At 66.9% G+C, this 57,077-nt stretch carries 53 protein-coding genes and 1 tRNA gene (1 of these 54 running past the window's edge); 36 read left to right on the plus strand and 18 right to left on the minus strand.

What is annotated here, in order from left to right; all coding sequences use genetic code 11:
- On the minus strand, positions 1–165 hold a 165-nt coding region (locus tag IP69_RS09660), incomplete at its 3' end, for an SDR family NAD(P)-dependent oxidoreductase (protein ID WP_156323377.1).
- 464 nt (positions 166–629) lie between these two features.
- Here IP69_RS09660 and IP69_RS09665 point away from each other — a divergent pair.
- Together IP69_RS09665 and IP69_RS09670 are read left to right on the plus strand one after the other, a co-directional pair.
- Positions 630–1,436, plus strand: coding sequence for a WecB/TagA/CpsF family glycosyltransferase (locus IP69_RS09665; protein WP_248306780.1), 807 nt, complete (start codon positions 630–632; stop codon positions 1,434–1,436).
- Positions 1,433–2,323, plus strand: a complete 891-nt coding sequence (locus IP69_RS09670; RefSeq protein WP_248306781.1) for a DUF6492 family protein — start codon at positions 1,433–1,435, stop codon at positions 2,321–2,323. The genes IP69_RS09665 and IP69_RS09670 overlap by 4 nt, the downstream gene beginning before the upstream one ends.
- Here IP69_RS09670 and IP69_RS09675 read toward each other — a convergent pair.
- On the minus strand, positions 2,298–3,557 hold the full coding sequence (locus IP69_RS09675) for a hypothetical protein (protein WP_054142660.1): 1,260 nt from the start codon (positions 3,555–3,557) through the stop codon (positions 2,298–2,300). The two genes, IP69_RS09670 and IP69_RS09675, sit on opposite strands and share 26 nt — an antisense overlap.
- Positions 3,558–3,731: 174 nt before the next feature.
- Here IP69_RS09675 and IP69_RS09680 point away from each other — a divergent pair, with 174 nt between their 5' ends.
- The gene (locus IP69_RS09680; RefSeq protein WP_054142620.1) at positions 3,732–4,787 is read left to right on the plus strand and encodes an endo-1,4-beta-xylanase; all 1,056 of its coding nucleotides are present in this window, start codon (positions 3,732–3,734) and stop codon (positions 4,785–4,787) included.
- 85 nt (positions 4,788–4,872) lie between these two features.
- Entirely contained in the window at positions 4,873–7,320 is a 2,448-nt protein-coding gene (locus IP69_RS09685; protein WP_156323378.1) for an exopolysaccharide transport family protein, read from the plus strand.
- Positions 7,321–7,340: 20 nt separating this feature from the next.
- On the opposite strand, the gene IP69_RS09690 is transcribed toward IP69_RS09685, so the two are convergent.
- On the minus strand, positions 7,341–8,375 hold the full coding sequence (locus IP69_RS09690) for a glycosyltransferase (RefSeq protein WP_082359198.1): 1,035 nt from the start codon (positions 8,373–8,375) through the stop codon (positions 7,341–7,343).
- A 198-nt stretch (positions 8,376–8,573) separates the two neighbouring features.
- On the opposite strand from IP69_RS09690, the gene IP69_RS09695 reads away from it, so the two are divergent.
- Entirely contained in the window at positions 8,574–9,758 is a 1,185-nt protein-coding gene (locus IP69_RS09695; RefSeq protein WP_054142662.1) for a glycosyltransferase, read from the plus strand.
- A 31-nt stretch (positions 9,759–9,789) separates the two neighbouring features.
- On the opposite strand, the gene IP69_RS09700 is transcribed toward IP69_RS09695, so the two are convergent.
- On the minus strand, positions 9,790–10,899 hold the full coding sequence (locus IP69_RS09700; RefSeq protein ID WP_054142622.1) for an AbrB family transcriptional regulator: 1,110 nt from the start codon (positions 10,897–10,899) through the stop codon (positions 9,790–9,792).
- 327 nt (positions 10,900–11,226) lie between these two features.
- Here IP69_RS09700 and IP69_RS09705 point away from each other — a divergent pair, with 327 nt between their 5' ends.
- From IP69_RS09705 to IP69_RS09725, 5 genes are all read left to right on the plus strand, one after another.
- Positions 11,227–12,318 carry a DMT family transporter gene (locus IP69_RS09705; protein WP_054142623.1) on the plus strand — a complete coding sequence of 364 codons (1,092 nt, stop codon included), beginning with the start codon at positions 11,227–11,229 and terminating at the stop codon, positions 12,316–12,318.
- A 141-nt stretch (positions 12,319–12,459) separates the two neighbouring features.
- Positions 12,460–13,503: a GMP reductase gene (locus IP69_RS09710; RefSeq protein WP_054142663.1), complete on the plus strand. Its 1,044-nt coding sequence runs from the start codon at positions 12,460–12,462 to the stop codon at positions 13,501–13,503.
- A gap of 97 nt (positions 13,504–13,600) precedes the next feature.
- Complete coding sequence (locus IP69_RS09715) at positions 13,601–14,632, plus strand: amino acid ABC transporter substrate-binding protein (protein WP_054142664.1); 1,032 nt, start codon at positions 13,601–13,603, stop codon at positions 14,630–14,632.
- A gap of 194 nt (positions 14,633–14,826) precedes the next feature.
- Entirely contained in the window at positions 14,827–15,990 is a 1,164-nt protein-coding gene (locus IP69_RS09720) for an ABC transporter permease subunit (protein ID WP_054142665.1), read from the plus strand.
- 11 nt (positions 15,991–16,001) lie between these two features.
- Positions 16,002–17,051 (plus strand): amino acid ABC transporter permease, encoded by a 1,050-nt coding sequence (locus IP69_RS09725; protein ID WP_210165943.1) that lies wholly within the window; start codon positions 16,002–16,004, stop codon positions 17,049–17,051.
- A 66-nt stretch (positions 17,052–17,117) separates the two neighbouring features.
- Here the strand turns inward: IP69_RS09725 and IP69_RS09730 are convergent, their stop codons facing one another.
- Complete coding sequence (locus IP69_RS09730) at positions 17,118–17,684, minus strand: GcrA family cell cycle regulator (protein WP_054142625.1); 567 nt, start codon at positions 17,682–17,684, stop codon at positions 17,118–17,120.
- Between the two features lie 630 nt (positions 17,685–18,314).
- Between IP69_RS09730 and IP69_RS09735 the strand changes: the two genes are divergently transcribed.
- The 3 genes from IP69_RS09735 to IP69_RS09745 all read left to right on the plus strand — a co-directional run bounded on the left by IP69_RS09735 (position 18,315) and on the right by IP69_RS09745 (position 21,533).
- The gene (locus IP69_RS09735; protein ID WP_054142626.1) at positions 18,315–19,535 is read left to right on the plus strand and encodes an aspartate aminotransferase family protein; all 1,221 of its coding nucleotides are present in this window, start codon (positions 18,315–18,317) and stop codon (positions 19,533–19,535) included.
- A 70-nt stretch (positions 19,536–19,605) separates the two neighbouring features.
- Positions 19,606–20,526, plus strand: a complete 921-nt coding sequence (argF, locus tag IP69_RS09740) for an ornithine carbamoyltransferase (protein WP_054142627.1) — start codon at positions 19,606–19,608, stop codon at positions 20,524–20,526.
- Positions 20,526–21,533 (plus strand): Hsp33 family molecular chaperone, encoded by a 1,008-nt coding sequence (locus IP69_RS09745; RefSeq protein WP_054142666.1) that lies wholly within the window; start codon positions 20,526–20,528, stop codon positions 21,531–21,533. The genes argF and IP69_RS09745 overlap by 1 nt, the downstream gene beginning before the upstream one ends.
- A gap of 151 nt (positions 21,534–21,684) precedes the next feature.
- Here IP69_RS09745 and argE read toward each other — a convergent pair whose 3' ends face one another.
- A complete protein-coding gene (argE, locus tag IP69_RS09750) occupies positions 21,685–22,860 on the minus strand; it encodes an acetylornithine deacetylase (RefSeq protein ID WP_248306782.1) in 1,176 nt (391 codons plus the stop codon).
- Positions 22,857–23,225, minus strand: coding sequence for a Co2+/Mg2+ efflux protein ApaG (gene apaG, locus IP69_RS22125; protein ID WP_197279790.1), 369 nt, complete (start codon positions 23,223–23,225; stop codon positions 22,857–22,859). The genes argE and apaG overlap by 4 nt, the downstream gene beginning before the upstream one ends.
- A gap of 222 nt (positions 23,226–23,447) precedes the next feature.
- On the opposite strand from apaG, the gene IP69_RS09760 reads away from it, so the two are divergent.
- Positions 23,448–24,536, plus strand: coding sequence for a 2'-deoxycytidine 5'-triphosphate deaminase (locus IP69_RS09760; protein WP_054142630.1), 1,089 nt, complete (start codon positions 23,448–23,450; stop codon positions 24,534–24,536).
- Between the two features lie 114 nt (positions 24,537–24,650).
- A tRNA-Gly gene (locus tag IP69_RS09765) sits at positions 24,651–24,725 on the plus strand.
- Between the two features lie 54 nt (positions 24,726–24,779).
- Here IP69_RS09765 and IP69_RS09770 read toward each other — a convergent pair.
- From IP69_RS09770 to IP69_RS09780, 3 genes are all read right to left on the minus strand, one after another.
- A complete protein-coding gene (locus IP69_RS09770) occupies positions 24,780–25,988 on the minus strand; it encodes an NAD(P)/FAD-dependent oxidoreductase (RefSeq protein ID WP_197279791.1) in 1,209 nt (402 codons plus the stop codon).
- Between the two features lie 239 nt (positions 25,989–26,227).
- Complete coding sequence (locus IP69_RS09775; RefSeq protein ID WP_054142631.1) at positions 26,228–26,782, minus strand: general stress protein; 555 nt, start codon at positions 26,780–26,782, stop codon at positions 26,228–26,230.
- A 33-nt stretch (positions 26,783–26,815) separates the two neighbouring features.
- Positions 26,816–27,115: a PepSY domain-containing protein gene (locus IP69_RS09780; protein ID WP_054142632.1), complete on the minus strand. Its 300-nt coding sequence runs from the start codon at positions 27,113–27,115 to the stop codon at positions 26,816–26,818.
- Between the two features lie 175 nt (positions 27,116–27,290).
- On the opposite strand from IP69_RS09780, the gene IP69_RS09785 reads away from it, so the two are divergent.
- The 3 genes from IP69_RS09785 (at position 27,291) to IP69_RS09795 (ending at position 28,788) form a co-directional block, all read left to right on the plus strand.
- Positions 27,291–27,794 (plus strand): ferritin-like domain-containing protein, encoded by a 504-nt coding sequence (locus IP69_RS09785; RefSeq protein WP_054142633.1) that lies wholly within the window; start codon positions 27,291–27,293, stop codon positions 27,792–27,794.
- 141 nt (positions 27,795–27,935) lie between these two features.
- Positions 27,936–28,145: a hypothetical protein gene (locus IP69_RS09790; protein ID WP_054142634.1), complete on the plus strand. Its 210-nt coding sequence runs from the start codon at positions 27,936–27,938 to the stop codon at positions 28,143–28,145.
- A 46-nt stretch (positions 28,146–28,191) separates the two neighbouring features.
- Entirely contained in the window at positions 28,192–28,788 is a 597-nt protein-coding gene (locus IP69_RS09795) for an SCO family protein (RefSeq protein WP_082359195.1), read from the plus strand.
- On the opposite strand, the gene IP69_RS09800 is transcribed toward IP69_RS09795, so the two are convergent.
- The 3 genes from IP69_RS09800 to IP69_RS09810 all read right to left on the minus strand — a co-directional run bounded on the left by IP69_RS09800 (position 28,733) and on the right by IP69_RS09810 (position 32,723).
- A complete protein-coding gene (locus IP69_RS09800) occupies positions 28,733–30,550 on the minus strand; it encodes a glycosyltransferase (RefSeq protein WP_156323381.1) in 1,818 nt (605 codons plus the stop codon). The genes IP69_RS09795 and IP69_RS09800 overlap by 56 nt on opposite strands.
- A 239-nt stretch (positions 30,551–30,789) precedes the next feature.
- Positions 30,790–32,037, minus strand: a complete 1,248-nt coding sequence (gene trpB, locus IP69_RS09805) for a tryptophan synthase subunit beta (protein ID WP_054142637.1) — start codon at positions 32,035–32,037, stop codon at positions 30,790–30,792.
- Positions 32,034–32,723 (minus strand): phosphoribosylanthranilate isomerase, encoded by a 690-nt coding sequence (locus IP69_RS09810; protein ID WP_054142638.1) that lies wholly within the window; start codon positions 32,721–32,723, stop codon positions 32,034–32,036. The genes trpB and IP69_RS09810 overlap by 4 nt, the downstream gene beginning before the upstream one ends.
- A 179-nt stretch (positions 32,724–32,902) precedes the next feature.
- On the opposite strand from IP69_RS09810, the gene IP69_RS09815 reads away from it, so the two are divergent.
- Together IP69_RS09815 and typA are read left to right on the plus strand one after the other, a co-directional pair.
- Positions 32,903–34,153 (plus strand): TAXI family TRAP transporter solute-binding subunit, encoded by a 1,251-nt coding sequence (locus IP69_RS09815; protein WP_156323382.1) that lies wholly within the window; start codon positions 32,903–32,905, stop codon positions 34,151–34,153.
- 241 nt (positions 34,154–34,394) lie between these two features.
- Positions 34,395–36,218, plus strand: coding sequence for a translational GTPase TypA (gene typA, locus IP69_RS09820; protein WP_054142640.1), 1,824 nt, complete (start codon positions 34,395–34,397; stop codon positions 36,216–36,218).
- A 91-nt stretch (positions 36,219–36,309) separates the two neighbouring features.
- Here the strand turns inward: typA and IP69_RS09825 are convergent, their stop codons facing one another.
- The gene (locus tag IP69_RS09825) at positions 36,310–37,149 is read right to left on the minus strand and encodes a universal stress protein (protein ID WP_054142641.1); all 840 of its coding nucleotides are present in this window, start codon (positions 37,147–37,149) and stop codon (positions 36,310–36,312) included.
- 135 nt (positions 37,150–37,284) lie between these two features.
- Here IP69_RS09825 and IP69_RS09830 point away from each other — a divergent pair, with 135 nt between their 5' ends.
- The 3 genes from IP69_RS09830 (at position 37,285) to IP69_RS09840 (ending at position 39,619) form a co-directional block, all read left to right on the plus strand.
- A complete protein-coding gene (locus IP69_RS09830; protein WP_054142642.1) occupies positions 37,285–37,689 on the plus strand; it encodes a hypothetical protein in 405 nt (134 codons plus the stop codon).
- A 48-nt stretch (positions 37,690–37,737) separates the two neighbouring features.
- The gene (locus tag IP69_RS09835) at positions 37,738–38,583 is read left to right on the plus strand and encodes a universal stress protein (protein WP_054142643.1); all 846 of its coding nucleotides are present in this window, start codon (positions 37,738–37,740) and stop codon (positions 38,581–38,583) included.
- Positions 38,584–38,686: 103 nt separating this feature from the next.
- A complete protein-coding gene (locus tag IP69_RS09840) occupies positions 38,687–39,619 on the plus strand; it encodes an aldo/keto reductase (protein ID WP_054142644.1) in 933 nt (310 codons plus the stop codon).
- A 21-nt stretch (positions 39,620–39,640) separates the two neighbouring features.
- Here IP69_RS09840 and IP69_RS09845 read toward each other — a convergent pair whose 3' ends face one another.
- Positions 39,641–41,095 (minus strand): AMP nucleosidase, encoded by a 1,455-nt coding sequence (locus IP69_RS09845; RefSeq protein WP_054142645.1) that lies wholly within the window; start codon positions 41,093–41,095, stop codon positions 39,641–39,643.
- Between the two features lie 174 nt (positions 41,096–41,269).
- On the opposite strand from IP69_RS09845, the gene IP69_RS09850 reads away from it, so the two are divergent.
- Positions 41,270–41,752 (plus strand): DUF1579 domain-containing protein, encoded by a 483-nt coding sequence (locus IP69_RS09850; RefSeq protein ID WP_054142646.1) that lies wholly within the window; start codon positions 41,270–41,272, stop codon positions 41,750–41,752.
- 29 nt (positions 41,753–41,781) lie between these two features.
- A complete protein-coding gene (locus IP69_RS09855; protein WP_054142647.1) occupies positions 41,782–42,213 on the plus strand; it encodes a VOC family protein in 432 nt (143 codons plus the stop codon).
- 123 nt (positions 42,214–42,336) lie between these two features.
- Here IP69_RS09855 and ubiB read toward each other — a convergent pair whose 3' ends face one another.
- Both ubiB and ubiE read right to left on the minus strand, forming a co-directional pair.
- On the minus strand, positions 42,337–43,893 hold the full coding sequence (gene ubiB, locus IP69_RS09860; RefSeq protein ID WP_054142648.1) for a 2-polyprenylphenol 6-hydroxylase: 1,557 nt from the start codon (positions 43,891–43,893) through the stop codon (positions 42,337–42,339).
- Between the two features lie 148 nt (positions 43,894–44,041).
- Positions 44,042–44,803, minus strand: coding sequence for a bifunctional demethylmenaquinone methyltransferase/2-methoxy-6-polyprenyl-1,4-benzoquinol methylase UbiE (ubiE, locus tag IP69_RS09865; protein ID WP_054142668.1), 762 nt, complete (start codon positions 44,801–44,803; stop codon positions 44,042–44,044).
- 81 nt (positions 44,804–44,884) lie between these two features.
- Here ubiE and IP69_RS21810 point away from each other — a divergent pair, with 81 nt between their 5' ends.
- The 3 genes from IP69_RS21810 to mutM are packed head-to-tail and all read left to right on the plus strand — an operon-like array spanning position 44,885 to position 46,946.
- Positions 44,885–45,625, plus strand: coding sequence for a hypothetical protein (locus IP69_RS21810; protein ID WP_156323383.1), 741 nt, complete (start codon positions 44,885–44,887; stop codon positions 45,623–45,625).
- Positions 45,622–46,044, plus strand: coding sequence for a hypothetical protein (locus IP69_RS09875; protein WP_156323384.1), 423 nt, complete (start codon positions 45,622–45,624; stop codon positions 46,042–46,044). The genes IP69_RS21810 and IP69_RS09875 overlap by 4 nt, the downstream gene beginning before the upstream one ends.
- Positions 46,044–46,946 (plus strand): bifunctional DNA-formamidopyrimidine glycosylase/DNA-(apurinic or apyrimidinic site) lyase, encoded by a 903-nt coding sequence (gene mutM / locus IP69_RS09880; RefSeq protein WP_054142650.1) that lies wholly within the window; start codon positions 46,044–46,046, stop codon positions 46,944–46,946. The genes IP69_RS09875 and mutM overlap by 1 nt, the downstream gene beginning before the upstream one ends.
- Before the next feature lie 11 nt (positions 46,947–46,957).
- Here mutM and IP69_RS09885 read toward each other — a convergent pair whose 3' ends face one another.
- A complete protein-coding gene (locus IP69_RS09885; RefSeq protein ID WP_054142651.1) occupies positions 46,958–47,509 on the minus strand; it encodes a lipocalin family protein in 552 nt (183 codons plus the stop codon).
- Positions 47,510–47,702: 193 nt separating this feature from the next.
- Here IP69_RS09885 and IP69_RS09890 point away from each other — a divergent pair, with 193 nt between their 5' ends.
- The 8 genes from IP69_RS09890 to gyrB form a co-directional block, all read left to right on the plus strand.
- Complete coding sequence (locus IP69_RS09890) at positions 47,703–48,476, plus strand: enoyl-CoA hydratase (RefSeq protein WP_054142652.1); 774 nt, start codon at positions 47,703–47,705, stop codon at positions 48,474–48,476.
- A 119-nt stretch (positions 48,477–48,595) separates the two neighbouring features.
- Positions 48,596–49,591 (plus strand): threo-3-hydroxy-L-aspartate ammonia-lyase, encoded by a 996-nt coding sequence (locus IP69_RS09895; protein ID WP_054142653.1) that lies wholly within the window; start codon positions 48,596–48,598, stop codon positions 49,589–49,591.
- 183 nt (positions 49,592–49,774) lie between these two features.
- A complete protein-coding gene (gene rpsT / locus IP69_RS09900) occupies positions 49,775–50,041 on the plus strand; it encodes a 30S ribosomal protein S20 (RefSeq protein ID WP_054142654.1) in 267 nt (88 codons plus the stop codon).
- An 888-nt stretch (positions 50,042–50,929) separates the two neighbouring features.
- Positions 50,930–52,357 (plus strand): chromosomal replication initiator protein DnaA, encoded by a 1,428-nt coding sequence (dnaA, locus tag IP69_RS09905; protein ID WP_054142655.1) that lies wholly within the window; start codon positions 50,930–50,932, stop codon positions 52,355–52,357.
- Between the two features lie 183 nt (positions 52,358–52,540).
- On the plus strand, positions 52,541–53,656 hold the full coding sequence (gene dnaN / locus IP69_RS09910; protein WP_054142670.1) for a DNA polymerase III subunit beta: 1,116 nt from the start codon (positions 52,541–52,543) through the stop codon (positions 53,654–53,656).
- A 12-nt stretch (positions 53,657–53,668) separates the two neighbouring features.
- Positions 53,669–54,796 (plus strand): DNA replication/repair protein RecF, encoded by a 1,128-nt coding sequence (recF, locus tag IP69_RS09915; protein WP_054142656.1) that lies wholly within the window; start codon positions 53,669–53,671, stop codon positions 54,794–54,796.
- 95 nt (positions 54,797–54,891) lie between these two features.
- Entirely contained in the window at positions 54,892–56,730 is a 1,839-nt protein-coding gene (gene recQ, locus IP69_RS09920) for a DNA helicase RecQ (RefSeq protein ID WP_054142671.1), read from the plus strand.
- A 119-nt stretch (positions 56,731–56,849) separates the two neighbouring features.
- Positions 56,850–57,077 carry the beginning of a DNA topoisomerase (ATP-hydrolyzing) subunit B gene (gene gyrB / locus IP69_RS09925; RefSeq protein ID WP_054142657.1) on the plus strand. 2,211 nt of this gene lie beyond the right edge of the window, so 228 of the gene's 2,439 nt are visible here — the first part of the coding sequence; the start codon lies at positions 56,850–56,852; its stop codon lies off the right edge, out of view.

Below are 57,077 nucleotides of genomic sequence, written 5' to 3' on the forward strand. Positions count from 1 at the left end.
GGTCCCGCCGATCTCGGCGGCCGCTTTCGCGGCGAGATCGGCGTCGAGATCCCAGATCGCGACATGGGCGCCGCTGGCGGCGAAGCGTTCGGCCACCGCCCGGCCGATGCCCTGCGCGCCTCCGGTGACGATGGCGGTTCTTCCCTGAAGATCGATCTGGTTCATTGTCGGCCCCTGACTCATTGGACGCGCACCCTAGAGGCTGTCGGGGCGGGTGGACAAGGTTCGCCCTGAGCGTGCAGCGCAGGCGCCATGTCACTGCGAGGAGGCTCAGCACCGTTCGCCGAGCCGTTAAATATTCGATCACTCACGAAGATGTGCGTTAACCAAACCGACCGCGCAGCTGGTCGGGAACAGACTGTCGGCCCGTTTCGAAACGGCACGACGGACGGTTCGCTGTGCCGTTATCCGACAGTCTCGAGCCGCCCGCGCGGTGACTTGCGCCTGAACCGCTCCGTAACGAAACAGCCTGTGTTTTCAGGGGCTTTGACGATTAACCCGATCGGGGCGATTCACTGAAGACACCGTTCACCCTCCCGTCCGGATCGGCTTGACCCGGGGCTTCCTTGGGTCATGACATGATGGCGAAACCGACCCAGACGGACCTCCGACCCGGATTGATCGACATCGTGTCTGCCAGCCTCTCCATAGCCTATGCGAGACGAACCGCCGCTCCGGTGCAACGCAGCTTCGACCTGCGCGACATCGGCGGGATCGAAATCGCTGTGCTGACCAAGGCGGCGGCGTTGGCAGAACTCTCGGATGCGATGGCAACCGGCCGCCATCTCAAACTGGCGTTCTGCAACGCCAACCTCGTCAATATAGCTGCGCATGATCCTGGGCTTCGCCGCCGGCTTGCCGGCTTCCTCGTGCTCGCTGACGGCATCGGCGTCGATATCGGTGCCTGGCTGCTGCATGGCGCACCGTTTCCCGCCAATCTGAACGGGACCGATTTCATACCCTCGCTGTTTGCCTCCGAGCAGCGTGCCCTGCGCGTCGGCCTGATCGGTGGTCGTCCCGGCGTCGCCGAACGCGCTGCGGACTGGCTGGGGCGTCAATTCCCGCAGCATCGCTTCAAGGTCGTGAGCCATGGCTATTTCGACCCCTCGGAGGAGGCAGGTCTGCTCGCCGGCCTGAAAGCGGCGCCGCCGGACCTGTTGCTCGTCGCCTTCGGCAATCCGCGGCAGGAAAGCTGGATCGCCGACAAGCTTGGCCCGCAGCACTGCGCGGTCGCGGCGGGTGTCGGCGCCCTGTTTGATTTCTTTGCCGGAGAGGTGCCGCGCGCGCCCGAAACGATCCGCCGCACGCGGCTCGAATGGGTCTATCGGCTTTGGCTCGAGCCGCGCCGGCTCTGGCGCCGCTACGTGCTCGGCAATCCGGTCTTCCTGTTGCGCCTGCTGCGCCAGCGCTTCTTCCCCGGCAGATCGCGGCAGTGAGCCTGAGCTATGCCATCGCGACGCCGAGCTATGCCGGCGATGTCGAGCGCTGCCGTCTGCTCTGTGCCAGCATCGACCGCTTCGTCACCGGACATGCCACGCACTATCTGCTGGTCGAGGATGGTGATGTTGCCCTGTTCAGGCCGCTGGAAGGCCCGCGCCGGCAGGTGATCGCCGAATCGGATCTGTTGCCGGCCTGGCTCAAGCCGCGCCCCGATCCGCTCAGCCTCGGCCGCCGCCGCGTCTGGACCGGCGCCCGGGCGCTGATGAAGGGGCTGCCGCCGCTGCGCGGCTGGCATGCCCAGCAGCTGCGCAAACTGGCTCTGCCACTCAAAAGCGACGAGGATGTCATCCTCTTCGCCGATTCCGACATGCTGTTCCTGCGGCCCTACGACCTTCACAGCCTGACGACGTCCGAGGGTGTCCGGCTGTATCGCAAGCCCGATGGCATTGCCGCCGACATGCGCGATCACTGCATCTGGTGCGAGAACGCCAGCGACCTCCTCGGGCTTCCCGCGCCGACCTATCCCGGCCCCGACTACATCAACAACATGGTCAGCTGGCGGCGCGACATTGTGCGGGGTCTGGTGGCCCATATCGAGCAGCTCAGCGGCCGCGACTGGGTCAGCGCGATCGCCGCGCGCCGCGGCTTTTCGGAATATGTGATCTACGGCTTCTTCGCCGAACGCGTGCTCGGCCTCGCCGAGGCCGGGCACTGGGCCGACAGCCGCGATCTCTGCCGCAACTACTGGGGCGGCGTGGCCGGCGGCTTCGACAGCCTGCGCTCCTTCGAGGAGGTGATGGAGCCCTGGCAGGTCGCGGTCGGGATTCAATCCTTCATCGGCGAGCCGGTCGACAAGATCAGGGCGCTCTTCGAGACGCAGTGACGGCGGCCGGCGCCTGCGCCAGAAGCCGGTAGGTCACCGCCGCCGACAGCACATAGACCAGCCCGAAGACCAGGTTGAGCCAGGGCGCCCAGGCGTCGTCCGCCGGAAATCTCAGCATCACCCAGGCCAGGAGCGCGGCCTTGAGCGCGGTGATGGCGCAGAGCAGCGCGATCCGCGAACCGGTGCGCTCGCGCGCATAGAGCAGCTCGGCATGGTACTCGACCAGATTGCGGAAGGCCGGCACCAGCAGCATCGGCCAGAACAGATAGGCGGCTTCCGACACGTTGCGGCCCAGAAGCCCAGGAAAGGGCTGCAGCGCCAGGATTACGGCCAAAAGCCCGCCAATCGAGATGGCCGCGATCCCCAATTCGACCAGAGCGAGCCGGCCCGGCCCGCCGGCCAGGCCGCGATCGGCCATGATTTTCTGCACCAGCATCTGGTTGAAGCTGCGCACCGGCATCGCGGTGAGGTCGATGACCCGCATCGCGATGGCGTAAAGCCCGGCGATCCGCTCCCCTGCCAGCGCCAGCATCAGGAGCTTGTCGAGCTCGGCCTGGGTGTAGAACATGATCTCGGCCGCGCTGGCATAGACCGCGTCCGCCATGCGGCGCGGGTAGAGCCGGGGCACAAAGCGCAGCCGCAGCGGCGGCAGGAAGAAGGTCAGCGCCACCACCAGCGTCGCCAATGTCGCGCCAAGATAGGACCACACCCACATCTCCAGGCTGCGATCTCCGAAACTCGCGAAGATCAGCGCCGCCAGCGTGCGCAGCGACGAGCCAATGATGACGAGCAGCGCCGCCTGCCGGAAGCGCCTGACGCCGTTGTTGACGATCGCGACCACCTCGACGAGCCGCCAGCACAGGATCTCGGCGACGAGGAGCAGCGTGAACGGCAAGATCGCCAGCCGATCCGCAAACAGCAGGCCGTAGAGGATCGCCGCGGCGAGCCCGATCGCGGGCAGCGAGACCAGGGCAAGCCCGGCGAATCCGGCAAGATAGGCCCCGAGCAGGCGCGGTTTGACGGTAGCGACGCGATAGACCGGCGAGACGAAGCCGAAGGCGAGCATTCGCGACAGGATCAAGCCGGTGGCCGAAGCCGTGGCGAAAAGCCCGAATTCACCGAGGGTCAACGTATTGGCAACGATGAGGAAGTAAACAAGCGAGATAACGAGCCGGCCCGCTGAGCCGCTCAGGATGGTGAGGTAGGCGAGGATGGCGGCGCGGTCTGGCAGCATGGGGTCCGTTTTCGCGGCGCAGGCGGTGGCGGGCACGACGGTTTGGCCCGGCTTCTGCGTGCCACGTCCGATCTGCCCCGCCGTGTTCTACCTGACAGGCGTTGCGCGACCCTAAACGAAACGGAACCGTCCCCGCCCATGCGACAGCCTGAACCGGATCGACACATTGGCGCCTTGACCCGGCGCGACGCGCTGGTCGCGGCCGCAGGGTTAGGCTCGGCTGTGCTGCTGTCCCCGACCGCCGCGTCGTCGGCGGTGCGGCCGATCCCGTTCGGTTCGGCGGCCCAGATCGAGACCTTCCGCGCCGATCCGCGCTACCGTCAGGCGCTGGCCACCTATTGCGACGTCATCGTGCCGATGAACGACCTCAAATGGGAGGCGATCCGCCATGACCGCGCGCTCTTCGATTTTGCCGGCGCCGATGAACTCGTGGGCTTCGCGCGAAGCCAGGGCAAGGCCCTGCGCGGCCATGCCCTGCTGTGGGGCGAGGCGCTGCCGCCCTGGGCCAGGGAGATGAGCACGCGGGCCGAGGCCGAGCGCGAACTCGTCGATCACATCGAGACGGTCGTCGACCGCTACAAGGGCCAGATCGAGACCTGGGACGTCGTCAACGAGGTCATCAAATTCGATCCGCTGCCCGGCGAGCCGATGCGGGACACGATCTGGCAGCGCCTGCTGGGGCCAGCCCATGTCGAGATCGCTTTCCGCACCGCCGCGCGCATCGATCCCAAGGCGAGGCTCGTCCTGAACGACTTCAATTTCGAGGAGCCAGGTCCCGGCACGGCCGCGCGCCGCAAGATCGCGCTCGATCTCTGCCGCAACCTCAAGGACAAGGGCATTCCGGTGCATGGCATCGGCATGCAGGCGCATCTTTACGCCGACAAGCCGCTCGACATCGACGGGCTGCAGAATTTCATGGTCGAACTCGGCAAGCTCGATCTCGACGTCGAGATCACCGAGCTCGACGTGATCGACTGGAAGCTGCCGGCCGATATCGCCACCCGTGACCGGGCCGCCGCGAGCCTGGTGGGGACGTTCCTCGATACGATCGTTTCCGTGCGCCGGCCAAGGGCGATCGTCACCTGGGGGCTGAGCGATCGCTATTCCTGGGTTCACGAGACCTTCCCCCGCAAGGACAAGGCCCGGGCCAGGCCCTTGCCGCTCGATGCCGATTTCAAGCCCAAGCCGATGATGGCGGTGCTCGACCGTTACCGGCGCAGCCAGAGCTGAGCCGGGTCCCGCTCCGCGGGAACGACCCGAACGATTATGCCCAAGCCGCGCGCTGATCGTCGCGGTTGCCGGCGAGGACTGAAGAGTGAAGCGTCGCGTCATGTTCACCACGAAGACCGCCCTCAGCGAGCCGGAGTCGAGGCCGGAGCGTCGCGAGCGTCGCGAACGCCGGGACGCGCCCGTCGCGGCGCGCGACGTCATGGCGCGATTGACCGACCCGGCCTGGCTGGTCGCGACGCTCTGGGCCCGCAAGGGCCTGATCCTGCTCGCGACCGTCGTCGGGATCGTGCTCGCCGCGTTGGCCAGCCTAATGGTGCCGCCGAAATACGTCTCGACGGCGCAGCTCTTCATCGATCCGCGCGATCTGCGCGTGCTGCAAAACGAGGTCTCGCCCAACGCCACCGGAGGCGATCCGACCTCGATCACCAGTTATCTGGAGAGCCAGGCCCGCATCATCGCCTCCGACAGCATCAAGGCGCCGGTGGTTCGCAGCGAGGGGTTGGACAGGGATCCGGAATTCGGCGGCGAGGCGCCCAAGACGGGATTGTCGCGCCTGTTCGCGGACCTGCTGCCCACCAGCGGCGCGCCGCCTCATGACGGATTGGTCTATGCGCTGGCGGCGCTCGACAAGGTGGTTTCGGTTCGGCGCGGCGAGCGCACCTTCGTCATCGACATCTCAGTCACGTCACGCGAGGCCGCCAAGGCCGCCCGCATCGCTAATGCGCTCGCCAACACCTATTTGGAGAATCAGGCCGCTGTCCGCGCCGACGCCGCCCAGCGCGCGACCGCCGCCCTGACCGCGCGTCTCGAGGAGTTGCGCAACCGCCTGCGCACGGCCGAGGAAAAGGCCGAGCGCTACAAGGAAGCCAATGGCATCGTCGGCGTCGGCGCCGGCAAATCGATGAGCGAGGAGCAGCTCGGGCTCAACAACGCCCAGCTCGTGGCGCTGCGGACGCGGGTCACCGAAGCGCGTGCCAAATACGAGCAGACGGTGGCGACCCGTCCAGCCGGCATCGAGGCCGGCGCCATTCCCGAGGCCGTCGCCTCCAACACGATGACGGCCTTGCGCGCGCAGCTCGGTGCCGCTCTGGCGAAGGAGGCCGATCTCCTGGCCTCGCTGGGGTCCCGTCATCCCGCGCTCGCGGCAGCCCAGGCCCAGACCCGAGACGCCCGCCGCCAGATCGCAGATGAACTGTCCCGCATCGCCCGCTCGGCCAAGGTCGAACTCGACCGCGCCGTCGAGGCCGAGCGCCAGATCGCGCGGCGCGTCGACCAGCTCACCACGAAACAATACGCCGCCGGCCGCGCCTCGGTTGAACTGCGCGAGCTGGAACGCGAGGTCGAATCCTCCCGCGTCGTCTATGACGCCTTCCTGCGCCGGGCCCGCGAGACCGGCGAGCTCGCCGGCATCGACACCACCAATGCCCGCGTTATCGGTGCCGCCATGCCGCCGCTCGACAAGAGCGGTATCAGCCGTCGCACCATCGCCATGCTCGGCGGCATCGCGGGGGGTGGCGCGGGTGTCGCCCTGGCGCTGGGAATGGCCTTGTTTGGCGGCGCGCCGCGCCCGAACCCGAGTCGGCAGCCGCAAGCCCCGGGCGAAGCACGAGAAGACGGCGACGAACAGCGCGCGGCAGCGGACACGACCGCGCCGCCGCCGGAAGCTGCTGCCGCGCCGGCAACGCGCGCGGTCGTTCCTGTCGCGCCGAAGCTGGCCAGCGCCGCCCCGCCGGTCTCGCCGAAAGCCGGCTGGCGGTGCCTGGTCGCGATCCAGGGCGGGCAGGCCGAGCGCGCGCCCGATGCGCTGCGCATGGCTGCGGCGCCGCTGCTGGGGCATCTCCCCGCCGTGCGTCACCGCCGCTGGCGGCGCGACGATGGCGAGGTGCGCTCCGTCTTCCAGGCCAAGACCCATCTCGTCGATGCGATCGACAAGCCCCATGCCGGCTTCGCCAAAGCGGTCGGGGCGGTGCGGGTCGCGCTTGCCGGCCATATGCCGGTCGCCGACAAGGCGGAGCCCACAGGCCATCGCCGCATCCTCGTGCTGGGCCTGCGTCCCGATGCCGGCGCCTCGACACTGGCGCTCAATCTCGCGCTCGACGCGGCCCTGGCGGGGCTGCCGGCCATGCTGGTCGATGTCGGCGGCGGCGAGGACAGCCTGACGCGCGTCTTCGCGCCGGACGCGGCCGCCGGCCTGGCCGAGATCGTCGACGGTACGGTCGGGCTGGTGCGGGCGGCACTGCAGGACGAAGGCACGGGCCTGTTCTTCCTCCCGCGCTTCGGCGGGGCCGATCGGGTCTCAGGCGCCCAAATCGAGTCCGGCTTTCTCGACAAGGCGCGCCGCTTCGGGCCGATCGTGATCGATGGCGGTGCGCTCGGCAGCGATGATCTGGCGCAGCGCTTTGCCGATCTCGCCGACGATATCGTCCTCATCCTGCGTGAAGGCGATATCGGCGACGGCGATCTGGCGCGGGCGACACAGGCGCTCGGCGCCAATGCGCAAAAGCTCCGCGGCTTCGTCGTCAACGAGTCCTGACGGCCGGGAAGAAGCCGGCCTCAGTTGGTCTCGGGCTTGCGATACTGTTCGCTGCGGACGCCGATCTCCGACAGCAGCCGGCCGACCGCGACCTGCGCGTGATAGAGCCCGATCAACCCGGAGCGCGTCTTCAGGCCCAGCACGAGGCCGCGCGGCAGCGAAGCGGCGAGCAGGGCCAGCGACTTGGCCAGGACACGGAGCCGCCCCGCCGGCCCCGGCCGGCGACGCCGCTCGATCTCCGCCGAGATCGCCCCGTTGCGCCGCGCGCGCGCCGCGATCCAGCCGGCTTCGCTGCGGCGTGCCGGCATCGTCTCGCGCTGCGCCGCCTCCTGCACCCACCAGAAGCTGAAACCCGACGCTTTCGCCCGGGCGAAGAAATCGCTGTCGCCGCCGCCGGTGAAGTCGAATTCCTCGTTGAGGAACGGATAGCCCAACCGCTCCAGCACCTCCCGCCGGATCAGGTAATTGGCGCTCGAATAAAGCATCGGAACAGGCCCCGACACTTGATAGTGTGAACGGAACACCGGGTGGGCCGTCAGCCAGGCCCGCGAGGCATCCTCGAATTCCGGTGTCACCGACCCGCCGAACAGGGCGGCGGGCGCGGTCTTGGCCGCGCTGAGGAAGGCATCGAGCCAGAGCGGGTCGGCGCGTTCGTCGTCATCGATGCCCAGCACCTGTTCCAGCGCCGGAAACCGGGTCAGCGCGCAGCGCCAGGCGGCGTTGTAGGCCTTGCAGTTGCCCTGGCGCGGCTCGACGACGACCAGACCCTTGAACAGCCCGGCCGCCAGCAAGGCGGCGGCTCGAATGGCGCCCTCCCGATCGTCGCCCTCGTTCTCGACGACGATGATCGCGAAGTCGTGTCCGCCCTGCTGGGCCGACAGCGAGCGCAGCGTTGCCTCAAGCAGATCGGGCCGGCGAAACGTCGGCACGCAGACCACGCTTTCGACAGCGACGAGCGCCGTCTCGGGCGAGGCGGCGTGCACGATGAAACGCTCGGGCGTGTCGAGGCCCGCAGTGGCACGCTCCTGTGCGCTTCCGCCGCTTTCGGCAGCCATCTGCTCGGTCAAGGCCATGACAACGACAATAGCAGGACCCGCTTAAGGTTCGGTGAGCGCAATGGCAGGATTGGCAGGGTTTCCTGCCAAACTCCATTGGTCATGGTTGCGCGATGCGCTTGACCCGCGCCCGCCGCGGGAGCCTTGCTTCACGGTCGCTTCGCCTGTCATTCTCCTGCCGCCATGGGTCCGCCGCTCTTGCGTCTCGCTTTCCTGACCTCGCTGATCCCCGTGGCAAGGCCCGACACGGGCTTCGAGATCGCCAATGCCGCGATCCTCGACGCGTTGCGCGCCGCCGGGCACGAGGTCGTCGCGATCGGGTTCACGCGCCCGGGTGAAGTTCCGGTCGATCGCGACCATGCGGCGGTCGTGGCCGAAACCGACATCGAGAATGCCGTCGTGTCCCCCGGCCGGCGGTTGCGCTGGATCGCCGCCGCCCTTGGCAGCGGCCTGCCGGTGTCCTGTGCCAAGCTGCGCATGGCGGGGGCGGGCCGCCTCGTCGAAGCCGTGCGCGCGAACGGGCCGTTCGACGCCATCGTGCTGAACTCGGTGATGCTGCCCGGCGCCTTTCCCGAACTCCTGTCGCTGGGGCCCTGTGTGCTGATCGAGCACAACATCGAGCATGTTTCGGCGCGCCAGAGCGCCGGACATGCGCGCAACCCGGTGCTGCGGCGGTTGTTCAGGCGCGAGGCGCGGCTGCTCGAGGCCATCGAGCGGCGCCTGTGGCAGCAGGTCCGCTTCGTCTGGACGCTCTCCGAGGAAGACCGTGTGGCGCTTGGCCCGGCGCTGGCGGATCGATCGGCGGTCCTGCCGCTGGTGTCGAGCCGGCAGGCGGCGCCCGCCAGTGCCCAGGAGCCTGTGTCAGAGCCGTCCCATGATGTCGGGCTGATCGGCACCTGGACCTGGACACCCAATTTCATCGGCCTGGACTGGTTCCTGCGTGCGGTCTGCCCGCTGCTGCCCGCCGACATCACTGTCGCCATCGCGGGCCGTTTGCCGGCCGGGATGGCGACGGTACCGCGCGGCGTGACGCTGTTGGGCCGCGTTCCGGAAGCGGAGGCCTTCCTGCGCTCCTGTCGGATCGTCGCCCTGTCGAGCCGGGCGGGAACGGGCGTGCAACTCAAGACCGTCGAGGCGCTTCAACTCGGATTGCCGGCTGTCGCGACCACGCTGTCCTGCCGCGGCTTTGCGACGATGCCCGGCAATGTCACGCTGGCCGACACACCGGCAGAGTTCGCCAAGGCTCTCGTCGCGCGCGTCACGGCCAGCCGCGCTGGCGATCGCCAACGCGTTGACGGTGCAGCCTTCCTGGCGCGGCAGCAACAGGCGCTGTCACAGGGGCTCGCACGGGGGCTGGCAGCAGCGCGAGGCGACCAGCGATAAATGGGCGCCCTGGGGGGCTTACCCCTCGCTGCTAGTCCGTCGCCTGGTCCTTCCGTTTCCCGATGATCAGCCCAGACAGCGGCCCGGCCGTGATCATCACCAGGAAGACGCGGATGATATGATGAGCCGCCACGAAGGCGACCTCGGTGTGCAACGCCAGCGCGATCAGGCTCATTTCGGCGAGCCCGCCCGGCGAATAGGCCAGAATCAGCGGCACATGGCCATGGACGGAGATTTTCGCCACGAGCCATGCGAAGATCAGCGTCAGCGACAGCAGGATCACGGTCGAGCCGACGGACAAAGCGAGCACGCGCAGGATGCTGCGCGGCGGGGTGCCGACGAAGCGACAGCCGATGGTGATGCCGAGAATCAGCTGCGCGGCATTGACGATATCGAAGGGCGGCACCGAATCGCTGAGGCCCGAGACATGGACGGCGGCGCTGACCAGCATGGGCCCGAGCAGGAATTTGGCCGGCAGCCGCAGCCAGTGGCCGAGCACGATTCCCGCGATCCCGCAGGCGAGCAGGATCAGTTCGGCGGAGAGCGGCGTCTCCAGCAGCGAGGGCCCGGCAACGCGGTTGCCGCCGAGCGGCACGCCGCCGATCCAATGCACGATGAAGGGCAGCGTCATCACCACGAGCAGGATGCGGGCGGAATGGATCAGCGCGATGATGCGCGCATCGCCACCCTTCTCCTCGCCGACCGTGACCATTTCGATCAGTCCGCCGGGCATGCCGGCGAAGAACGCGGTCACCGGATCGAAGCCCCCGACCGTCCTGAAATAGGCCACGCAGGTCACCGCGCAGGCGATCATGAACAGCATCAGGCCCAGGATGGTCGGCAGCCAGTTCGGCAATTGCGTCACGACGTCGGGCTTGAAGCCCGCGCCGAGCATGACGCCGATCACCATCGTCATCGGCGGGCGGATGACCGGGGGCGCCGCGACCGGCCAGCGCAGCAGGGCGGCCGCCGTGCAGACCACCATCGAGCCCAGCATCCAGGGCAGGGGCAACTGAGCCTGGACGAAGAGCCAGCCGCCGGCGCCGCCGATCAGCAGCGCCAGGGCAAAGCGGCCATAGGGAAAGCGCGCGGGCGACAGCGCGCGCACGCCCTCGGCGAAATCGGTGAGCAGTTCCTTCATGCGACGGGAAGGAGGCGGAAGTGGCCCGGTCGGGCAGCGCGGCAGGAGGTTCCCGCGTGGATCGGGCGGGAGAGGGAATTCATCATGCCTTGAGATCCGGGCTCGCGAAGCGGTCGCGCTCTCCTAGACCGCATGCGGAGCATGGCAAAGGCCTGCTGCGGCATGCCCCGCCTGCCCTGCCGGATTGACCAATGGGGAATGGATGGCGACGCAACCCGGCCATGTCTCGCGGTCTCTGGCGCCAGCAGCGCGGTTCGTTGATCAGTGAGGACGATGCGGACAACAACGATTCAAGGCGTCGAAGCCTTCGGTCGGTAGTCGAGGCCGATGAGCGAAGACCGGCAGACCGGGCGGCGAGACGATGGCGCGGGAGAGGATCCGGCGCCTGATGAAGCCCGCGCCGTGGAGCGCGATGGCGCGACGCAACCGATCGCGTCCGATGCTCCGGTTACGGCGTCAGGCAAGGTCGGGACCGCCGCCGCCGCGCCCGAAACCGCAGGCCGCTTCGGGCGCCTCCGCCAGAATCGGCAGGCCTGGTGGCTCAACGCCAGCCCCAATTTGCGCGGCTCCGTCTATATGGTCTCGGCGCTGCTGGTCTATGCGGTGATGGTCGGTGCGATCAAGCATGTCGGCGGCATCATCCCGCTCGTCCAGATCCTGCTGATCCGCCAGATCGTCATGAGCCTGGTCATCCTGGCCTTCGCGGGCGGTGGCATCCGCGCGATGCTAGCGACGCGGCGGCCGGGCCTGCAGATCATCCGCGGGGTCATCACCCTGGTCGCGATGCTGTGCGGCTTCACCGCGATCATCAAGATTCCCCTCGCCCAGGCGACGGCGATCGGCTTCAGCCAGGTTCTGTTCGTCACCATCGCCGCGGTTGTGATCCTGAAGGAGGTCGTCGATGCCAGGCGCTGGATCGCGACCCTTCTCGGCTTCCTCGGCGTGCTCGTCATGCTGCGGCCCGGCAACGAGGGGCTCGACGTCTACGCGCTTTTCGCCGTGGGCGGCGCCTTCTTCAGCGCAGGCATCACCGTCAGCGTGCGAATGCTGGCGGCCACCGAGCGCACGGACACGATCCTGATCTGGCAAGGGCTGGTTCTGGTGGCGGCCCTGGCGATCCCCGCCTGGCTCTGGTGGGTACCGCCCGATGCGACGCAATGGTTCTGGCTGATCCTGCTCAGCCTGTTCGGTACCGCCGGGCAGTGGCTGATCACGCGCGCCTATCAGGTCGGGGAGGCGGCGGCCCTGGCGCCGATCGATTTCAGCCGCCTGCTGCTGGCGAGCCTGACCGGATTTGTTTTCTTCGCCGAGATTCCGGCGCTGTCGACCTGGATCGGCGCGGCCATCGTTATCGCGGCGACGTTCTACACGATCCGACGCAACGCCCATGCCCTGCCGCGCGAGCCGGGCGCGGCCTGAGCGCCGGCGAGGTCTGCCGATCGCTCCGTCCATGAGCCTGGCGATTGCCCTGCCCGGCCGGCTGCGGTTATGGATGGGGGCACGCAATCCGACGCCAATCTTTGCCTGCGCGTGCGCAAGCCAGCCGCGAAGGTCCAAATCATGCGCATCGAGAACGACCCCAAGCTCGATTTCCGCGACGTGCTGATCCGCCCCAAGCGCTCGACGCTGGGCAGCCGCTCCGAGGTCGATGTGAACCGCTCCTTCCGCTTCGCCCATACCGGCGGGGACTGGACCGGCTTCCCGCTGATCGCGGCCAACATGGATGTCGTTGGCACCATGGCCATGGCCCGCGCATTGTTTCGCCATGGCGCGATGGTCGCGCTGCACAAGCATTACGGGCCCGACGAACTCGCCGCCTTCTTCCGCGAGCCGCAATCCGCCAACGCCTTCTTCTCGCTGGGCACGACGGAGGCCGACCACGACAAGCTCGCCCGCGTCCACGCGCAGTCGCCGATCACCAAGATCTGCCTCGACGTCGCCAATGGCTATACCGAGAAATTCGTCGATACCGTCAAGGCCACGCGGGCCGAGTATCCCGATGCCGTGATCATGGCCGGCAATGTCGTCACCGGCGACATGACCGAGGCGCTGATCCTGGCCGGTGCCGACATCGTCAAGGTCGGGATCGGGCCGGGCTCGGTCTGCACCACCCGCAAGATGACCGGCGTCGGCTATCCTCAGCTGTCGGCCATCATCGAATGCGCCGATGCCGCCCATGGGCTGAAAGGTCTGGTCTGCGGCGATGGCGGCGTCACCGTGCCGGGCGACCTCGCCAAGGGCTACGGCGCCGGAGCCGACTTCATGATGCTCGGCGGCATGCTGGCGGGCCATGACGAATGCGAGGGCGACATCCGCTACGAGGAGCGCGATGGCATCAAGGTGCCCGTCGCGATGACCTTCTACGGCATGTCCTCGGACACGGCGATGAAGCGCTACTCCGGCGGCGTCGCCACATACCGCGCCTCAGAAGGCAAGACCGTTGAAGTGCCCTATCGCGGCCCGGTCGAGGGCACGATGCAGGAACTGATGGGCGGCGTGCGCTCGGCGATGACCTATATCGGCGCGGTGCGGCTCAAGGAGGTGCCCAAGCGCACCACCTTCATCATGGTCGGCAGCCAGCTCAACACGGTGTTCGGGAGCTGAAAAGCATCGATTCCCCCGCTACCGCTGCCGGCCCGTCTGTTGCATAGTCCCCGCCGCACTGCAGAAAGCCGCTCACGGCTTCGGGGAGACGATGATCATGACGATGAGACTTCTGGCGGCGACCGCCATCCTGGCCGCGAGCGCCTCGCTGGCGAGCGCCCAGCAACTGGCCCCGAGCCCGACGCTCGACGCCATCAAGGCGCGCGGCCATATCGAATGCGGCGTGCATCTGGGCCTGCCGGGCTTCTCCTTCGCCGACGACAAGGGCGAGTGGACCGGATTGGACGTCGATTACTGCAAGGCGCTGGCCGCCGCCGTTCTCGGCGACGCCAAGAAGGTCAAGTTCACGCCGACCTCGGTGCAGCAGCGCTGGCCGATCCTGCAATCGGGCCAGGTCGACCTGCTCTCGCGCAACTCGACCATCACCTTCTCGCGCAACGCCTCGCTCGGCCTGAACTTCCAGGGCATCAACTTCTACGAGGGCCAGACCTTCATCGTCCGCAAGTCGACCAACGCCAAGAGCGCAGCCGATCTCGACGGTGCCTCGGTCTGCGTCGCCGCCGGCTCGACCGAGGAGAAGAACGCCTCCGACTGGTTCCTCGAGCGCAACCTCAAGGTCACCATCACCAATTTCCAGAAGAACGACGACGCCATCGCCGCCTATGATTCCGGCCGCTGCGACGCCTATACCGCCGGCGTCGGCGCACTCGCCGGCCAGCGCGCCAAGCTCAAGGTTCCTGGCGACCACGTCATCCTGACCCAGCCGATCTCGAACGATCCGCAGGGCCCGGTGACCCGTTGGGGTGACGAGCGCTGGCAGCTCGTCGTGCGCTGGGTGCTCAACGGCACCATCGCCGCCGAGATGCTGGGCGTGACCTCGGCCAATGTCGACCAGATGAAGGCGAGCTCCAAGAACTCCGAAGTCCGCCGTCTGCTCGGCGCCGAGGGCAATTTCGGCGCAATGATGGGGCTGTCCAACGACTGGATGTACAACGCCATCAAGCAGGTCGGGAATTATGGCGAGAGCTTCGAGCGCACCGTCGGCATGGGCTCGGGCCTGAAGCTGGAGCGCGGCCAGAACCAGCTCTGGACCAAGGGCGGCCTGCTCTTCACCCCGCCCTTCCAGTGAGAGAGTAGGCGGGTTTCTGTTCCCCGACCCGCTCAACACAGTGCCCCGTCATCCCGGACAAGCCGCTTAAGCGGCGCAGATCCGGGATCCATCGTAAGGCATCGTCGCGCTTTATGATGGATCCCGGGTCTGCGCTGCGCTTGCCCGGGATGACGCAGTGTTTCCTGACCCCGTTCCCGACCCGGGCCGCCATCGTGACCAAAGCCCTCGCCCTCCTCAACGACAAGCGCGTCCGCGACTGGATCTATCAGATCGGGCTCGTGGTCGCGCTCGTGGCCCTGACGATCTTCTTCGTGCGCAACGCCTCGGAGAACATGGTCAAGGCCGGCATCGCCTCGGGCTTCGACTTCCTCTGGCGCAATTCCGGCATCGACGTGCCCTTCGTGCTGACGGACTACACCCGCGCCAGCCCGATCATCGACCTGTTCTGGGTCGGAGTGGTCAACACGCTGCTGGTCACGGTCGTCGCGCTGGTGCTGGCGACCGCGCTCGGCTTCATCGTCGGCATCGCGCGCCTGTCCTCGCACTGGCTGCTCTCGACCATCGCCGGCGCCTATATCGAGTTCGTCCGCAACATCCCGCTGCTGTTCTTCGTGCTGTTCTGGTATTTCGGCGTGATCGCGGCCCTGCCGGCGCCGCGCGACAGCGTCAGCGTTTTCGGCGTCGCCTTCCTCAACAATCGCGGCCTGACGATCCCGCTGCCGGAGATGCCGGCGAATTTCCGCTGGGCACTCGCCGCGATCCTGCTGTCCTGGCTGGCGCAGGCGCTGGTCTCGCTCTGGGCCCGCCGCCGCAAGGACCGCACGGGGCAGGATGCGCCAATGCTGGCGATCGGCCTCGTGCTGATCGTCATCGTGCCCGCGCTGGCGGTGACATGGGCGAGCCTGGCGACGGGTTGGGACATTCCGGTCCTGCGCGGCTTCAACTATCGCGGCGGCTTCGTCATCATCCCCGAATTCGTCGCGCTGCTGGCGGCGCTGGTGACTTATACGGCGGGCTTCATCGCCGAGATCGTGCGCGGCGGCATCCAGGCCGTGCCCCATGGCCAGGTTGAGGCGGCGTCTGCGCTCGGCCTGCGGCCGTTCCAGACGCTTCGGCTCGTCACCATCCCGCAGGCACTGCGGGTGATGATCCCGCCGCTGACCAACCAGTATCTCAACGTGCTCAAGAACTCATCTTTCGGCGCGGCCATCGCCTATCCCGACGTCGTCAGCCTGTTCATGGGATCGGCCCTGAACAATACGGGGCAGGCGATCGAGATCATCGCGATGACGCTGGCGGTCTATCTCGTGATCGGGCTTGCGGTCTCGGCCTTCATGAACTGGTACAACGCCAGGATCGCGCTGGTGACGAGATGAGCGCGATGGCAATGAACGCAGCAGTCTTGCCTCTTTTGCGCCGCCGCCTGTTCGGCACCCCGGCGACCGGCATCGTCACGATCCTGCTGGCCCTGGCGCTGGCCTGGCTAGCGATTCCGATCATTCGCTGGGCGCTGATCGACGCGACCTGGAGCGGAACGACACGGGCCGATTGCGCGGCCGGTGGCGCCTGTTGGGTCTTCGTCAAGGCGCGCTTCGGCCAGTTCATGTACGGGTTCTATCCGCAAGACCAGCGCTGGCGCGCCGACCTGGCCGGGGTTCTCTTCGTGCTCGGCACGGCGGCGATCGTCTTCGCGCCGCAGCGCCTGCGGCTGAAGGCGGGGATCGCGGCCCTGATCATCCTGCCGTCGCTCGGCATCTGGCTGCTGGGAGGCGGGTTCGGGCTTCGTCCGGTCGAGACCCGTGAATGGGGCGGGCTGATGCTGACCCTGTTCATCTCGGTCTATGCCAGCCTGATCGCGATCCCGCTCGGCATCCTGCTGGCGCTGGGCCGGCAATCGCAATTGCGCGTCGTTCGGCTGATCAGCGTACTGTTCATCGAGTTCTGGCGCGGCGTGCCGATCATCGCGGTGATCTTCCTGGCCTCGCTGCTGCTGCCGCTGATCCTGCCCGGCGGCATCGGCATCGATCGGCTGGCCCGCGCCGTGATCGGGCTGGGCCTCGTCATCGCCGCCTATATGGCCGAAGCGGTGCGCGGCGGCCTGCAGGCGCTGCCGCCCGGCCAAAGGGAGGCTGCGACCGCGCTCGGGCTGACCTACTGGAAGGCGACGGGGCTCATCATCCTGCCCCAGGCGCTGCGGATTTCGCTGCCGGCGATGACCAACGAATTCATCGCGCTGGTCAAGAACACCACGCTCGTTCTGGTCGTCTCGATCCTCGATCTGCTCGGCATCGCCCAGGCCTCGCTCGCCGACCCCGCCTGGGTCGGCATGAGCATGGAAGCCTATGTCTTCTCAGGCTCGATCTACTGGCTGATCTGCTTCGCGCTCTCGCGCTGGAGCCGGCATCTGGAAATGATGGGAAGGCGGCAGCAGCGGTGATGGGCCCAAACGAAGAAAGCCGGCCTCGCGGCCGGCTTTCTCCTGAGACGATAAGGGAACGATGCTTCAGGCGCGGGCCACCTTGCCGCGATCGCGCCGGCGGTCGGAGGCCGGCTGATAGGCGATGCGGGAATGGTAGGTGCAATAGGGCATGCCGGTCTGCGAGCGGCCGCCGCAGAAGCGGAATTCCGGAGTCGTCGGGTCGCCCATCGGCCAGCGGCACATAAACTCGCGCAGATCCATGATGGTGACGCGCTCGGAGAACGGGATCACCACATCCTCGGATGGGGCGGGCGCCTGTTCGACCTCGGCCTGCGCCTCTGGCTCGGCATATTGGGGCGCAAGCGCATTGGCGCCGCGCGTCATCCCGCCCTGGCTGGCACCCGGCGCGCCGCTCATCGGGTGGCTGGGCGAGCGGGTCGGCGCCTTGCGGGGGGCTGCGTTGCGCGGCGCGCTGGTGGCGCTGGGGTTTTTCGCCCGGCCCGAAAGGCCGAGACGATGCACCTTGCCGATCACGGCATTGCGCGTCACGCTGCCGAGCTCGGCCGCGATCTGGCTGGCGCTGAGACCGTCGCTCCAGAGCTTCTTCAAAAGCTCGACGCGCTCCTCAGTCCATGCTCCGGCTTCGTTCATCGGGCTCACCTGTCTTGTCCGGCCGGCTCCTGGCGGAACCGTCCTAAGGGCGGATCATGGCGGAATCCGATACCGACGGCGCCCGTCGCAAAACGGAAGCCGTGACAGCCGAAACTGACGGTACAGGGGACGCCGCACGAGATGTCGTATCTGACGAGGAAGACCCTACAAGATGCGTGGACTCTCGGACAAGAGTCGCCGAATCGGAAACGACCTTTTCCCCAGACGATTCGCCAATCGCGCGTCAAGCGAATCCTTTCGGCAACACTTGCGCCGTCATGAGGGACAATCGCATGTCGCACGTCGCGTGGCACAGGTGGAGGCCGGGCCCGGTCGCGGCGTCATCGGTCTGCGAAACGCCAGGCGAGCCGGAATTGACAGGAGCGACGCCCTTTTGCATAGTCTTGCCCATATCGACGCCGCCCCCTTGGGCGGCGCTTATGTTTTACGGATCAGGGCCTTCCATGAAGCGGCTGACGGCGCGACGAGACCTTGGAATTTGGCTGCGACGATAACGTCGTAGCCGGGTCGCAATCGGCTGTGCAGCTGAAGCTGTGCGGCGGGCAGCCCGGACCACCGTTCCCGTTCAGCCACTCCGCTCTCATTCGCCCGTTGCGAGGATCGCATATCATGGCCTCTGCCCCTGTTTCCGCCGCGCCGTCCCTTTTGCTGCCGACCTATGCCCGCGCGCCCGTCGCCTTCGAGCGCGGCGAAGGCGCCTGGTCGATCACGGCCGACGGGACCCGCTATCTCGATTTCGGCGCCGGCATCGCCGTCAATGCGCTCGGCCACGCCCACCCGCATCTGGTCGAGGCGCTGACCACCCAGGCCGGCAAGATCTGGCACACCTCGAATCTTTACACGATGCCCGAGGGCGAGCGCCTGGCGCGCCGGCTTTGCGAGGCGACCTTCGCGCAGCGCGCCTTCTTCACCAATTCCGGCGCCGAGGCGAACGAGGCCGCCATCAAGATGGCGCGGAAATATCATGCGGCGAAGGGCCATCCCGAGCGCTTCCGGATCATCACTTTCGAGGGCGCCTTCCATGGCCGCACGCTGGCGACCATCGCCGCCGGTGGGCAGCAGAAATACATCGAGGGCTTTGGCCCTAAGGTCGATGGTTTCGACCAGGTGCCGTTCGGCGACCATGACGCACTGAGGGCCGCAATCACCGGTGAAACCGCCGGCATCATGATCGAGCCGATTCAGGGCGAGGGCGGCTTGCGGTCGGTGCCGCCGCAATGCCTGCGCGGCCTGCGCGAGCTTTGCGACGAGCACGGCCTGATGCTGATCTTCGACGAGATCCAGACCGGCGTCGGCCGCACCGGCAAGTTCTTCGCCTATGAGCTGTCGGGCGTGACCCCCGACATCATGTCGGTCGCCAAGGGTATCGGTGGCGGCTTCCCGATGGGCGTCTGCCTCGCCACCGAGGAGGCGGCATCGGGCATGACGCTGGGCACCCATGGCACCACCTTCGGCGGCAACCCGCTCGCCATGGCGGTCGGCAATGCGGTGCTGGACGTCATCCTGGCGCCGGGCTTCATCGACCATGTCGCGCAGACCGCGCTGCGGCTGAAGCAGTCGCTGGCCGAGCTGAAGGACAAGCACCCGCAGGTCATCGCCGAGATCCGCGGCGAGGGGCTGATGCTGGGCCTCAAGCTGCATACGCTGAACACCGATTTCGTCGCCGAGGCGCGCGCCGCTGGTCTGCTGGTGGTCGCGGCGGGCGACAATGTCGTGCGGCTGCTGCCGCCGCTGATCATCGGTGAGTCAGAGGTCGCCGAGGCGGTCTCCCGTCTCGACCGTGCGGCATCCGCCATCGAGGCGGCGCTGAAGCGCCCTGCGGCGGAGTAACAGCGTCCGCTCCTTGCGGTCGGGCTTTTGCATCCGGCCGGTTCATTCTCGTCAAGCGAAGGACGCGCCCGTGACGCGCCATTTCCTCGATCTCTCCGATTTCTCCGCCACGCAGCTGCGCGCCATCCTGCGCGCCGGCGAGGACATCAAATCGCGCCGCCGCACCCCTGAAGCCGCCACGGACCGCCTGCTCGAGGGCAAGGTCGTCGCCATGGTCTTCGAGCAGCCGTCGCTGCGGACGCGGGTTTCCTTCGATGTCGGCATCCGCGAACTCGGCGGCTCCCCGATGATGGTCACCGGCCGCGAGATCGAACTCGGCGAGCGCGAGACCATCGCCGACACGGCCCGCGTGCTGTCGCGCTATGTCGATGCGATCATGATCCGCATGCTCGACCATGACGCCGTGGTCGAGATGGCGAAATATGCCACCGTGCCGGTCATCAACGGGCTGACCAAGCGCCAGCATCCCTGCCAGGTCATGGCCGACGTCATGACCTTCGAGGAGCGCAGGGGCTCGATCCAGGGCAAGCGCATCGCCTGGACCGGCGACACCAACAACGTCCTGACCTCCTGGATCCACGCCGCCGGTCGGCTCGATTTCGAGCTTGCCATCGCGACGCCCGCCGAGCTGGCCCCGCCACCGGCCATCCTCGCCTGGGCCAAGACGCAGGGTGCGAAGCTTTCTCTCACGACGAAGCCGGAAGCAGCCGTCGAGGGTGCCGATTGCGTCATCACCGATTGCTGGGTCTCGATGGGCGACGAGGAGGGCACGCGTCACAATCTGCTGCGCCCCTACCAGGTCGATGAGCGCCTGCTCGGCCGCGCCGACAAGGACGCGATCTTCATGCACTGCCTGCCGGCGAGCCGGGGCGAAGAGGTCACCGACGGCGTCATGGACGGTCCGCAATCGGCCGTCTTCGACGAGGCCGAGAACCGCCTTCACGCACAGAAGGGCATTCTGGCCTGGTGCTTCGGCGGGGTCGCCGCCTGATGGCCGATGCTGCTGACACCGGGGTAACGATCGCCGCGCTCGACGATCGCGTCATGCCCTTCACCGTGCCCGATCTCGATGTGCGCGGCCGCGTCGTGCGGCTGGGCACATCGATCGACACCATCCTCGCCCGCCATGGCTATCCCGAAGCCGTGGCGCGGGTTCTCGGCGAGGCTGCCGCGCTGACCGTTTTGCTCGGCACGGCGCTGAAATTCGAAGGCCGTTTCCAGCTCCAGACCAAGAGCGACGGGCCGATCTCGATGATGGTCGTCGATTTCAACGCGCCGGACGTCTACCGCGCCGTCGCCCATTTCGATGCCGACAGGCTGGCGGAAGCCGAGGCCGAGGGCCTGCTCTCCACCGGCGATCTGCTCGGCGAGGGCCATCTCGCCATGACGGTCGACCAGGGCTCGGCCACGACGCGCTACCAGGGCGTCGTCGCGCTGACCCGCCAGAGCCTGGAAGAGGCGGCGCATCAGTATTTCCGCCAGTCCGAGCAGATTCCGAGCCGGATTCGCCTCGGCGTCGGCGCGATCGTCACCGGCGAGGGCCGGCAATGGCGCGCCGGCGGGCTCTTGGTGCAGTTCATGCCGCATTCGGTCGATCGTTTGCGTGCCGCCGACATTCATCCCGGCGATGCGCCCGAGGGCCACGAAATCCTGACCAACACCGACCCCGACGGCATCAACGACGATGCCTGGGCCGAGGCGCGCTCGCTGGTCGAGACGGTCGAGGATCACGAACTGCTCGATCCGCTTTTGGAGAGCGAACGCCTGCTCTACCGGCTCTTCCACGAACGTGGCGCGCGCGTCTTCGAGCCGGTTCTGGTCCATGAAGATTGCCGCTGCTCGCGCGAGCGTGTGCTCGGCATGCTGCGCGGCTTTTCGGCCGAGGATCGCAAGGCCATGGTCGCCGATGACGGGCAGGTCGCGATCACCTGCGAGTTCTGCTCGCGGCGCTATGTCTTCACGCCGGGTGAAGTCGAGGACGGGCTGGCGGCAGAATAGCGCGTGTCATCCCGGAAAAGCCGCGAAGCGGCGCAGATCCGGGATTCATCATAGAGCGCGCTCAGTGCCCTATGATGGATCCCGGGACGACCTGCGGTCGCCCGGGATGACGGTCATGTTTCCGCACAAGCTCATCAGGCTCTAACGCAGCCTACCCCCGGCACTCCGCCATCAGCTTGCGCATGAAGGCCTCGCCGGCAGCGACCTGCTCCAGCGTGATGTACTCGTCGGGCTGATGCGCCTGGTCGATCGAGCCCGGCCCGCAGACGATGGTCGGCAGCCCCGCTCGCTGGAAATGCCCGGCTTCCGTCGCATAGGCGACCGCGATGGTGCGGTTGCGGCCGGCCAGCCGCATCGCCAGCGTCTCGGCCTCGGAGCCCGGATCGGGCGCGAGACCCGGCACATCCGAACTCATCACAGTCTCGATCGCAGCCGCAGGCGCGGTCTTGCGCATCCGGGCGAGCACCTCCTGCGACAACGCGGCGAAACGCGCCGGCACGTCCTCGACATCCGAACCCGGCAGGCAGCGCACCTCCCAGGACAAATCGCAGCGATCGGCCAGGATGTTGCGGGCGATGCCGCCATGGAACTTGCCGACATGCACCGTGTCATAGGGCGGGTCGAAACGCCCGCTGGTATCGGGATCGGCCTCGCGCTCGTCGGCCATCGCCACCAGCCCGGCAGACAGCCGGATACCGCCATGCACGGCGCTCGCCCCCAGATGCGGCTTGGAGGAATGCGCCGGAGCGCCGGTGATCGTCGTGAAGAAGGTCCGGATGCCCTTGTGGGCGTCGGCGAGCTCCAGCGAGGTCGGCTCGCCCACGATCACGGCGCGCGGCCTGGGCAGGTCGATCCCCATCCGGGCGATGCCATCGACGACGCCAAGGCAGGTGACCTCCTCGTCATAGGAGAAGAACAGGTGGATCGGCGTCTTGAGATCGGCGGCCAGGAAATCGGGTACCAGCGCCAGCGCCAGCGCGATGAAACCCTTCATGTCGACCGCGCCGCGACCGTAAGCCTTGCCGTCTTCGATGTGCAGCGTGAACGGGTCGCGGCTCCAGGCCTGGCCCTCCACCGGCACGACGTCGGTATGGCCAGACAGCAGCACGCCGCCCCGGTCCTGCGGGCCGATCGTGGCAAACAGCGCCGCCTTGTCGCCCGTTGCGTTGGGGATGCGGATGGAGGAGACGCCCCAGCCCGCGAGATAATCCTCGACGAAGGCGATCAGCGGCAGGTTGGATTTGTGGCTCACCGTGTCGAAGGCGACGAGCCTGGCGAGCATGTCGAGCGGCGCCAGGCGCTGCCCGTTTGGAGAATGCGCAGTCAATGCAGGACCTTCTTCACATAAGGGGAATCGAGCGGGAACAGCGGCACCTCGACATCGAAGATCACGCCGTCCTCGCCGAGCATCGCATAGAAGCCGCGCATCGCACCGTCGGGCGTCATCAGCGGGCAGCCGGAGGTGTAGCTGTAGCTTTCGCCCGGCCGTAGCACCGGCTGCTGGCCAACGACGCCTTCGCCGCGCACCTCATGCACCTCGCCGCGCCCGTCGGTGATGAACCAGTGGCGGCTCATGAGCTGAATGGTCTGGGCCGAGAGATTGAGGATCTCGATGCTGTAGGCCCAGAAATAGCGGCCCTGGGCCGGCGAGGATTCACCCTCCATGAAGCTCGGCGCGGCGGTTACGCGCACGCCATGCGTCTCCGCTTGATACATCGCGACGGTCCCGTTGCTGATGCGCCAGCCGAGCCGGCACAGACCCTTTGTTATCGAGGCGCGGGCGGCAGGGTCAATGGCGAAAGCCCCGATTCTCGCGTGGACAACCCGCGCCGGGGCGCAATCGGCCGGCGTCGGACGCTTGGTCTTTGCCGCGGGCTTCGCTAGCTGTAGCCGACTGTGTTTTGCGGATTTCGCATGTTGCCCATCCATCCCGGCATCCAGCCCGACCATTGCATCCGCGCCTTCATCGAGGGCGGGGCGATCAGGCTCGCGCATCCGCCGGCAGAGGGCCAGATCCAGCCGGCCAGCCTCGATCTGCGCCTGGGCGACAAGGCCTATCGCGTCCGCGCCAGCTTCCTGCCGGGGCCGGAGCGCACGGTCGAAAGCCGGCTCGAACAGCTCGCTCTGCACGAGATCGACCTGACGCGCGGCGCGGTGCTCGAAACCGGCTGCGTCTACATCGCGGAGCTGATGGAAGGGCTGAACCTGCCGCAGGGTCTGCGTGCCGCCGCCAATCCCAAGAGCTCCACGGGCCGTCTCGACGTCTTCACCCGTGTCATCACCGACCGCGCCCGCGAGTTCGATCTCGTCGAGGATGGCTATGAGGGCCCGCTCTTCATCGAGATCTCGCCGCGCACCTTCCCCGTGCTGGTGCGCTCCGGCTCGCGCCTCTCGCAGATCCGTTTCCGCGCCGGTGAGACGAAGCTCGACGATCGCGCGCTCGGCGAACTGCATGAGCGCGAAACGCTGGTCACCGCCGCCACGCCCTCCTTCCAGGGCGGAGTCGCCGTCAGCGTCGATCTGGCGGGCTTCGACGGGCTGATCGGCTATCGCGGCAAGCACCACACCGCCCTGATCGATGTCGACCGCGTCGGCGCCTACAAGGCCTCCGAATTCTGGGAGCCGATCCCGTCGGATGGCTCCCGCGCGATGATCCTCGATCCAGGCCAGTTCTACATCCTGGCCTCGAAAGAGGCTGTCCATGTCCCGCCGGACTACGCCGCCGAAATGACGCCGTTTGACGCGCTGGTCGGCGAGTTCCGGGTCCATTACGCCGGCTTCTTCGACCCCGGCTTCGGCCACAGCGCGGCCGGCGGCCAGGGCGCGCGCGCCGTGCTCGAGGTGCGCTCGCGCGACGTGCCCTTCATCATCGAGGACGGCCAGATCGTCGGCCGGCTGGTCTATGAGGCGATGGCGAGCCGCCCCGCCGCGCTCTATGGCGCCGGGCTGAAATCGAACTATCAGGGCCAGGCCCTCAAGCTCTCGAAGCATTTCCACGACTGAACCCGCGCCGGCCGGGATAGTCCGGGCCCTGCGCGATTCCCGGATGACACCCGCCGTGCAAGCCGCTATGAACACGCTGCTCCGGTGTCGCGCGATATGCCGAACCAGACGCATGCGGGCGTAGTTCAGTGGTAGAACGTCAGCTTCCCAAGCTGAATGTCGTCGGTTCGATCCCGATCGCCCGCTCCAAAACCTTCCGACAGGCGAGAGACACTGGAACCGGCCCCAGCGTCGCCGCGCCGTTCAGCCGCCGCGCTCGGCAATCGCCGTGCCCGCCGCCCAGCCCGACGACCAGGCCCATTGGAAGTTGTAGCCGCCGAGCCAGCCGGTGACGTCGACGACTTCGCCGATGAAATAGAGCCCGTCGACCGCCCGGGCCGCCATCGTCTTCGAGTTCAGGCCATCGGTGTCGACGCCGCCGAGCGTGACCTCCGCGGTGCGGTAGCCTTCCGAGCCGATGGGATGCACGTCAAAACCGTGGATCGTCGCGGCGATCGCGGCCAGCCGCTTGTCGCCGGCATCGCCGATCGGCCCGGTCCAGCCATGGCTTTCGGCGAGGAAGGCCGCCAGGCGCTTGGGCAGGATTTCGCCGAGCGCGTTGGGCAGGCTCCGGCGGCCGTTCTCCTGCCTTGAGGCCCGCAGGGCGGCGAAGAGGTCGCGCCCCGGCAACAGCGCGACCCTAACCGGCTGCGTCTCCCGCCAATAGGATGAGATCTGCAGGATGGCGGGGCCCGACAAGCCCCGATGCGTGAACAGCAACGCCTCGTCGAAGCTCGCCTTGCCGCAGGACACGCGCGCCTCGGCCGCGATGCCGGCGAGCTCGCGAAACGAGGCGAGGACATCTTCGCCGAAGGTCAGCGGCACCAGAGCGGGCCGTGTCTCCGTCACCGCCAGACCGAACTGGCCGGCAATCTGGTAGCCGATCCCCGAGGCGCCCATTTTGGGGATGGATTTGCCGCCCGACGCCACCACGACGTACCGGCAGCGGATGTTAGCCGCCCCCTCGCCGCCGAGCATGACGGCAAAGCCGTCATCGATCCGCGCAAGGCTCTCCAGCGTGGTCGAAAGGCGCAGCTCGCAGCCCGCGCGGGCCATTTCGCCCGTCAGCATTGCGATGATGTCTTTGGCCGAATGGTCGCAGAACAGCTGTCCGAGCGTCTTCTCGTGATAGGCGATGCCGTGTTTCTCGACCAGCGCGACGAAATCCTGCGGCGTGTAGCGACCGAGCGCTGATTTGGCGAAATGCGGGTTGTTCGAAAGGAAGTTCCGGGCGCTGGTGCCGGTGTTGGTGAAGTTGCAGCGCCCGCCCCCGGAGATGCGGATCTTTTCGCCCGGCGCCCTGGCGTGATCGACGACCAGCACCCGCCCGCCGCGCGAGGCGGCATGGATCGCGCACATCATCCCCGCCGCGCCGGCGCCCAAGATGACAGTGTCGAAGATCTGGATCGCCATGGAATGCGGGCGCCTTTGACGGCCCTGAGGGCCATGCTGCAGCATGCGGATGGATCACACGCGGCCTGAGCATCCGGGTAGAGTATCCACTGCCGTCCTTCAACAGAAGACGGTCGCGGGATCGGCTTTGGCCAATACGGCAGGGCTGGCGGTCCACCAACGGCTCTTCAAACCTGCCAAACAACGAAAAACCTCCGGGGCGGACCCCGGAGGTTTTCTTGTCGACCGCGTGACGGACGTCAGATGATCGTCGTGGTCGAGGCCGTCGAGCCCTTGTACGGTTCGGCCTTCTCGTCGAAGCGCGACCAGCCTTCCTGACGGTACTGCGCCAGACGCGTATCACGATCGATCGGCGTGGCGCCGTCCATGATCGCTTCGGCGGTCGCTGCATGGGCGTCTGTGGCCTTCACCGAAACGACGGTACCGCCGCGACGGACGGTTTCGGCATAGTAGTGCGCGTCCTCCTCGCTGACGCCGGCATTGGTGAAGGAGCCGACGAGGCCGCCTGCAGCCGCTCCGGCGACGGCGCCCGCAGCCGTGGCTGCAAGCCAACCGGCGGCAACGACCGGGCCGACGCCCGGGATCGCCAGCATGCCGAGACCGGCAAGCAGGCCGGCCGCGCCACCGATTCCGGCGCCGATCCCGGCGCCCTCGGCTGCATTGCTGTCCTTGGCGCGCTCGTCATGGCCGACGACGCTGATATCGTCGGCGGCGATGCCGGCGACTTCGAGCTTCTCGATGACGGCGGCAGCAGTATCGTAGCTGTCGTAGGAGCGGGTGATGGTGCGGGTCATGGTGATCTCCAGAATGATCGAGCAGGAATCAGGTCAGTTGCGGACGATGTTGCCGCGGTAATCGACCGAGACATTCACCGTGGCCCCGGTATGGGTCGCCTGGCCGCGCCAGATGCCGTTGTCGTCCTTCTTCAGACCCATGACGTTGGAATAGCCATTGGCCTCGAGGCGGCTCTTGGCCTGGCCTTCGGTGAAGCTGTTGGCACCCGGAAGCGGCGCGTTCTTGTCGGCTTCAGCGTTGGGCGCAGGGGTCGGCGCGGTCGTTGCGGTCTGCGCCAACGCACCAAACGAGGTCGCGGTCACGATCATCGTGGCGAGAAGCAGCTTCTTCATGGTCAATCTCCAAGACATGCGGCGTTACATGCGGCGTTCGCCGCTGATGCCCTGAAAACGGCCATCTGCTCAAAACTGTTCCACAAATAAACCGGGTCTGGCGGGGGGAACCGGGCAGCCGCTTCGATGTTTGGCGACCAAGGGCCCGCCCTCGGGCCCCAATTGGAGAAAACCCATGGCAACCACCCCCAAGCCGCTCGACGAGCTGTTCCACGACATGCTCAAGGACGTCTATTACGCTGAAAAGCAGATCCTGAAGGCCCTTCCGAAAATGGCGAAGGTCGCGAACTCCCCTGAGCTGAAGAAGGCTTTCGAGGCGCATAAGGGCGAGACCGAAGCTCAGATCGAACGCCTGAGCGACGTGTTCGAGCTGATCGGCAAGGCACCGCGCGGTAAGACCTGCGACGCGATCCTCGGCATCCTCGAAGAGGGCAAGGCCGTGATGGAGGATTACGCCGACAGCCCCGCGCTCGATGCCGGTCTCGTCGCCTCCGCGCAGGCCGTCGAGCATTACGAGATGGCGCGCTACGGCACGCTGAAGGCCTGGGCGACGCAGCTCGGCCACAAGGATGCGGTCAAGCTCCTCGACGAAACGCTCGCCGAAGAGACCGCGACCGACAAGGCGCTGACCAAGCTGGGCGGGCCGGCCAATTCGGCCGCCGTGGCCAAGGCGGCCTGAGACAAGGCCTTATGAGCGCGTCTGGCGGCGTCAGTCGCCGCAGATGAGAAAAGGCCCGCCGCGCCTCACGCGACGGGCCTTTTTGCATGGCGGGCTTGCCTGCGGCACGGATACCGCTTCCGGCAAGGCCAGGCTGGCGCTATGGTCGCAGCCAAGATGAACCCTGTCGATGATCTCAGCACGATGGAGCCCGGCGCAGGCGCGGAGCAGGCGCCTCCGTCGCGGCTTGGCATCGCCTTGTTGATCGGCGGTGCTCTGACGCTGGTGCTGGCGGGGTTGCTGCTCTGGTGGCGCGAGGGCGACCGTCTCTTCACCGACGGCCTCATCGCCGCCATCGTCGCCTGTTTTTGAACAACGCGTCGCCGTTTCGGTCTGATCCGGGACGCAATCAGGATCCATCCTTTCAGTGAACCGCCGTCTCGTCCTCCCCCTCGTCGTCTTCATCGTCGGCGCGCTCGCGCTGGCTGCCGCCGCCATCCTGACGTTTGCGCCCAGCCGTACATCGCAATCGGGCACCGCTAGCGTCGGTGGTCCGTTCGCGCTGACCGCGCAGGATGGCAGGACGCTGACCGACAAGGACCTTCAGGGCGCGCCCTTCCTTGTCTTCTTCGGCTTCACCCATTGTCCCGATATCTGCCCGACCAAGCTGTTTGAGATTTCCGAAGTGCTGCGCGCCGCCGGCCCCAAGGGCGAGACGCTGAAGGCACTGTTCGTCACCGTCGATCCGGAGCGCGACACGGCGGAGGTCATGAAGAGCTATCTTGGCTCCTTTGATCCGCGCATCGTCGGGCTCAGCGGCGATCGCTCCTCCATCGATGCGATGATCAAGGCCTATCGCGCCTATTCGCGCAAAGTACCGCTGAAGGACGACGACTACACCATGGACCACACGGCCCTGGTCTATCTCATGGGCAAGGACGGCCGCTTCATCGGCGCCTTCAACATCGACCAGCCCCCGGCTCAGGCGGCGCAGGAATGGCTGCGTCATCTCTGACGGGACGACCCCGGCCGGGCGGTGCGCGCCGGCGGGCGAGCCCATGGGCCGTCTTGTTCCAGGTGAACCGGTTCGCATGGTAATCGCGCACCGCCATCCAGGCCGCGATGCAGACGAGGCCGTAATAGAGCGGCAGCAGAGGTAGCAGCAGCAAGAGCCGCGGCATGCCGCGGCGCAGCGCCCCGAGCGCCGGCGGCAGAAACAGCGCGATTGTCCCAAACATCCAGACGGTCACGGCCAGGGTCGAGGTCAGGCTGCCGAGCGCGCCCGTAGGCACCAGCAGCGAGCCGTCGCGCCAGGCGAGGAACGCGGCAATCGCGAAAGCGGGATAGGCCAGCGCCGTGACCACCGTGCCCAGACACAAAGACAGGAAGGCAAGTGCCGCTGGCCATCCGGCTTCGCGAAACAGCGTCACAGGCGCTCGCGAATGGGTCACCAGCGTCTGAAGATAGCCCTTGATCCAGCGTGAGCGCTGTTTCAGCCAGGCCTGCAAGGTCATCGGCGCCTCTTCGCGCGTCTCGGAGCGCAGGTCGCCCATGCGATAGCCGGCCCGCGCCAGCCGCAAGCCCAGATCGGCATCCTCGGTGACGTTCCAGGCATCCCAGCCGCCGATCGCCCGCAGGGCCTGCGTGCGGAAATGGTTCGAGGTTCCGCCCAGCATGATCGGCAGGCCCGACCGCAGCAGGCCGGGATTGATCACCTCGAACAGCCCGGCATATTCCAGCGCAAACAGCGCCGGCAGCAGCCCCTCATCGGCATGGTCGATCACGAGCCTGGCCTGCAGGCATGCGAGGTCCGCCGGTGCCTGGAGGAAGCGCGCCGCCGCCATGCGCAGCTGCTGGGGATCGGGAATATCCTCGGCATCGTAAATCGTGAACAAGCTGCCGCGCGCTTCCAGCAGGGCGAGGTTGAGCGCCCGGGGCTTGGTTCGCGGCAGGCCCGGCGGCACGATCGTGACACCGATATGGGCCGGCAGGGCGATTTGCCCCAGCGCATCCCGCATGCCGGTGTCGTCGGCTTCGATCAGGAGCCGGATATCGAGTTTTGCAGGGGGATAATCGAGCGCGACCAGCGCGCTCAGCACCTGCCGCAGCACCGTCTCCTCGCGGTGAAGCGGCACGGCGATGCTGTAGACCGGCAGCCTTGCGTCATCGGTTCGCCAGCGATACCGCCGCCAGAGATCGGGCGCCGGCGGCTCGATCGTGGCAGCCAGCCGGAGCAGGATCAGGCCGAGGAACACGGGCCCCAGCAGCAGCGCGATGGTGAAGAAGGTCTCGAACGGCGACAGCACGCTGCCCGTGGCCGTGGCTGCCGCGCCAAGCCCGACCGCGATGCGCTGGCCGCGACTGGCGCCGGTGCGGGCACTGTCGCGCGCCAGCCCGGCCTCGTCCAGATTGGCGGCCCGTTTCGCCAGATCCGCGCCATTGGCCTCACGCAAGGCCTCGGCGAAGCGCCGCAGCGACATGACGGCGATGTCACCGCGATCGCGCGGTCCGGCTTCGAGCATCCGCCGCAGGGCAGGCCCCGTCGGCGCCAGGACGAACCGAAAGCGTCCGGCCGCCTCGGCCGCGACCGGTGCGATGCCGCCGCGCAGGATCGCATCATGCACGCCGCCCGGTCTCAGGGCGATGGTGCCGGCCTGGAAGGGCAGCCCCAGTTCGGCGGCCAGCGCGCGGTAGAATATCTCTTCGTCGATCAGCCCGAGCGTGAACACCTCCCGCGCCGGGTCGGTCCCGTAGCGGGCCGCGCGTCTGGCCGCCATGGCAAGATCGGACGGTGCCACGCCATGGCGTGCGAGAAAAGCGATCTCGACCGGCAGGCCGGCTGTGGCCTCCGAACGGTCTTCAAAACGCCCCTCGCAACCGCTGCCCCCCACCGGCCCGGCCCCGCCCACGCAAACGCCACCGCCCTGCCTGCAGGGCGGAACAACTCATGGTTGCCGCTTTGGCATGGGGAGTCGAGGGGCGCCTTCAGGTTTTCGCGGCGCAGCCGCGAATCCGTTCACATCCCGCCGAGAATTTCGGCAACCTGCGGGATGTCCTTATCGCCGCGCCCGCACAGATTCATCACCATCAGATGATCCTTCGGCAAAGTCGGCGCCAGTTCGATCACCTTGGCCAGCGCATGGGCGGGCTCGAGCGCCGGGATGATGCCCTCGAGCTTCGAGCAGAGCTGGAAGGCGTCGAGCGCCTCCTGGTCGGTCGCGGAGATATAGCTGACGCGGCCGCTGTCATGCAGCCAGGCATGTTCGGGGCCGATGCCGGGGTAATCGAGTCCGGCCGAGATCGAATGTGCATCCTTGATCTGCCCATCATCGTCCATCAGCAGATAGGTCCGGTTGCCATGCAGCACGCCGGGCCGACCGCCGGTCAGCGAGGCCGCATGCTGGGCGGTCGAGAGCCCATGGCCGGCCGCTTCCACGCCCCACATCTTCACCGACGGGTCGTCGAGGAAGGGGTGGAACAGCCCGATCGCGTTCGAGCCGCCGCCGATCGCGGCGATCAGCGAATCCGGCAGGCGCCCTTCGGCCTCCTGCATCTGCTCGCGGGTCTCGTTGCCGATCACCGACTGGAAGTCGCGCACCATGGCGGGGTAGGGGTGCGGGCCCGCCGCCGTGCCGATGCAGTAGAAGGTCGTGTCGACATTGGTGACCCAGTCGCGCAGCGCCTCGTTCATCGCATCCTTGAGCGTCTTGGTGCCCGACTGCACGGGCACGACGCTGGCGCCCAGAATTTTCATCCGGAAGACGTTGCTGGCCTGCCGCGCGACGTCGACGGCGCCCATATAGACGATGCATTCCAGCCCGAAGCGCGCGCACAGCGTCGCGGTGGCGACGCCGTGCTGGCCGGCCCCGGTCTCGGCGATGATGCGCTTCTTGCCCATGCGCCGCGCCAGCAAAATCTGGCCGAGCACGTTGTTCACCTTGTGCGCGCCGGTGTGGTTGAGCTCGTCGCGCTTGAAATAGATCTTCGCGCCGCCCGATAGGCCGGAGGCCGTCGCTACGTCGCGCAAGTGGTCGGTCATGCGCTCGGCGAAATACAGCGGCGAGGGCCGGCCGACATAGTGCTTCAGGTAATTGGCCATGTCGGCCTGGAAGCCGGGATCGACCTTCGCCGCTTCATAGGCCTGCTCCAGCGAGAGCACGAGCGGCATCAGCGTCTCGGCGACGAAGCGCCCGCCGAACAGGCCGAAGCGGCCGTTCTCGTCGGGGCCGGAGCGGTAGGTGTTGGGGGTCTGGGGCGCGTTCATGTCCGGCCTGCCTCTTCATGCATGGTCTGCGCGGCGGCGCGAGCCGCCACGACGAAATCGGTGATCCGCCCGGCATCCTTGCGGCCCGGCGCGCTTTCGACGCCCGACGAGACATCGACGCCTGACGGACGGGCGATGCGGATGGCCTCTGCCACATTGGCGCGATCGAGGCCGCCCGATAGCATGAAGCCGATGGCCGGGTCGAGTTGCGCCAGCAGCGTCCAGTCGAACGGCCTGCCATGCCCGCCGGGATATGCCGCGTCCTGCGGCGGCTTGGCATCGAGAAGGATGCGGTCCGCCACGCCGAGATAGGGCGTGATCGCGGTGAGATCTTGCTCGCCGGCGATGCCGATCGCCTTCATCGCGCGCAAACCCGTCGCCGCCTTGATGGCGCCGACCTGCGTGGGCGTCTCCCGCCCATGCAGCTGCAGCCAGTCGGGCCTGAGCCCGGCGACGAGATCGCGGATCTCGCCGATGTCGCGATCGACGATCAGCGCGACGATCTCGGCCCGGCCGCGCGCCATGGCGGCGAGTTCGGCGGCTTGCGCTTCCGAGACGAAACGCGGGCTCTTGGGGTGAAAGACCAGTCCGATCATCTCGACGCCGGCATCGAGCGCGGCGCGCAGCGTCTCGGGTGTCGACAACCCGCAGATCTTGATGGCGAAGGGCGAAACGGAAGCATCCATCGCGCAGCCCTAGCACAACCGGCCATCCCGCCGCACTTGCGACATGATGGCAGACGAAGCAATGCTGAGGTCCAGCGCCAGCAGACACGGCCTGAAGGCGGGACCACGGCAGGGGCACGTCGATTCGATTGTTCGGCAGAGGGCGGCGGGGTTTCACCATCCTGGCGGGGTTGCTGGCGATGTCCGGCATCACCGCGGCCATTTTCTATGTCGCCAGCCAGCCCAAGACGCTTCGCTTGGCCGTCGGACCGCTCGGCTCCGAGGATGCCCGCATGGCGGCGGGCTTCGTCCAGGGCCTGAACCGCGAAAAATCCCAGATCCGCCTGCGGCTGATCCTCACCGAGGGGTCCGAGGAAAGCGCCCGGAAGATCGATGCCGGCGAGGCCGAACTCGCCATCCTGCGCCCCGACATCGCCCTGCCCGGCAAGGCGGACACGGCGTTGATCACGCGCCGGTCCTTCCCGTTCCTGATCACCGACAAGGAAAGCGGCATCGGCCGCATCGCTGATCTGCGCGGCCGCCGCGTCGGCGTGGTCCGCAATCCGGCCGGCAATCTCGCCCTGCTGAAGCTCGTTCTCTCACAATACGAGGTCCGGCCCGACGAACTGACGATCGTCGGCTTGACGCCAGACGAGATCGTCCCGGCGGCGAAGGAGCGGCGCATCGATGCCTTCTTCACCGTCAACGCCGTCGGCGCGCGCGCCGGCGGCGATGGTGCGGGGCGCCTGCGCTCGGCCTGGGGCGAGGACCCTGTCCTGATCCCGATCCGCGAGGCCGATGCGCTCGCCGCCCGCATCCGCACGATCGAAACCGGCGAGATCGTCCGGGGCGCGCTTGGAGGCGATCCGCCGCGACCGTCCGAAAATCTTCCGACGATCGCCATCACCTCGCGCCTGATGGCCTCTCAGGACCTTGACGAGGACGTCGTCGGCAACCTCGTCAGTGCGCTTCTGGCGCTGCGGGTGACGCTGGCCGCCGAACTGCCGCAGATCCAGGGGCTGGAAACCCCGGCAACCGACAAGGACGCGCCGCTGCCGGTCCATGCCGGCGCCGCGGCCTTCATCGATGGCGAGCAGAAGACCTTTTTCGAACGCTATGGCGACTGGTTTTATCTCGGCGTGATGGGGCTTTCGCTGTTTGGCACCGGCGCGGCCGGCCTGCTGGGGCGCGAGAGCGCCGCAAGGCGAAGGCAGGCAATGCTGGGGCTAGACCGCCTGCTGGCGCTCCTGCCGAAGATCCGCGGCGCAACAGATATCGACATGCTCGACCGCTATCGCGGGGAAGCCGATGCGATCCTGCTCGAGGTTCTCAGCGATTTCGGGCAAGGCAACCTCGATTCCTCGGCCATCGCCGCCTATCGGCTGGTGTTCGATCAGGTCAGCCGTGCGGTGGTCGAGGGCAAGATAAGGGCCGCTGCCGTCCAGATCTGACGTTAGCACGGCGATAGGCAGGCCAGTTGGCCGCCTTCCGAAGTGACGGACCAGGCCGGCAAAGCCGCTCCGAGCCCGCACGCGATTCACCCTGCGCCGGGCAGACGGGCCGTTCGTGGTTGCCCAAACGCCCTTCACAGTCTATGTGCAGCGCAGCGAATTCCAGTTTCCTCGTGAACGGGCTGCGCCGGCAGGGCTATGATCCTCGCCGGCTTGTGGCCATGACAAAGGCCCTTCCCGCATGTCCATGCGCAATATCGCCATCATCGCCCACGTCGACCATGGCAAGACCACGCTCGTCGACAAGCTCCTGCAGCAGTCGGGCACCTACCGCGACAACCAGCGCGTCATCGAGCGCGTGATGGATTCCAACGAGCTCGAGAAGGAGCGCGGCATCACCATTCTCGCCAAGGCGACCTCGGTCGTCTGGAAGGATGTCCGCATCAACATCGTCGACACCCCGGGCCACGCCGATTTCGGCGGCGAGGTCGAGCGCATCCTGAACATGGTCGATTCGGCCATCGTGCTGGTCGATGCCGCCGAGGGCCCGATGCCCCAGACCAAGTTCGTGGTGTCGAAGGCCCTCAAGCTCGGCCTGCGTCCGATCGTGGCGATCAACAAGGTCGACAAGCCCGACGCCCGCGTCACCGAAGTCATCAACGAGGTGTTCGACCTCTTTGCCGCGCTTGACGCCAATGACGAGCAGCTCGACTTCCCGATCCTCTACGGTTCGGGCAAGCAGGGCTGGATGGCGCATGACCCCGCTGGTCCGCAGGACCAGGGCCTCGCCCCGATGTACGACCTGATCCTCAGCCATGTGCCCGAGCCGCGCATCGAGGAAGGCCCGTTCCGCATGCTCGGCACGCTGCTCGAGGCCAACCCCTATCTCGGCCGCATCATCACCGGCCGCGTCGTCTCCGGTTCGGCCAAGCCCAATCAGCAGATCAAGGTTCTGTCGGGCGATGGCACGCTGGTCGAGAGCGGCCGCATCACCAAGATCCTCGCCTTCCGTGGCCTGGAGCGCACGCCGATCGACGAGGCCATCCCCGGCGACATCGTCTCCATCGCCGGTCTGGTGAAGGGCTCGGTCGCCGACACCTTCTGCGACCCGTCGGTCGAGACCCCGATCAAGGCCCAGCCGATCGATCCGCCGACCGTCTCGATGACCTTCATGGTCAATGATTCGCCCCTGGCCGGCACCGAGGGCGACAAGGTCACCACCCGCGTCATCCGGGACCGCCTGTTCAAGGAGGCCGAGGGCAATGTCGCGCTGAAGATCGAGGAATCGACCGACAAGGATTCCTACATCGTCTCGGGCCGCGGCGAATTGCAGCTCGCCATCCTGATCGAGCAGATGCGCCGCGAGGGCTTCGAGCTCGGCGTCTCGCGTCCGCGTGTCGTGCTGCGGCGCGACGAGAAGGGCGATCTGCTGGAGCCGATCGAGGAGGTCATCATCGACGTCGACGAGGAGCATTCGGGCGTCGTCGTGCAGAAGATGTCCGAGCGCAAGGCCGACATGCTGGAGATGCGTCCCTCGGGCGGCAACCGCCTGCGTCTCGTCTTCCACGCCCCGACGCGCGGCCTGATCGGCTATCAGGGCGAACTGCTCACCGACACGCGCGGCACCGCGATCATGAACCGGCTGTTCCATGCCTATCTCCCCTACAAGGGCGAAATCGGCGGGCGCCGCAACGGCGTGTTGATCGCGATGGAGACCGGCGAGGCCGTGGCCTATGCGCTATGGAACCTGGAAGATCGCGGCCCGATGATGATCGAGCCCGGCTGGAAGGTTTATCAGGGCATGATCGTTGGCGAGCACACCCGCGAAAACGATCTCGAGGTGAACGTGCTCAAGGGCAAGAAGCTCACCAACATCCGCACCACCTCGAAGGACGAGGCGGTGCGCCTGACCCCGCCGATCCGCATGACGCTGGAGCGTTCGCTGGCCTGGATCGATGATGACGAGCTGGTCGAGGTCACGCCGAAGTCGATCCGCCTGCGCAAGGGCGTGCTCGACCCCAACGAGCGCAAGCGCTCGTCGAAGATGAAGCAGGATGTGGCCTGAGCGGTTTTTGCCGGCAGATCTAGACAAGAAGGGCGGGCCGCGAGGCTCGCCCTTTTTTTGTTGCGGCCGTTCGCGGGTCGCTGCCTGTCGCTCAGTGGCTCATCAGCATCGGCAGGGTGCCGTCGCGCAGCAGCGACTGCGTCACGCCCCCGAGCAGCCATTCGCGCAGACGTGAATGCTTGTAGGCACCGCAGACGATGAAATCCGCCCCGAAGGCTTTCGCTGCCTGTGCGATCTCGCTCGCCACGTCGGGCTGGGTGAGCGCGACGTTGCGGACCGTGACCTTGATGCCGTGCCGCGAAAGATGCGGGGCGAGATCGGTGCCGCCGAGGCTGCTGGAGAGGTCCTTCTCGCCGCTGACGGTCAGGATCTCGACCTCGTCGGCCTCGCTGAGGAAGGGCATCGCATCGCCCACCGCGCGTGCCGCCGAGGCGCCGCCATCCCAGGCGATTAGGATGCGCTTGGCCGAAAACTGCTCGCAGCCGGGCGGAACGATGAGGACGGGCCGCCCGCTGTCGAACAGTGCGGCCTCGATCAGCCCCCGGTCACGCTGAACGGGGTCCTTCTCCAGATCGAGAATGCTGACATCGTGGACGCGCGCGAAGGCGAGCAGCTGGTCGCAGAGATTGGCGTAGATCAGCGAGGGCGTTTCGATCGTGCAGGTCACGCCGGCGAGATCGGCACGGCCGCGCGCCTTTTCCGCGAAAGCGTCCGCGAGTTCGGTGATCCGCCGGTTCTCGCGGTTGATCAGCTCGGCGCCGAACGCGCCGACCAGGGAGCCGGGCACGCCATAGCGCATCGAGGCAGCCTGCAGGGTCAGATGCGCGGCCGCCTGCTGCGACAGCGACATGGCATAGGCGACGGCCGAGCTGTGCTCCCCGCGCCCTTCTTCCGTGAAGGCGACGAAAACACTCTTGATCGATTCGAGCATGGCAGATCTCCAAGCTGTTTCTTGTGATCCGCACTGTGCCCCGAATGCGCGGCCGCCATCTTGCGCTGGATCAAGCAATCGAACGGCGAACGATGGGAGAGTGGCGCTGCGGAGTTCGACCGAAGGAATGGCACCATGCTTCAACGCATCACGCTTCATTTGGGGCGCACGGCCTCTCACCCCGAAGGCGACAGCCGGGACGGCTACGAGATCACGGCGCCGCTCGACGCCGACGGACGGCTCGTCGTCGAGGAATGGCGCGAGGCGCGCGACCGTTGCCGCGTCCGCCGTTTCCGGACGGGTGCGCCCGACCAGCATGGCTGGTTGCTGCACCGGGCCGGCGGCGAGGGCGGCGCGAACTGGGGCATCGATTATGACGACGCCTCCAGCGACGATGACGAGGTCGGCTACAAGCTCGACCGTCACCGCTTCATGATCGGCGAATACGTCTCGATCCGCGAGCAGGACGACGATTTCCTGCCCTATCGCGTCGTCGCCATCCACCCCCTGGGCAAGCCGGTCGCGGCAGTCCTGTCCTGACCGCAGCCCTGTCCTGACAGCTGGAGCTTCTCTGTGGAGACGATGGCCATGCCTCTGAGTCAATCCGCCGCCCAGCCCCTGGGTTTCGGCACGCTTCTCGTGCCGGTCCACCTCGGCGCTGGCGCCGAGGTGACGATCCGCTTCGCCGCCTGTCTGGCCAAGGCTTTGTCCTGCCGGCTGGTGGGCCTGGGCGCCGACCAGATCGATCTGCCCTATTACGGCGACAGCAGCGGCATGGTTGACGCGCTGCTGATCGAGAATGCCCGCAGCGCCCTGGCTGAGGATCTGGCCAGGGCCGAAGCCTTGTTCCGCCAGGCCGCGCAAGGCGTCGCGCTCGATTGGCGCAGCGCGGAGGAGCAGCCGCGCCAGTTCGTGCTGACCCAGGCGCGGGCCGCCGATCTGGTCGTGATGGCCCGCCAGGGGCCCGATGACGAGGGCCTTGGCCGGATGGGCGTCGCGCCCGCCGACATTGTCATGGAGCTCGGTCGCCCGATGCTGCTGGTGCCGCCAGGGGTCGCCGGCCTGACCGCCCGCAGCGTGGTCGTGGCCTGGAAGGATACGCGCGAGGCGCGCCGCGCCGTTCAGGATGCCCTGCCTTTCCTGATCCGCGCCGAAATGGTCAGCGTGCTGTCGGTCGGCGTCGATCCGGCTGACGATGGCGCGCAGGATGTCTGCGGCTATCTCGCGCAATTCGGCATTTCCGCGCGCCCTGTCCTGCGTCCCAAAGGCGGCCGGAATGTCGTCGACGAGATCACGGCGCTGGTGCGGCAGGAGGGGGCCGATCTCATCGTCGCCGGGGCCTATGGTCACAGCCGCCTGCGCGAACGGATCTTCGGCGGCGTCACGCAGGATCTGATCGGGAGCACCCCGGTCTGCTGCCTGATGTCGCATTAGGACATCGCCGGCCTGCGTCTGCTGCAGCGGCGCCGGTCGGCTCGGCGCTTGCCCGGGCTGCGCCGCTCTGGTCCTGTGCGTGCTTCGGCAGAAGGACCCTCCCATGCAATTCCGCAGTCTCGGCCGCTCCGGCCTGCGCGTTTCGCTCGTCGGCCTCGGGTGCAACAATTTCGGTGGGCGCATCGATGACGCCGCCGCCGCCAAGGTCATCGACGCCGCGATCGACCATGGCATCACGCTGTTCGACACCGCCGACATCTATGGCGAGAAGGCCGGCTCGGAGCGTGCGCTCGGGCAACTGCTCGGGGCGCGCCGCAAGGACATCGTGCTGGCGTCGAAATTCGGCATGAAGATGTTCCATGGCGGGCAGGGCGGCTCGCGCCGCTACATCATCAGCGCCGTCGAGGAATCGCTGACGCGGTTGAAGTCCGACTGGATCGACCTCTACCAATTCCACACCCCCGACCCGCTGACCCCGATCGACGAGACGCTGCGCGCTCTCGAAGACATCGTGACCCAGGGCAAGGTCCGCTACACCGGCTGCTCCAACATGCCGGCCTGGCAGGTCGCCGACGCGCAATGGACCGCGCGCGATCTGGGTCTCAGCGGTTTTGCCTCGGCGCAGGACGAGTACAGCCTGCTCAAGCGTGGCGCCGAGAAGGATCTGATCCCCGCGCTGGCGCATTACGGGCTGGGCCTTCTGCCGTATTTCCCGCTCGCCAATGGCGCCCTCACGGGCAAATACAAGCGCAATGCCCCGATGCCCGAGGGCGCGCGCCTGACCAAGCTGCCCGAACGCGCCGGCCAGATCTTCAGCGACGCGAACTGGACGAAGATCGAGGCGCTGAGCGATTTCTGCGAGGCGCGCGGCAAGACCCTGGTCGAATTGGCATTCTCCTGGCTCGCGGCGCAGCCGGTCGTCTCCAGCGTCATCGCCGGCGCGACAAAGCCCGCGCAGATCGCCGCCAATGTGAAGGCGGCCGACTGGGCGCTGACGGCGGAAGACCTCGCCGAAATCGATCAGATCACGGCATAGCCGAAGGGGCGCCTCGCCCAATTACCGGAACGGTGGCTCGTCGAAACTGCGCAGCTTGCGCGAATGGATCGTCGAGCCCGCCTCCTTGAGTTTCTCCAGGGCAGCGAGCCCGATCCGCAGATGTTCGCTGACCGCGCGCTCGTAGAAGGCGTTGGCCGCGCCCGGCAGCTTGATCTCGCCATGCAGCGGCTTGTCGGAGACGCAGAGCAGCGTGCCATAGGGCACCCGTAAGCGGTAGCCCTGTGCGGCGATGGTGCCCGATTCCATATCGACCGCGATGGCACGCGAGAGATTGATGCGACGACGTTCCTTGGTCCAGCGCAGCTCCCAGTTGCGGTCGTCCTGCGTCACCACCGTACCGGTGCGAAGACGGTTCTTGAGCTGGTCGCCCTTCTCGCCGGTGACATCGGCGGCCGCCTCCTGCAGCGCGACCTGGACCTCGGCCAGTGCGGGAATCGGGATATCAGGCGGCACCAGCTCGTCGAGAATGCCGTCCTGGCGCAGATAGGCGTGGGCCAGCACATAGTCGCCGATGATCTGTGTCTGGCGTAGACCCCCGCAATGGCCGACCATCAGCCAGCAATGGGGCCGCAGCACTGCGAGATGGTCGGTGATGTTCTTGGCGTTGGACGGGCCGACGCCGATATTGACCAGCGTGACGCCCTGACCGCTCTCGCGGATCAAATGATAGGCCGGCATCTGGAAGCGGTGCCAGGGCGCCGACATCACGCGCTCGGCCGCGCTGACATCGATGCCGTCGCGCTCGATCCGGACCCCGCCGGGCGTCACCAGCGCCAGCGCCGTCCCGGCCTCGATCTCGGCCAGGCCCAGCCGCACGAACTGGTCGACATAGCGGTGGTAATTGGTCAGCAGCACCCAGGGCTGCACGGCGCGCCAGTCGGTGCCGGTATAGTGGACCAGCCGCCGCAGCGAGTAATCGACGCGCACCGCATCGAACAGCGAGAGTGGGCGCGGCTCGCCCTCGACAATGTCGAAGGTGCCGTCGGCGATCTCGTCGCCGACCAGCGAGAGCAGCGGCGTCGGGAAATGCCGGGCGAGCTGCGCCGCCGTGACGTTGCCGCGCCCGAGCTCGTCGCCGCCGTCGAGCGCATAGGGGTAGGGGATCTCCTGCGTACTGATCCCCGTCTCGATCGTCGCGCCATACTCCTCGACCAGCGGCTGGAGCTGGTCGAGAAGATAGCTCCGAAACTCCGCCGGCTGCGTCACGGTCGTCGAATAGATTCCCGGCGCCGCGAATTTGGCATAGCCGCGCCGCGTCGCGGCGGGCAGTTTCGAAGGTTCGTAGCTGACCCGCAGCAGCGGGTAGCGGTAGCGCGCCCGCTCTTCGGCTTCGGGCGCCTGCCCCGTCTCGAAGAAGCGCTGCAGATCGTCGCGCAGCGCCGAACGCGCCTGCGCATAAAGCGCCTCGAGCCTGTCGACGGCGGCGGCAGGCGTGGCGGCTGTCTCGAACGTCATGGGCGGGGGCGTCCTTTCGTTCGGTCGAGCTTTTAGCCGTGGGCAAGGGGGCGTGACAACTGCCGGCCTCTGACGGAGCCTCCCGGTTGCCTGCGGAACGGTTCTCCTTTACATAACCAATGGGTTAAGTAATAAGATTGTCGCAACGGCGCGCAGACCTGGAGGAGGAACACGATGTTCGCAAAACCGCAGAAGGAACACGACTGGCTGCACCAGCTCGTCGGTGAATGGACCTCGGAAATGGATTGTTCGATGGGTCCCGACCAGCCCCGTCAGAAATCCAGGGGCAGGGAGACCGTGCGCTCGCTCGGCGGGCTCTGGACACTCGGCGAAGGCGAGGGCGAGATGCCCGACGGCACGTCCGGCAAGACCCTGATGACGCTGGGTTTCGACCCCGTGAAGGGCCGCTTCGTCGGCAGCTTCATCGGTTCGATGATGACGCATCTGTGGCTCTATGACGGGGCGCTCGACGAGAGCGGCAAGGTCCTGACGCTCGAAAGTTCAGGTCCCAACATGATGGGCGACGGCGCCATCATCCCCTACCGCGACGTGATCACGATCGTCGCGCCCGACCACCGCATCCTGTCCTCCTACACGCCTGACGGGGCTGGCGGCTGGAGCGAGTTCATGACTGCCCATTACCGCCGCAGCGCCTGATCGCGAGCCTCGAAACGAAGGAGAGACCGATGAAGATCGCCCCCTATCTGATGTTCGACGGCAATTGCCGCGAGGCCTTCACCGCCTACGAGATGATCCTCGGCGGCCGGATCGAGGCGATGATGGACCATCGCGGAACCCCGGTTGAAGGGCATGTTCCGCCGGAATGGCTGGACAAGATCCTGCATGCCTGCCTGGAGCTCGACGGCCAGATGCTGATGGCCTCCGACGCGCCGCCTGCCCGCAGCGACGGCCCGATGCGTAGCGTCTCGGTCTCGGTCAGTGTCCCAGAGGTCGCCGAGGCCGAGCGCATCTTCGCCGCCCTTTCCGAAGGCGCGACGATCCAGATGCCGCTGGAGGAGACCTTCTGGGCGCCCCGCTTCGGCATGCTGCGGGACCGCTTCGGCACGAACTGGATGATCAGCGCCGACATGCCGGCGGACAGGGCCAATTGCGGCTGACCCACCCGCGTCATTCTCGGGCTTGACCCGAGAATCTCTTGCAGGATGAGGCGCCAAAAAGGCGCTGTTCTCGTCACGAGATGCCCGGTCAAGCCCGGGCATGACGGCTGCGGCCGAGCGGCGCTATCCAAATACTGCCCAGGCGATCAGGCCTGCGATGACCCACAGCGCCCAGTTGCCCCAGCGGTTGCGCTGGGCCTCGGCCCGGCCGATCGCCGCCACGCTGCGCTCGTCGAGCGAGAAGCCGTGGCGCGAGGCGTCCTCGAGCTGGCCCAGCACGCGCTCGGCACGGGCGACCGTTTCCGGCAGGCGCGACAGGCTGCCCAGAAGCGACCCGGCCCCGCGCCCCGCCTCCTGAATCCGGCCGATCGGACCGAGATTCTGAGTGATCCAGTCGCGCACCACCGGCTCGGCCGTGCTCCACATGTCGAGATGCGGGTCGAGCGTGCGCGCGACGCCTTCGACCACGACCATCGTTTTCTGCAGCATGACGAGTTCGGTCCGCGTCGCCATGTCGAACATGCCGGTGATCTCGAAGAGCAGCGTCAGAACCTTCGCCATCGAGATCTGGTCTGCGCTCTTGTCATGGATCGGCTCGCCAACCGCGCGGATCGCCTGGGCGAAATCGGCGACGTCGTGATGCAGCGGCACATAGCCGGCCTCGAAATGCACCTCGGCGACGCGGGTGTAGTTGCGGGTGATGAAGCCGAGCAGGATCTCGGCGAGAAAACGCCGCTCCTTGAGGCCCAGCCGCCCCATGATGCCGCCATCGACGGCCACCAGCCGCCCTTGCGCATCCACGAACAGGTTCCCCGGATGCATGTCGGCATGGAAGAAGCCGTCGCGGATCGCATGCTTCAGGAAGGACTGGATGACGATGCGCCCGAGCGTCGGGAGATCGTGCCCGGCCGCCCGCAGGCCCTCGGTGTCCGACAGGCGCACCCCGTCGATCCACTCGTCGACCAGCATCTCGCGCGCGGTGAGCTGCCAATCGGGCTGGGGCACGCGAAAATCGGGATCGTCCTTGGTATTCTCCGCGAATTCCGACAGCGCGGCGGCCTCCAGCCGCAGATCCATCTCCATCGTCACCGAGCGCGCCAGCGTCTCGACCACGCCGGTCATGCGCAGGCGGCGCGCCTCCGCCGAGCGGCGCTCGGCGAGTTCGGCGCCGAAGCGCATCGCGCCGAGATCGCGGTGGAAACGGTCGCGGATGCCCGGCCGCAGGATCTTGACCGCGACCTCGCGCCCGTCATGCAGCCGGGCGCGATGCACCTGCGCGATCGAGGCCGCGGCGACCGGCTCGCCGAAGGAGGCGAAAACCTCTTCCACGGGCCTGCCATGGGCAGCCTGCACGATCGCGCGCGCCTGCGCCATGGGGAAGGGCGGCATCCGGTCCTGCAGCGCCGAGAGATCCGACGCGATCCTCATGCCCACGACATCGGGCCGCGTCGCCAGGAACTGGCCGAATTTGACGTAGGACGGTCCCAACCGGGTCAGCGCGGCCGCCAGCCGCGTCGCGGACGTGCCCGCGCCGCGACGCTCGATCAGCCGCCCGAGCCGGATCGCGCCCCGCGCCAGCGGCGGCAGCACGGACGGATCGACGAGCGCCAACGCTCCCTCGCGCGCCAGCACGAATCCGACACGGGCGGTGCGCGCGAGATGGAAGAGGGAGGAGATCATCGGGGAGCCGTCATGACGACGGGCCGCTCCGTCATGCTCGGCCTTGTGCCGAGCATCCACGCCTTCTCTTCATGACCGTCGCGAGACTCTTTGGCGTCGCAAGACGTGGATGGTCGGCACAAGGCCGACCATGACGGATAGAGACCCCTCACAGCTTCCAGCCCGAATGCAGCGCCACGACGCCGCCGGTCATCGGCGTGAACTTCGCCCGGCGGAAACCGGCGGCCTCGATCATGCCGGCGAAGGCCTGCGGGCGGGGGAATTTGCGGATCGACTCGACCAGATACTGGTAGGGCTCGGCCTCGCCGGTCACCATGCGCCCCATCGGCGGGATGACATTGAAGGAATAGGCCTCGTAGACCTTGTCGAGCAGCGGCACATCGACATGGCTGAATTCGAGGCACAGAAAACGCCCGCCGCGCTTGAGCACGCGATAGGCTTCCGACAGCGCCTTGTCGATGCGCGGCACGTTGCGGATGCCAAACGCGATCGTATAGGCGTCGAAATGGCCGTCGGGCAGGCCAAGATCCTCGGCATTGCCCTGGACGAAGCGGATGCGGTCGTCGTCGGGAAAGCGCTTGGCGGCGCGGTCGCGACCGACGCTCAGCATCTCCGCATTGATGTCGAGCACGGTGACGTCGGTCAGCGGTCCGCCGGCCTCCAGCACCGAAAACGCCACGTCGCCGGTGCCGCCGGCCACATCGAGATGGTGGAAGCGGCGGTCCTTCGCTGGGTTGATCGCGGTCAGAAGCGCGCTCTTCCAGGCCCGGTGGAGGCCTGCCGACATCAGATCGTTCATCAAATCGTAGCGGCCAGCGACCTTGTGGAAGACATCGTCGACCTTGGCCTGTTTCTCGGCCAGCGGCACGGTCTCGAAACCGAAATGGGTGGTGTCGGAAGCTGCTGTCACGGTTTGGCGGCCCTTGTGTTTTAGCGAGCGCGATGCATAGCCGAGCCCGCAAAGGCGCGCCATCATTGATGGCGATCGGCGTTGACGCACCGGCCCGCGCATGATTCAAACATCAGTGAGATTGAGGATGACGAAGTGGGCAAGCATGAGACGTCCCTTGTCGGGTTAGGGCTCTATTCCCCTGCCGACGCCGCTCGTCTCATCAAGGTTCCGGCCGCCAAACTGACGCGCTGGCTAAAAGGTCACGGCTCCGGGAACCGAACATACCCGCCGCTGTGGACCCGCCAAATCGAGCCGATCGATGGCGGATTGTACCTTGGCTTTCTAGACCTTATCCAAAGTCGCATGACTGCGGCCTTCATTGCGGCTGGTCTGAGCCCGCAAAAGGTTCGACACGCGCTCGTTTTGGCCAAGGATCTGATCGAGAACGATCATCCGTTCGCCACATCGCGGTTCAAGACAGATGGGCGCACCTTGCTTCTTGAAGCATTGACCGACACTGAAGAGGATCGGCCGCTAGTCGATCTTTTCAAGCGCGGCCAATATGTCATGCGAAACGTGATCGAACCCAGCTTGAAGGGCATCGATTTCGAGACTGATATTGCGGTGCGCTGGTGGCCGAGAGGGCGCTCGCAAGATATCGTGCTCGATCCGAAACGGCAGTTTGGCCAGCCCATTGTCGATAGCTTCGGTGTTCCGACTTCGGTGCTCAGTGCTGCGGCGTCGGCCGAAGGTTCGGTGGCGAAAGCAGCCGAAATCTATCGCGTAACGCCTGAAGCCGTGCGTAGGGCTGTCGATTTTGAACTCGGCCTTTCTTCGTGAGAGTTTTCTTCGACAACTGCACGTCACCTGTGCTGGCCGACGTCCTCAATGCCTACATTCGCTCTTATGGCGGTTCGGCTCGCCATATTCGCGATATGACCGACTATGGTCTGCAGCATAGTTCGACTGACGGCGAGTGGATTGAACGGCTCAGCTTGGACCGGCCAGCCGACTGGGTTGTTGTGACGAACGATGCCCAGATTCGGCGGAACCAGGCCAACAGAGCTGCATGGCTGCGGGCGGGCTTAAAAGGCTTCGTTTTCGCTTCAGGTTTCCAGAAAATGCCAATGAATGAGTGGGCTTCGACGTTGATCTGGCGCTGGCCGGAAATGGAATCGTTCGTGCGCTCAGCGGCTCCGCGGGCGCTTTTTGAACTCCCTGTCAGGCGAGCGGCGGGCTTTAGGCCCTTGACCGTCTGATGCCCGAGCTTCCCGAGGTCGAAACCGTCCGGCGCGGGCTGGAGCCCGCCATGCTGGGCGAGCGCTTCGCCCGGATCGACCAGAACCGGCCCGATCTGCGCTTTCCGCTGCCCGATCGCTTCAAAGCGCGCCTCACCGGCCGGCGGGTCGAAGCGCTGTCGCGGCGTGCGAAATACCTCATCGCCGATCTCGACGACGGCCAGGCGCTGATCATGCATCTGGGGATGAGCGGGCGCTTCATCGTCGAGGCGCCCGGCACTCCAGTCGTCGAACCCGGTGCCTATTACAACGAGATCGGCCGGCACCTCGCCCACGACCATGTCGTCTTCCACATGGGTTCGGGCGCCCGCATCACCTATAATGACGTCCGCCGCTTCGGCTTCATGGACCTCGTCGCACGCGTCGATCTGGCGACCTCGAAGCATTTCGCCGCGATGGGGATCGAACCGCTCGGCAACGAACTCTCCGGCGAGACGCTGGCCAGGCTCTTCGCCGGCAAATTCGCGCCGCTGAAGGCCGCCCTGCTCGACCAGCGCCTCGTGGCGGGCCTGGGCAACATCTATGTCTGCGAGGCGCTGTTTCGCGCCGGCCTCCATCCGGAAGCCCCTGCGGGCACGATCGCGACGCCGACGGGTCGGCCAAGACCTGCCGCTCATGCGCTGGCGCAGATCATCCGGCAGGTGCTGGAGGAAGCGATCCTGTCGGGCGGCTCGACGCTGCGCGACTTCGCCCATGCCGACGGCTCGCTCGGCTATTTCCAGCACCGCTTCAAGGTCTATGACCGGGAGGGGCAGCCCTGCACGGCGCCGGGTTGCACGTCTCTGGTCCAGCGGCTGGTGCAGTCGGGCCGCTCGACCTTCTATTGCGAGACCTGCCAGCCGCGCCTGGGGAAACACGGCTGACGCGCCGCCTGTCAGCGCCTCGGCAACTCCGGATATTCGAGCTTCGAGACGTCGTAGCCGAGCGCGGCGGCGCGCTGCACGAGCTGGCGGCGCAGCGCGGGGCTCATCCTCGGATCGCGCACAAAGATGTAGAGATCCTTGAAGGTCGGGTCGGCCGAGATGAACCAGCTGTAGTCGCTGGCGCGGTCGAGGATCCAGTAGTCGCGCACCACCGGCACGACGCCGAAGATCGTGTAGGTCACGCGCAGCTTCGCATGGGTCCCAGGGTCGAGGATTTCGCCCGGCCCGCCGATCGTCTTGAGCTCGCCCGAAGGCGTTCCCATCCGGCAGGAATCGAGCACCGTGATCGCGCCGCCCTCGCCGCGCGTGTACTGCGTCGCACCGGCGACGCAGCCATCGGTGATCGCCATGGGGCGGCGGGCGAATTCATGCCAGAGCCCGGTATAAAGCCGGGCCGGATCGACCGTCTTGGCGGGCTGGGGCGCGGCCGAGCCCTGCAGGTTTGCACCGGCGCAACCGGCCAGGAAAAGTCCGGCCAACAAGGCAGCGATGATCGGTTTCATGCTGAACTCTCCACGGTCAGCCAACGGGGTTCGCGCTGAACTCCTGGCCAACTACGCGCAAGCCCCGCCTGCGGATCCCTCGAGGTGCGCTGAACCCGTCATCGCGGCACAGCCCGTCTTGCGCAGGCGCGCATGGACCACCGCATCCCGCCCCGCTAAAGCTCGACGCGAACAGTTCATCGCGGAGGCTGCCATGGCTTATGAGACCATTCTCGTCGAGACGAAGGGCAAGGTCGGCGTCGTCACGCTGAACCGCCCGCAGGCGCTGAACGCGCTCAACGGCCAGCTCATCGCCGAGATCAACACGGCGCTCGACGGTTTCGAAAAAGACCCCGCCATCGGCTGCATCGTCCTGACCGGCTCGGAGAAGGCTTTCGCGGCCGGCGCCGACATCAAGGAGATGCAGGGGCGGACCTACCCCGAGACCTATCTCGACGACAAATTCGCCGATTGGGACCGCATCGGTCAGCGCCGCAAGCCGATCATCGCGGGCGTGGCGGGCTTCGCGCTCGGTGGCGGCTGCGAGCTTGCCATGATGTGCGACTTCATCATCGCCGCCGACAATGCCAAATTCGGCCAGCCCGAGATCAATCTCGGCGTCATCCCCGGCGCCGGTGGCACTCAGCGCCTGACGCGCGCGATCGGCAAGGCCAAGGCCATGGATCTGTGCCTCACCGGCCGCATGATGGACGTCAATGAGGCCGAGCGCGCCGGGCTGGTGGCCCGCATCGTCCCGCTGGCCGATCTGATGACCGAGGTCATGAAGGCGGCCGACGCCATCGCCGCCAAATCACTGCCCTCGGCCCTGATGGTCAAGGAGAGCGTCAACCGCGCCTTCGAGGTCACGCTGGCCGAGGGCGTGCGCTTCGAACGCCGGCTGTTCTCCTCGCTCTTCGCCACGCAGGACCAGAAGGAGGGCATGGCCGCCTTCTCCGAGAAGCGGAAACCCGATTTCAAGAACCGCTGAAACGCGCCGACCGAGCCCATGCCGGGCCTGTGCCGGACATGGTTGACGTCACAGAGTTTGATTGGAGCCGGCCGCGCCCCGGCCGCAGGATGGCGCCAAGCCCCGACACAGGATCTCCCATGACCGCCGCCCAGCAGACCCCAGCCGGCCTCACGCTTCCGACCTATGCCGATGTCGAGACGGCCGCCGGCCGCCTTCAGGGCGTCGCCCATCACACGCCGGCCCTGACCTCGCGCACCGCCAATGAGCGCACGAGCGCCAATCTCGTCTTCAAGCCCGAGAACCTGCAGCGCATGGGCGCCTTCAAGTTCCGCGGTGGCTACAATGCCATCGCGGCTTTGTCCCCGGATCAGAAGAAGGCCGGCGTCGTCACCTTTTCCTCGGGCAACCACGCCCAGGCCATCGCCTATGCCGGCCGGCTGCTCGGCGTGCCCACCACCATCATCATGCCGCTCGACGCCCCCGCAGCCAAGGTCGCCGCGACCCGCGGCTACGGCGCCGAGATCATCACCTATGACCGCTACACCCAGGACCGCCTCGCCATCGGCGCCGAACTCGCCCAGTCGCGCGGCCTGTCCCTGATCCCGCCTTATGATTATCCCGACGTCATCGCCGGGCAGGGGACGGCCGCCAAGGAGCTGATCGAGGATGCGGGCCCGCTCGACATCCTGCTGGTCTGCCTCGGCGGCGGTGGCCTGCTCGCCGGCTGCGCGCTCGCCGCTAAGGCGCTGAACCCGACCTGCCGCGTCTTCGGCGTCGAGCCGGAGGCGGGCAATGACGGTCAGCAATCGCTGCGCTCGGGCAAGATCGTTAAGATCGCCGTGCCCAAGACCATCGCGGACGGCGCCCAGACGTCCTTCCTCGGCGATTATACCTTCCCCATCATCCAGGCCCTGGTCGAGGACATCGTCACCGTCAGCGACGAGGCCCTGGTCGATGCCATGCGCTTCTTCGCCGAACGGATGAAGCTTGTCGTGGAGCCCACCGGCTGCCTCGCCGCCGCCGCGGCCTTCACGGGCGCGGTGCCCGTCGAAGGCAAGCGCGTCGGCGTCATCATCAGCGGCGGCAATGTCGATCTGGGCAGCTTCGCCCGCTTCCTCGCCCCCATTGGCTGAAATCGCAGGCTCCACAGCAATTGCGCGTTGACGCCGGGCAAGCTTGAGACTATACGCCACCCACTCGCGATGGCCCGCGAAAGCATGGGTCGTTGCTCCAGTATTTCCATCACGGTAGCGGTCGTGTCCCGCCAGGCAATTGCCAGGCGCCCGACAGCGATGCAGAAGACGAGGACGTATCCGATGGCCAATACGACGTCGGCCAAAAAGGCGACGCGCAAGATCGAGCGCCGCACCGAGGTCAACAAGGCGCGCCGTTCGCGGATGCGCACCTTCCTGCGCAAGGTCGAGGAGGCCATCGCCTCCGGTGACAAGGGCGCGGCTTCCGACGCCTTGAAGGCTGCCCAGCCTGAGATCATGCGCGCTGCCCAGAAGGGCATCGTGCATAAGAACACCGCCTCGCGGAAGGTCTCGCGCTTGGCACATCGGATTGGCGCGCTCGCCTCCTGAACGCAGCTTGCGCGGCAGCATTCTCTTTGAAAAAAGCCCGGCTTCGCGCCGGGCTTTTTTGTTGTCTTCGAGCCGGCTCGTTGCCGTTCCGCCACAGTCCTCTTGCAACGAAAAACGCTTGCGTTCCGACGCGATTCCGCAACGTTTCCGTAGCTTTGCCCGCTTGACTCCAGGTCGGGTTTCAGGGCTGCGAAACCCCTCTCAAACAGGGCGGGACCGCGCAGCGAAAGCGCTTATTTTTCATGAGTTTAGCGGGCAAAGGATTTCCGCTCCACGAATCGTGGCGACTCCCGGACGCCATGACGGGCGACTCGAAAAAAAAGATTCGGGCACGCCACCGGGCTGGGTAGATGAAGAATATCTTAACTTCCCCAACCAATTGCGAGCCGGCTGCCGGTGGTCGCGAAGCCCCTGCGGGGGGGTGACTCTCGGGTAGCGGAGAGGGTGCATATTGCAGCCCGTCGAGCGCCACCTGTAAGGTCTTTTCAACGCCGGTTGGACAGCGATGGCCGACCGGCCTTTCCAAAAGATTATCGTTTTTGGCTCGCGACCTTGGAGGTTGGAGGATGCAGCTCTTTGTCTTTTTCTAGCTGAGATGAAGTGCGGCTTTGTCCTGAGACGAGCCTTTCCAGCGTAATCGATCAGAGCAGACCGGGGAGCCGGCGGGCGGTGACGTCCGCGCGAACCCTGGTTCTTTGACCGGGCATAACAGCACCGGTCCGGTGGCCACCCTGCGTGGACGCCGCGACCAGGCGCGCGAATTTTTGATGAACGGGGCAGATGATGTTCGAACAACGGCAGATGGGCGAAGCAGTGGAGGTTGTGTCAGCGTCAGTGGTGGTAGCTTTGGTGGATCCGGCTCAATCGCCTGGAGACGACCCGGTCGCGATGCAGGCCACGCCAGCCGAAGCCTGGGACCGCGTCCGGCGGCGCCTGCGGGCGGAGCTCGGTGAGGACGTGTTCTCGAGTTGGTTCGCACGCGTCGAACTCGGCGGCATCGTTGACGGCGTCGCCTATCTCACTGTGCCGACGCGCTTCCTCAAAAGCTGGCTCGAAGCGCATTATGCCGAGCGTCTGCGGGTCAACTGCATGGCCGAGTTGCCCGGACTCAACGGCGTCATGCTGTCCGTCCGCCAGGTTTCTCGCGATATCGGGCAGCCTCCGGCCGAGATCGTGCCGCTGCGGGGGCGGTCGGATAAAGCAGCTCCGGTTGAACCAAGGCCCGCCCCGATCGGCGTCCCCGTCGTCGAGCTCGGCGAACGCGATCTCGTCGATGCCTGCGGCACGCTGCTCGACCGGCGGATGAACTTCCAGGCCTTCATCGTCGGCAAGTCGAACCAGCTTGCCTTCGCCGCCGCCGAGCGCATTGCTGCGGCCCCCGCCGGCACGGCGCCCTACAACCCGCTCTACATCCATGCCGGTGTCGGCCTGGGCAAAACGCATCTGCTCCAGGCGATCGCCCAAGAGGCGCGCAGCCAGGGCAAGCGCGTGGCCTATTTCACCGCCGACCGCTTCATGTACGGTTTCGTCGCGGCGCTGAAGTCGCAGACGGCGCTCGCCTTCAAGGAGAAGCTGCGCGGCATCGATCTGCTCGTCGTCGACGACGTCCAGTTCATCCAGGGCAAGTCGATCCAGGCGGAGTTCGGCCACACGATCAACGCGCTGATCGATGCGGGCAAGCAGATCGTTGTCGCCGGCGACCGCATGGCCAATGATCTCGAGGCGCTCGACGAGCGCATCCGCTCGCGGCTCGGCGGCGGGCTCGTGGTCGAGGTCGGCGATCTCGACGAGGCGCTGCGCGCGACGATCCTCGGCAACCGGCTGGAGACGCTGCAGGCGGCCCATCCGAATTTTCAGGTCAACCCCGACGTCATCACCTATGTCGCCCGCGTCGTCGCCACCAACGGCCGCGATCTCGACGGCGCCGCCAACCGACTGCTGGCGCATGCGACGCTGTCGGGGCAGCCCGTCTCGCTGGAGACGGCCGAAGCCGCGATCCGCGATCTGGTGCGCACCCGCGAGCCGCGCCGCGTCAAGATCGAGGACATCCAGAAGCTGGTCGCGACCCGCTACAATGTCAGCCGGGCCGACATCCTCTCGGAGCGCCGCACGGCGGCCGTGGTCAAGCCGCGCCAGATCGCAATGTATCTCGCCAAGGCGCTGACGCCGCGCTCCCTGCCCGAGATCGGCCGCCGCTTCGGCGGGCGCGACCACACCACGGTGCTGCATGCCGTGCGCAAGATCGAGAAGGCGATCACCGAGGATCGCTCGCTGCATGATGAGGTCGATCTCCTCAAGCGCATGCTGCAGGAGTGAATTCTCGAACCTGATCGCCAGGAAAGGCGCCCCCTTTGGCGGGGCGCCTTTCGCAATGCGGGATTTCGCTGTGGTTGCAGCCTCGCCTGCCCTTGCGCCCCGCGCTGGCCTCCGGCAATGTCGGCGGCCATTCATGAGGCCCGCGCATTCGCCGCGGGCGCAGAGACGCCAGAAGACTTGAAGATGAAGGTCACTGTCGAACGCTCGACCCTGCTGAAGTCGCTGGGCCACGTCCATCGCGTGGTGGAGCGCCGCAACACGATCCCGATCCTGTCGAATCTGCTGCTGAGCGGCACCGAGGCCGGGCTGAAGCTGAAGGCCACCGATCTCGACATCGAGGTCGTCGAAACGGTCGCAGCCGACGTTGCTGAGCCCGGGGCAACGACGGTTCCCGCTCATACGCTCTACGACATCGTGCGCAAACTGCCCGATGGCGCGCAGGTCTCGCTCGAGACGACCGGCGATACCGGCCTCGTGCTGCGCTCGGGCCGTTCGCGCTTCCAGCTCCAGACTCTTCCGGAGAGCGATTTCCCCGACATCACCGCCGGCGAGATGGCCCACAGCTTCAAGCTGCCCTCGGGCGAGTTCAAGCGCCTGATCGACAAGACCCAGTTCGCGATCTCGACCGAGGAGACGCGCTACTACCTCAACGGCATCTATCTGCACACCATTGATGTCGACGGTCGCCCCGTCCTGCGCGCGGTCGCGACTGATGGCCATCGCCTGGCCCGCGTCGACACCGCCGCTCCTGTGGGCTCCGTCGGCATGCCCGGCGTCATCGTGCCCCGCAAGGCCGTGTCTGAAATCCAGAAGCTGCTGGAGGATGGCGAGAGCGAGGTCGTCATTAAGCTCTCCGCCACCAAGATCCGCGTCGCAACCGCCGATGTGGTTTTGACCTCGAAGCTGATCGACGGCACCTTCCCCGATTATCAGCGCGTCATTCCGAGCGGTAACGACAAGCGCCTGACCGTCGACCGGGGTGATTTTGCGGCCTCCGTCGACCGTGTCTCGACGATTTCGTCGGAGCGCGGCCGCGCCGTGAAGCTGTCCATGGCTGATGGCCGGATGACGCTGTCGGTCACCAACCCCGATTCCGGCTCGGCCACGGAAGAGATCGAGGTGGATTACGATTCGTCCCCGCTCGATATCGGCTTCAACGCCCGCTATCTGATGGATATCGCCGCCCAGCTCGATGGCGACACGGCGCTGCTCAAGCTCGCCGACCCAGGTTCGCCGACGGTGATCCAGGATCGCGAGGGTGCCTCGGCGCTCTATGTGCTGATGCCGATGCGGGTCTGATCGCCTCCTGCCGTGGCCGCCGTCGCGCGCCTGATCCTTCAGGATTTCCGCTCCTATCAGGCCCTCGATCTGGCGATCGGGGGCCAAATCGTTGCGCTTGTCGGCGAGAACGGCGCGGGCAAGACCAATATCCTCGAAGCGCTGTCGTTGTTTTCACCCGGCCGCGGCCTGCGCCGTGCCGATCTGGCGGATATGGCGCGGCAGGATGGTGACGGCGCCTTCGCGGTCTCGATCGCGCTCGGCGAAGACGGAGCCCGCCTCGGCGTCGGCCTGGGCCCTGCGGACATGGAGGGCAAGCGCTCACGGCTCGCTCGGATCGATGGTGCACCAGCCGGCTCGGCGCTCGCCTTCAGTGAACATCTGCGCGTCGTCTGGCTGACGCCCGATCTCGACGGCCTGTTCCGTGGCGCGGCCGGCGACCGGCGGCGCTTTCTCGATCGTTTGGTTCTCGCCGTCGACCCGGTGCATGGCACGCGGTCCAACGCGCTTGAAAAAGCCCTGCGCTCGCGCAACCGCATCCTGGAAGAAAGCCCCAACCAGACCCAATGGCTCGACGCCATCGAGCGCGAGATCGCCGAATTGGGTGTCGCGGTTGCGGCTGCGCGGGCCGAGACGGTGGCGCGCCTCTCAGCGATCATCACCGAGACACGCGACGACGCCTCGCCCTTTCCCCATGCCGGCATCGCACTCTCGGGCGAGATCGACCTTCTGGTCGCGCGCCATGCCGCGCTCGATGCCGAGGACGCCTATCGCGCGCTGCTGCGCCAGGGTCGCGCCCGCGATCGCGCCGCCGGGCGCACGCTGACCGGTTCGCAGGCGTCCGATCTCGAAGTCCGCCACGGCCCCAAGGGCATCGCCGCGGGCCAGGGGTCGACCGGGGAGCAGAAGGCACTGCTGATCGGGCTGGTGCTGGCCCATGCCCGGCTGGTCGCCACGATGAGCGGCCTGAGCCCGCTTGTCCTGCTGGACGAGATCGCCGCCCATCTCGATCCGCGTCGGCGGGCAGCGCTCTATGAGGCGCTGACGGCGCTGGGCTGCCAGGTCTGGATGACCGGGGCCGACCCGGCGCTGTTCGGTGATCTGCCGAGCGGCGCCCAGCGGCTCTCGGTCACGTCGGGACAGGTCGCCGCTGTGGACTGAGCGTCGCCCGCCGGGCGCCCCGATCGGCGTGTACCGCCGCCATGGTTCCCCTGCGGGACTGGCATTCCGCCGCCGCCTCGGGCACACCCTGCGCCATGCCGCAGCCCTTCGAATCAGACGCCCGCGCGATCCTCAAATCCGTCTTCGGCTATGATGATTTCCGCCCCGGGCAATGGGAGGTGATCGAAGCCGCGCTGGCCGGCCAGGACGTCTTCGCGGTGATGCCAACGGGCTCGGGCAAGTCAATGTGCTACCAGCTTCCGGCGCTGGTCGCGGGTGGACTGACGCTCGTGGTGTCACCGCTCATCGCGCTGATGCGCGACCAGGTCGGGCAGTTGACCCGGGCCGGCGTCGCAGCCGCCTCGCTGAATTCGATGAACAGCGAAAGCGAGGCCGCCGAGGCCTGGGACAAGCTGAATTCAGGCGATTTGCGCCTGCTTTTCGTCTCGCCTGAACGCCTCGCTGGCGAGGGCCTGGTCGGCCGCCTGCGCCGTCTCGGCGTGACGCGGCTGGCCATCGACGAGGCGCATTGCGTCTCGCAATGGGGCCATGATTTCCGCCCCGAATACCGCCTGCTCGCCAAGACGCGCGAGGCGCTCGGCGGTGTGCCGGTGACGGCCCTGACCGCCACCGCCGACCGCCAGACGCGCGAGGACATCGCTCAGCAGCTTTTCCCCAAGCCGCCGCATCTGGTGGTGCACTCCTTCGACCGGCCGAACCTGAAGCTCACCTTCGCACCCAAGGACCAGCCCCGCCGCCAGATCGACGAATTCCTGCGCAGCCATCGCGGCGGCTCGGGAATCGTCTACTGCTCCTCGCGCAACCGCACCGAGAAACTGGCAGAGGGCTTGCGCGAGAAGGGCTGGAACGCGCTGGCCTATCATGCCGGGCTCGACCAGAGCGTCCGCAACCGCAACCAGGATATCTTCCTGCAGGAGGACGGCGTCGTCGTCTGCGCGACGATCGCCTTCGGCATGGGCATCAACAAGCCCGATGTCCGATTCGTCGTCCATGCCGACATGCCGGGCTCGATCGAGAGCTACTACCAGGAAATCGGCCGCGCCGGCCGCGACGGGCTGAACGCCGATACGCTGACGCTCTACGGCATCGACGACATGTCGCTCCGCCGCCGCCAGATCGACGAGAAAGCGATCGACGACGAGCGCCGCCGCATCGAGCACAAGCGCCTCAACGCCATGATCGATCTTTGCGAATCCGCGCTCTGCCGCCGCAGCGCGCTTTTGTCCTATTTCGGCGAGGAAACGCCAAGTTGCCGGCATGGCAACGCGCCCATTCGCTGCGATCTCTGCGGCGCTGACGCGCCAGAACTGGCGGATGCCACGCTCGACGCGCGCAAGCTGCTCTCGGCGGTCGCGCGCTCGGGCCAGCGCTTCGGTGCCGCCCATCTCGCCGACATTCTCACCGGCACCGCGACGGAAGCCGTCCGCCGTCAGAACCATGACGGCCTGAAAACCTTCGGCGTCGGCCAGGACAAACCCAAGAGCGCCTGGACGGCCCTGACCCGCAAGCTCTTCGCCTCGGGTGCGCTGGCCGAAGCCAGCGTCGAGCATGGCGGCTTCTGCCTGACGGGGAAGGGCGAGGACATCCTGTTCGGTCGCGAGACCATCGCGCTGCGGGCCGACCCTCATGCCGACCGCCGCACCCGCCGCGCCGGGCGCGAGGCGGCCCGCGCCGACGGGCTCGACGAGGGCACGGCGGGGCTCTTCGAGCATCTGCGCCAGTTGCGCCTGTCGCTGGCCCGCGAGGAGGGCGTCGCCGCCTACATCATCTTCACGGACCGCACGCTGATCGCCATGGCCCGCGAGCGGCCGGCAGGGCTGGAGCAGATGCGGGCCATCGAAGGCGTCGGCGAGCGCAAGCTGACGCAATATGGCGAGGCCTTCCTGGAGGCGATCGCAGGATTTTCGGGCTGATCTGGCGGTCTCTCGCGCACGCACGCGTACACGCGTGAAAAAGCCGCAGTGGGCAGCTATATTCGTGATACGAATCAAGACGATCACGGGTGCCTGCGCGCCCGCTCAAGGACCACGACATGAACGACGCTGCCCGCGACCTGGAAGACGCCGCCTACGGCGCTGATTCCATCAAGGTTCTCAAAGGCCTGGATGCGGTGCGCAAGCGCCCCGGCATGTATATCGGCGACACCGACGACGGCTCCGGCCTGCATCACATGGTCTATGAGGTCGTCGACAACGCCATTGACGAGGCACTCGCCGGCCATGCCGACCTCGTCACGGTGACGCTGAATGCCGAGGGCTCC

It is taken from the genome of Allobosea sp. AAP35 (assembly GCF_001295925.1).
GTDB lineage: Bacteria > Pseudomonadota > Alphaproteobacteria > Rhizobiales > Beijerinckiaceae > Allobosea.

Bases quoted from the DNA above. Each gene is read 5' to 3' on its own strand.
- IP69_RS09815 (WP_156323382.1), top strand. From the start codon at position 32,903: ATGTCCGGCATCACCGCGGCCATTTTCTATGTCGCCAGCCAGCCCAAG.
- IP69_RS09780 (WP_054142632.1), bottom strand. From the start codon at position 27,115: ATGAAGAAGCTGCTTCTCGCCACGATGATCGTGACCGCGACCTCGTTT.
- IP69_RS09700 (WP_054142622.1), bottom strand. From the start codon at position 10,899: ATGAAGGAACTGCTCACCGATTTCGCCGAGGGCGTGCGCGCGCTGTCG.
- IP69_RS09850 (WP_054142646.1), top strand. From the start codon at position 41,270: ATGTTCGCAAAACCGCAGAAGGAACACGACTGGCTGCACCAGCTCGTC.
- IP69_RS09895 (WP_054142653.1), top strand. From the start codon at position 48,596: ATGACCGCCGCCCAGCAGACCCCAGCCGGCCTCACGCTTCCGACCTAT.
- recQ (WP_054142671.1), top strand. From the start codon at position 54,892: ATGCCGCAGCCCTTCGAATCAGACGCCCGCGCGATCCTCAAATCCGTC.
- IP69_RS09855 (WP_054142647.1), top strand. From the start codon at position 41,782: ATGAAGATCGCCCCCTATCTGATGTTCGACGGCAATTGCCGCGAGGCC.
- trpB (WP_054142637.1), bottom strand. From the start codon at position 32,037: ATGAACGCGCCCCAGACCCCCAACACCTACCGCTCCGGCCCCGACGAG.
- IP69_RS09845 (WP_054142645.1), bottom strand. From the start codon at position 41,095: ATGACGTTCGAGACAGCCGCCACGCCTGCCGCCGCCGTCGACAGGCTC.
- IP69_RS09675 (WP_054142660.1), bottom strand. From the start codon at position 3,557: ATGCTGCCAGACCGCGCCGCCATCCTCGCCTACCTCACCATCCTGAGC.
- IP69_RS09790 (WP_054142634.1), top strand. From the start codon at position 27,936: ATGGTCGCAGCCAAGATGAACCCTGTCGATGATCTCAGCACGATGGAG.
- IP69_RS09830 (WP_054142642.1), top strand. From the start codon at position 37,285: ATGCTTCAACGCATCACGCTTCATTTGGGGCGCACGGCCTCTCACCCC.
- IP69_RS09760 (WP_054142630.1), top strand. From the start codon at position 23,448: ATGTTGCCCATCCATCCCGGCATCCAGCCCGACCATTGCATCCGCGCC.
- IP69_RS09735 (WP_054142626.1), top strand. From the start codon at position 18,315: ATGGCCTCTGCCCCTGTTTCCGCCGCGCCGTCCCTTTTGCTGCCGACC.
- IP69_RS09745 (WP_054142666.1), top strand. From the start codon at position 20,526: ATGGCCGATGCTGCTGACACCGGGGTAACGATCGCCGCGCTCGACGAT.
- dnaA (WP_054142655.1), top strand. From the start codon at position 50,930: ATGCAGGCCACGCCAGCCGAAGCCTGGGACCGCGTCCGGCGGCGCCTG.
- IP69_RS09715 (WP_054142664.1), top strand. From the start codon at position 13,601: ATGACGATGAGACTTCTGGCGGCGACCGCCATCCTGGCCGCGAGCGCC.
- IP69_RS09710 (WP_054142663.1), top strand. From the start codon at position 12,460: ATGCGCATCGAGAACGACCCCAAGCTCGATTTCCGCGACGTGCTGATC.
- IP69_RS09770 (WP_197279791.1), bottom strand. From the start codon at position 25,988: ATGGCGATCCAGATCTTCGACACTGTCATCTTGGGCGCCGGCGCGGCG.
- mutM (WP_054142650.1), top strand. From the start codon at position 46,044: ATGCCCGAGCTTCCCGAGGTCGAAACCGTCCGGCGCGGGCTGGAGCCC.
- rpsT (WP_054142654.1), top strand. From the start codon at position 49,775: ATGGCCAATACGACGTCGGCCAAAAAGGCGACGCGCAAGATCGAGCGC.
- IP69_RS09810 (WP_054142638.1), bottom strand. From the start codon at position 32,723: ATGGATGCTTCCGTTTCGCCCTTCGCCATCAAGATCTGCGGGTTGTCG.
- IP69_RS09890 (WP_054142652.1), top strand. From the start codon at position 47,703: ATGGCTTATGAGACCATTCTCGTCGAGACGAAGGGCAAGGTCGGCGTC.
- IP69_RS09775 (WP_054142631.1), bottom strand. From the start codon at position 26,782: ATGACCCGCACCATCACCCGCTCCTACGACAGCTACGATACTGCTGCC.
- IP69_RS09705 (WP_054142623.1), top strand. From the start codon at position 11,227: ATGAGCGAAGACCGGCAGACCGGGCGGCGAGACGATGGCGCGGGAGAG.
- IP69_RS09730 (WP_054142625.1), bottom strand. From the start codon at position 17,684: ATGAACGAAGCCGGAGCATGGACTGAGGAGCGCGTCGAGCTTTTGAAG.
- dnaN (WP_054142670.1), top strand. From the start codon at position 52,541: ATGAAGGTCACTGTCGAACGCTCGACCCTGCTGAAGTCGCTGGGCCAC.
- IP69_RS09800 (WP_156323381.1), bottom strand. From the start codon at position 30,550: ATGGCGGCCAGACGCGCGGCCCGCTACGGGACCGACCCGGCGCGGGAG.
- typA (WP_054142640.1), top strand. From the start codon at position 34,395: ATGTCCATGCGCAATATCGCCATCATCGCCCACGTCGACCATGGCAAG.
- ubiB (WP_054142648.1), bottom strand. From the start codon at position 43,893: ATGATCTCCTCCCTCTTCCATCTCGCGCGCACCGCCCGTGTCGGATTC.
- IP69_RS09840 (WP_054142644.1), top strand. From the start codon at position 38,687: ATGCAATTCCGCAGTCTCGGCCGCTCCGGCCTGCGCGTTTCGCTCGTC.
- IP69_RS09725 (WP_210165943.1), top strand. From the start codon at position 16,002: ATGAACGCAGCAGTCTTGCCTCTTTTGCGCCGCCGCCTGTTCGGCACC.
- IP69_RS09835 (WP_054142643.1), top strand. From the start codon at position 37,738: ATGCCTCTGAGTCAATCCGCCGCCCAGCCCCTGGGTTTCGGCACGCTT.
- IP69_RS09885 (WP_054142651.1), bottom strand. From the start codon at position 47,509: ATGAAACCGATCATCGCTGCCTTGTTGGCCGGACTTTTCCTGGCCGGT.
- IP69_RS09690 (WP_082359198.1), bottom strand. From the start codon at position 8,375: ATGGCTGCCGAAAGCGGCGGAAGCGCACAGGAGCGTGCCACTGCGGGC.
- IP69_RS09825 (WP_054142641.1), bottom strand. From the start codon at position 37,149: ATGCTCGAATCGATCAAGAGTGTTTTCGTCGCCTTCACGGAAGAAGGG.
- IP69_RS09785 (WP_054142633.1), top strand. From the start codon at position 27,291: ATGGCAACCACCCCCAAGCCGCTCGACGAGCTGTTCCACGACATGCTC.